This is a genomic window from Terribacillus saccharophilus, from assembly GCF_002272745.1.
In the GTDB taxonomy this organism is placed as follows: domain Bacteria; phylum Bacillota; class Bacilli; order Bacillales; family Amphibacillaceae; genus Terribacillus; species Terribacillus saccharophilus_B.
The window spans coordinates 1-57,671 of the sequence record NZ_NPBD01000001.1; the positions used below are offsets into that span (position 1 = coordinate 1).

Sequence of the window (57,671 nt, forward strand, 5' to 3'; positions counted from 1 at the left end):
AAATATTTTATAACATGCCGGTGTGGCGGAATTGGCAGACGCGCACGACTCAAAATCGTGTTCCGTAAGGAGTGCCGGTTCGACCCCGGCCACCGGTATCACTAGACAGCATGCCAAAGCTGTCAAAAAAGACTCTAACGTAAAGTTAGAGTCTTTTTTTGTATTTACTTTGGACTTACATAATAGCGAAGATATCTTTGTATCTGTGTAAACCAGAAACAATAGTTGTGGCTCGTTTAAGAAGATAAGTGGATTTTTAGTATAAGGTCAATTAATGGGTTGGAAGTTGTCTTAAAATATAGCGTTAGCTTAAGAACCTAAATCACTAGAGAATTGTCCCTCTATGTTGTAATTTTATAAATAGCATCTATAAGCAGTTTAGTTTGATTCAAAGTTATTAGAGGTTAAAATAAGTCTTGTATTAAATAAATACATGGCACTGACAAGAAGGAATAACTTCTTAAGGCAGAACGAAGACTAGCTAGAGCTTACAAATATATTTCGTGAAAAAGGGAGTGCTATTCATGCGTGCAGTTATTATTAATGAATATGGCGATAAAAATGTATTAGTAGAGCAAGAATTGCCGAAACCTGAAATAAAACCAAACCAAGTGATTGTTGAGGTGTATGCCACTTCTGTTAATCCGATTGATTGGAAGCTACGTGCGGGTTACTTAAAGCAGATGCTCGATTGGTCATTTCCAATTATCCTTGGCTGGGATGTTGCAGGTAAGATAGTGGAAATTGGAAACGAAGTGACGAATTATCAAGTTGGGGATGAAGTTTTCGCACGACCGGATACTACCGCTGCAGGTACTTATGCGGAATTCACGGCTGTGGATGAAGAATTACTTGCGAAAAAGCCTAGCAATCTTACATTTGAAGAAGCTGCCTCTATTCCATTAGCAGGGTTAACCGCTTGGCAGTGTCTAGTGGACAATACAAAGGTCAAAAAAGGTGATAAAGTACTGATCCAAGCTGGAGCTGGTGGTGTAGGAAGTATGGCTATTCAAATGGCAAAACATTTGGGTGCCTATGTTGCTACAACTGCGAGTGAAAAAAATGAAGCATATGTAAAAGAGTTAGGTGCTGATGAATTCATTAATTACCGCACACAGCAATTTGAAGACGAATTAAGTGATTATGATGCAGTCATAGATACAATGGGCGGCGATATCTTAAATAAAAGCTTCCAAGTTTTAAAGCCTGGTGGCAGACTAGTAACGATTGCGGGACAACCTGATGAGTCATTAGCAGATAAACATCAAGTAACGGCAAGCTCCTATTGGTTAACGCCAAATGGTAAGCAATTAGGTGAATTAGGAGAATTACTTGAGAAAGGAATTATTAAGCCTCAAGTGGGTCATGTATTCGACTTCTCAGCAGAAGCTTTACAAGAAGCACATGAATTAAGTGAAACGCATCATGCCAAAGGTAAAATTGTGATAAAAGTAAAATGAGGAAGACCCTGTGTACCCAATAATGATTGACTGTCATTATTGGGTGTGTTCATTATGACCTAACATTTGGGTCCGTCTTTCCTTCAGATCGTTCAAGAATTAAAGAAAGGCATACCAGAGGTTTTAAAAAAACTTCGAAGTAACTAAATCAAGCTAAATGTAATTAACTTCTTTAAAAAACATACCGAAAACAGAACTAAAGGTCTGCTTTCGGTATGTTTTAAGTTCCATCTTTATTCATCTAACCCCATCGATTGCTTATACCTCTGCAAATAAGTCATCTCTGCAGGGCTTCCCTTTTCAAAACTGCTCATAGCACGATGCCAGAGCGGATATATTGGCGCTGGGCGAGCAGCAGATTCGATAAGGTCATGCTCTTCTTGTGTTAGCTTAATATCGAATGAAGCAATGTTTTCCTTCAACTGTTCCTCATTGCGTGCTGCAATAACAATTGGCCCAACGTTTGGACGGTCTCTGACCCATGCATAGGTGATTTGCGGCACAGATGCATTATGGTTTGATGCAACTTCTTCAAGTGCATCAATCACCTTATAGAGTCGTTCCTGATCCTGAACCCAAGGCTCTGACCAGCCGCCGCCTTGACGGGTGTTTTCAGGTGCTGTTTTATTCCTTCCGATTTTTCCGTTTAGTAAACCTTCACCTAGTGGGCTCCAGATCATGTTCCCAATGCCGAGCTCCGTTCCTGCCGGCAACAGTTCATATTCTGCTTCACGAGCTTCTGGTGTGTAATATATTTGCTGCGTGATTGGCGGAATATATCCAGTCTGCTGTGCGACAGTGAAAGTTCTCGCAAGTGCCCAGCCGCTATAGTTAGAAACACCCCAATATCGAATCTTCCCTTTTTTGATAAGGTTGGTCATCGTTTCTATTTTTTCCTCGACTGGTGTGCGTCCGTCCCAAAGATGGACAAAATACAAATCAAGATAATCTGTACCAAGACGCTGCAGTGTTTGGTCGATGGATGCTTCAATATTAATCCGGGAAGCTCCTCCGGCGTTTGGTCCATCTCCGAGTGGAAAGCCAGTTTTTGAATTGATTAGCACTTCATCCCGGCGTCCCTTGATAGCAGCACCTAATACACGTTCTGAATCTCCTTCGGAATAAAGGTTAGCCGTATCAAACATATTGATACCAGCTTCTAGTGACATATCCAGCATTCTCCGTGCTTCGTCTTCTTTTACATTACCAGCAGCTTCAAAGCCATTCGTACCGCTGAATGGAATTGTACCGAGGATATACTTCGGTACGCGGAGACTGAAGTTTCCTAGATTAATGTATTCCATGATAGCCTCCTAATTAAAAGTTGTTTAATATCATGCATCTTAAGTACAATACCCGACCTTAAAAATCCAAGAAATAGTATGGGGAACTCTTCATTACGCCGATGCCGAGATTTTGTGCAAGCTGTCCTTTATTAACAGAAAAAAATTATAAAAAGTTTATAACAGAAATAGAGAAAGTCAGAATAAAGTGGTTGTAGGAACAATAAAGCTAAAAGCCTCAAATTGTAAAAGGGTTTCCAAAAAAAATGAAAAGAAAAAATTAAATTGACTGAAAACTTAAAATATATTATTATTCATACATGTCTTTATTTGAATATTAACTATTCAATTGTTTTAAAAATACATCAAGAAGTTAGGAGTCCCTCATGTCACAATTGCTAGCATTAGTTATACTTACCCTTATTTTATTTATCGGTGATTTAGTCGCGGTTCGTACAAAGGCTTGGGTGCCGTCCGTATTCATTTGTGCGATTTTATTTCTTGTAGGATATTGGACTTTCTTCCCTGCAGACATCGTATCGGTGGCTGGTGTTCCGCCAGTTGTAGCTACTATGATGATGTACCTCCTGATTACCAATATGGGGACATTGCTATCGCTTAAAGAATTGAAAGCGCAGTGGAAAACGATTGTGATTGCTTTATCCGGTATTCTAGGAATCGTGATTTTGTTAATGACGGTTGGAACGTTGATATATGGCTTCCAAACAATGGTCGTTGCGATTCCTCCTTTGGTCGGCGGAGTAGTTTCTGCGCTGATCATGTCTGATGCAGCTAGTGCGGCAGGTCTTTCATCTTTGGCGGTGTTTGCTATCGTCATTTACGTGATGCAAGGTTTTGCGGGCTATCCGATTACAGCTTTTGTATTGAAAAAAGAAGGGAAGCGACTGCTGAAGCTTTATCGGAATGGAGAGCTTCAAGTGGACGCGACTGATAAAGCGAATGAAGAAATAGCTGCTACGGTGGAAGCAGCACCATCCAGATGGAGATTGCCTGAAAAATATAACACTGATTTCCTCAAGTTTTTCAAGCTGGCGCTAGTATCTTATGCAGCGTATCTTGTATCTACTCTGGTGGCACCATTATTTTCAATCAGTCCATTCGTTCTTTGCTTATTATTCGGGGTTATTGCCTCTAGTGTCGGTTTCCTTGAAAAGCAAGCCTTGCAAAAGGCAAATGGATTTGGAATTGCGATCTTAGTGCTAATGCTGTTCATCTTTGACGGATTGAATCAGGCTACACCAAGCATGATGCTTCAAATTTTGTATCCGCTGGTAGGAACTATCATCATCGGTATTGTAGGGATGTATATCTTCTCCTTCATTGCAGGTAAGATCTTAGGAGTAAGCAAGAATATGGCGTTTGCGGTTTCCTTGACAGCTCTGTACGGTTTCCCAGCTGATTACATTATCACAAACGAAGTAATCAAGTCCTTGAGCGAAGATGAAAAGGAAAGAGAAGTATTAACAAGCCGGATGCTGCCGCCAATGCTTGTAGGGGGCTTTATCACAGTAACCATCGTGTCAGTCATACTAGCAGGAATCTTTGTTGGTTTCTTGTAATAGGGAGAGAATAACTTGAGTAAAACAAAAGAACGGATTGAACAGCATATAGAGGCTTTAGCACAATTTACTGCCACTCCTGGTTCTGGTACCACGCGTCTCACATACAGCCAGGAGGACCTCCATGCCCGTAACTATATTAAAGAACAAATGAAAGCATCAGGATTGCACGTAAGTGAAGATGGATTCGGTAATATTTTTGGGAAGCTGGAAGGCAGTATACCGGACGCGCCAAGTGTGATGATCGGTTCTCATTTCGATTCCGTGCCAAACGGAGGAGCGTATGATGGACCAGCTGGAGTAGTAGCAGCGCTCGAGGTAGCGAAACTTTTTCAAAAAAATGATCTAAAACCGAAGTATCCACTTGAAATTATAGCCTTGGTGGAAGAAGAGGGCTCTCGTTTTGGCGGAGGGCTGATGGGTTCACGAGGAATTACTGGCGTGCTTAGTGAAGCCGATTTTAACAGCCTGAAAGATAGGGATGGAGTTTCTACAGTAGAAGCGATGCAAAAAATAGGGTTGGACCCATCGCTTCCAAAAGGAAGAGACCCTAAAACGATGAAGGCTTTTCTTGAGTTGCATATTGAGCAAGGACCGATCTTAGAAGAAAAAAATATTCCTATCGGTGTTGTTGATGCAATCGTTGGGTTGACTCAATATGAAGTGACAGTCAAAGGGCAGGCAGGACATGCAGGGACTACTCCAATGGACCGTCGCGCAGATGCTTTGATAGCTGCATCCAAAATCATCAGTCAGTTGCCTGAACTTGCTGTGGAAGAAGGGAACGGCACAGTTCTTACTGTAGGACGGCTAAATGTTTTTCCTAATGGAGCAAATGTCATTCCTGACAAAGTTGTATTTACGATCGACTTACGGTCTGGGAAAGAAGAACATGTACTGAATGTGATTGAGAAGATGAAGGAATGCATAAACACACATCAAGGAAGTGGAATTGAGATAATGGCTGAGGAGCAGTTATATATCCAGCCTAAAGCATTGAATGAAAACATCCGCGCACTTCTTGAAGACAAGAGCAAGGAAAGTAATGTATCGTATTGCTCTATCAATAGCGGAGCAGGACATGATGCGATGATCTTTTCCGACTTTACAGACGTTGGCATGCTATTCATACCAAGTAAGGCAGGGTTAAGTCACTGTCCCGAAGAATGGTCAGACTCAAATCACATAGCAAAAGCTGCAGAAATTTTTTATGAAGCTGCGAAGGATTTAACCGAGGTAGAGGAAGAGTAAATAGCGATACTAAGTTAGCAAACTATTAAGAGCTAGGCGCATCCAGATATGGAAAGTGCCCAGCTCTCTTTTTACGTTGATATCATGGAATCGTAAGCGGTCTTATCTAGAATTGAGTGTCTCATAAAGAGGTTATAATTTCCCGTCCCATAAAAAAGAAAACAATAATTTATGAAAATATATAATTATTCACAATATTTTAATGATAAATTAATAGTATGCTTCTACAATTATGTAGAAGAGTCGACAGGGTTGGCATAGTGGACTAGTGCGGACATTGTCGGAAATTCACTATTAATTTGGGGGTATCGATCTTATGAAGGGTAAGAAGCGTTTCAATTTTTCACTAAGCAGTGTTGCAATTATAGCTATTCTATCCTCAATTGTTTTACCAACCAGTACATATGCAGCTGATGAAAATGGGGAAGATTTTTCTTTGACGATCATGCACATGAACGATACGCACGCGCGTGTGGAGCCGCTGGCAAATATGGTAACAGCGGTTAAAGAAGTTCGCGCTCAAAAGCCAGATGCATTATTATTTAATGCAGGAGATGTTTTTTCCGGGACGCTCTATTTCAATCAATTTCAAGGACAAGCGGATTTAGCACTTTTAAACATGATGGATATCGATGCAATGACGTTCGGGAATCATGAATTCGATCTTGGTTCCAGTGAGAATGGTCATGCATCTCTTTCAGAATTTATCACAGGGGCGAACTTCCCATTTGTTTCTGCAAACGTAGACTTGTCTGCTGATCCTTTTACAGGCAGTCGAGTGAGCAATACGTTTACAGAAGATGCACAGGATAGCACGGTATATGATGGAATGGTTAAAGAAGTAAACGGGGAGAAGATTGGTATCTTCGGGCTTACAACAGAGGAGACGTTGATGACTTCCAGCCCAGTTGCTGCAAAGATTACAAATTATAAAGCAGAAGCAGAACGGGCAGTTGCAGCGTTTGAGGATATGGGAATTGATAAAATCGTTGCTATCTCTCATCTTGGTTATGACAGCAATCCTGCAGTCGGTAATGATTTGATGCTGGCAGAACAAGTTGACGGGATTGATGTCATTGTTGGCGGTCATTCTCATACACAGTTAAATGATCCGACAGTTGTTACCACGGATGAAAATGGTGCTTCAAAAGATCCGACAGTTATTGTTCAGGCATATCAGTATGCTCAATATCTAGGGGAGCTCGATGTAAACTTTAATGAGCAAGGCGTTGTAACCGGCTCTTCTGGCCATTTAATCGATGCAACGCAAAAGCAAGCTGATCCAGAAGCAGTTAATATACTGAATACTTATAAATCAGAAGTTGATCAGGTATCCAATCAAGAGACAGGTGCGGTAGCGCAAAAACCGCTTACTAACCCAAGACTTACGGACAGTGACGTTAGTGTGCGAGCAAACGAAACGGAATTAGGTAATCTAATTACAGATGCGATGCTTGTTAAAGCCCAGGAAAAAATGCCGGAAGTGTCGATTGCTATGCAGAATGGCGGCGGAATCCGTGCGGCAATTGATCAAGGGCCGATTACAGTCGGTGAAGTGATTACTGTACTGCCATTTGGAAATGACCCGGCAGTTGTGCAGTTGACAGGAGAAGAAATCAAGCAGATTCTTGAGTACAGTGTTCGCTTGGCTCCAGAAGAAAGTGGCGGCTTCCTGCAGGTTTCCGGCATGAAATTTGCTTATGACAGCACAAAGGAAGCAGGTTCCCGTGTTGTTTCCATGCAAGTGAAGAATGGCGAAGAGTACGTGGATATTAACTCTAATCAGACTTACCTTGTAACGACAAATAACTTTACTGCAAAAGGCGGGGACGGTTTTGAAGTATTCGCCCAAGCATATGCAGAAGGACGTGTACAGGATCTAGGCGAAATCGATTGGGAACAATTCCGTAATTATATGGTCGAAGATTTGAATGGTGTTGTTGATCCTGTTATCGAAGGCCGTATTACTGATTTATTAGGCAAAGACCTCGAGCCAACAGAACCACCTGTAGAGGAAGATCCAGAAGCTCCAGTAAAACCAGATCCGAATGAAGAAACTCCAGATCCAAATGGTGATGGTAACGATCAAGGAGAGCATCCAGGGGATAAACCACAGGAAGATCCGAAAGATGACAATAAACCAGTAGACGAAGATAAAAATAATCAGGACGATAAAGACAGCACACCGCCGCCAAGCAGCCAAAATAACGGTGGCAACGGCAGCAACTCAGGTGGCAGTATTCTAAAAGTCTCTGATGACAAGACGAGTCCAGCCAACAGTGGAAGTAAACTGCCAAACACGGCAACGAATATGTATACGTACATGCTGGCAGGAGTAGTATTGCTTGCAGCAGGTGTTGCTACCTTTATCTTTAAAAGAAAGAAAGCTAAAGCTTAACTAATACAAATAAGGATGCTGCATGATGCAGCATCCTTATTTCCTTTATAACTGTTCAGCTTCTTCTTCTCTATTAACCTTATTAACCAAAGCCTCTTCAGCCATCTTGAATCCTTCAATAACGGTATCTTCCTCAACTTCGATCATGATACAGCGTTTATTGTTGAAGACAACTTGTCGAACATAGCGTAAATCTTCAGGGCTGATTGCGATATTGGCAACCTTTGTTTTGATTTTAATAGATTTGGAATTGTACTTCGGCAATATACTGGTTGCCTTCATTTCATATTTCTCATCATCGATGACCTTTTGATAAGCAGTTTCCACTTTTTCAGGGGTCACATCTTCTACGCCGCTCATTGTCAAGACGCGTTGGATATCCTGTCGATCAAGCTTTGGTGCTTCGTCTTCTTCATTCTCTTCTACTACGCGATTGATTTCCTCATACACACTGGCAAGAGCAGAGGTATTAAGCTGATCTCCAGTGATATCTTTGACTATCTCTTCAAAGACACTTTTATCATCTCTTGCTGTCATGATTTCTTCGGCATTTAATACGTCTTCGATAAATGCTGTGTCTGGCTCGAATGCTTTTGCTGTAGAGTACAGCAAATGGTTTACATCAGCGGCGCTATCGTTGAAGCATGGGAATAAAAATCCTGATAGCGGTGCTTGCAGGTTGATAACAGGGTTTACTGTGACATTGTATTTGAATTCTCTTTCCACATAGTCAAATTCCAATTCTTTTTTCGGTTCCTGTGTCTTATTGATGCTGCACAGCAGGAAGGAGTGAGAGTACATCGTATCATTGGCGCTTTCCTCTGAATCATCACCCTGGCGTTTCTGGGCTTTCAGGTATTCTGCCTTAATGAACGAGATGACCACATCGTGCTCATACTGTCTGTCCTCTAGCATCTTTGCAACAAGCTTAAGCATGTCATTTGTCCATTCTTCAACATCATTTGTGAGTAAGCCGCGGTGCAGGATGAATTGGCTGCTGTCTTCTACGTCAAGTTTGAATTTCAGCTCGAATAATTTTTCATCCGGCTGGCCAGCCAGTACTTTTTTAAAGTTACCTAGGAATAGCTCTTGCTGATCCTCATCGAGCATACCGAATGGCATACTTTCATGATGATAAATGTCACTTGATTCTTTCATGATATATACGTTAAAAATATCAGAGATTTTAAGTTTATCGTTGCCTTTTTTAAATTGCCTGCGAATAGTTGCGATGTCTTTTTTATTCATATCGATTCCCGTTCCTTATAGATAGAGTGAAATGCATGTTCACTTATTTTAACATAGAGATAGATTGCGAAACGGCACTTTTAATGTAGGTTTTTGAAATATCTAAATTAGGGTCATGAATAAAATGTGGTAAAGATTAGAAGATAAGCTAAATAGCTGAAGGAATTTAAATGATGGGTTTTGATCAAGTTAAAGAGATAGAGAGCTAAAATCATCTAGTAATGATTTCTCATGTCAAAGTTCACTATGAAGCAAAAAGCCCATATCAAATGGGCTGTTTTACATCTTCTAGTGCCGCTTCCTTTTCCCGTACGAGCGGAATAACCTCAAGGCCAAAGCGCTCTAAATCTTCTTCGTAATGGAAGTGGCCAGTTAAAATAAGGTCAACACCAATTTGTTTCAGGCGAATGATCTGCTCGGCAACTTGTTCTGCAGTACCGATTAGACCTGTCTTGAATCCGTCATTATATTGGACAAGGTCCTTATAGGAGGAGTCTGCCCACATGCCTTGCTTACTGTGCGTGGCTTGGCCAGCATCCTTGACAGATTCCCGGAAGCCTTCGACAGCTTCAGTGTCGGCATGGCTGACGATATCACGCAGAAGGGATACGGCTTCTTCCTCTGTATCGCGGACGATGGCGAAGCCATTTACGGCGAATTTTACATCGCGTCCTTGTTTGGCTGCCCGGGCTTTTACATCTTGAATTTGCTGCTCGAAGCCCTCAAGTGTATTGCCGTTCATGAAATAATAATCGGACACGCGAGCAGCCATGTCCCTGGCCACCTCAGAGTTACCGCCCTGGAATATCGGAATTTGTTTCTCTGGCTTTGGCTTCAACGGGGCATCAGTCAAACGATAAAAGTCTCCACGATACGTAGCTTGTTCTTCTTCCCACAAAGCCCGAAGCACGCGGATAAATTCTTCGGAACGACGGTAGCGCTCATCATGATCCAGCCAATGCTCGCCGTAGCTGATGAATTCCTGCTTAAACCAGCCGCTTACAACATTAACAGCGGCACGTCCTCCGCTAATATGGTCCAGTGTAGCGAGCATTTTGGCGTAAACAGCTGGATGCCAAAGTCCTGGGTGAACAGCCGAGATAAGATTTAATTTTTCAGTGACACTTGCGAGGGCGGAAGCGAGGGTTATCGCTTCAAGCTGTTTATCAGCACCGTAGCTTGCGATGAACCGTGTTTGCAGCAGGGCATATTCAAAGCCATTCTGCTCAGCGATTTGTGCGTAGCGTTTGTTCGCTGCGAAACTCCAATCAGTTTTCTGCGGTAGCTTTGAGATGACCAGACCGCCACTCACATTCGGTACCCAATAAGCAAATTTTACATTCGTCATGTTTTACCCTCCACCAGCTCGCTTATCAAGACGTGTACGAAAACAGCCCTTCTCCATATAAGAGAAGGGCTGCGGATATGTAACTACCATCCGTTCACGCTTCTCATCTTCAGGATTTAAATCCTTCTGAAATTGGCACCGTGCTGTAACAGTCGGTTGCCGAGGCTTCACTGGGTCAGTCCCTCCGCCTCTCTTGATAAGAAAACTATATTTTTAGTGATTGTAAACAAAGTATTCAGACTTGTCAACCTAGTTTGTGCAATTCGTTGATGGTTCTGTTAAGCTGAAGGGAGAAAGACACTTTTGCTTGTACAAGAGGAGGATAACCGATGAAAAAGATCATTAATCGACCAGAGGATGTTGTCCTGGAGATGTGTCACGGATTGGTATTGGCACACCCGGAGCTCGAACTATTGAAGAAGTATAAAGTGATCAAACGAAAACAGCCTCAGACAGATAAGGTTACCTTAATCAGTGGAGGTGGCAGCGGTCATGAGCCTTCCCATGCAGGCTTTGTTGGGAAAGGTATGTTGGATGCAGCAGTATGTGGCGATATGTTTGCTTCACCATCTCAAATCCAAGTATATCAAGCTATCAAGGAGACGGCAGGAGCGAAAGGAACACTGCTTATTATCAAGAATTATAGCGGAGATATTATGAACTTCAAGAACGCAGCCCACCTGGCTAAAGAAGATGGGTTGGAAGTGGATTATGTAAAAGTTGATGATGATATCGCTGTGGAAGATAGTCTGTATACAGTCGGAAGACGCGGTGTTGCTGGAGTCGTGCTTGTACATAAGGTTGCTGGAGCAGCTGCGGCTGAAGGCCGTGACTTACAGCAGGTGAAGGCAGTAGCGGAAAAAGCTGCCTCCCGGACGCGCAGCATTGGTGTTGCCTTGACATCCTGTACTTTGCCAGGAGGCGAACCGACCTTTAAGCTTGCTGAGGATGAGATGGAGTATGGAGTCGGGATTCATGGTGAACCTGGTATACGACGGGAAAAAGTTCTTTCAGCTGACGAACTAGCCAAACGGATGGTCGAGGATCTGCTGAAGGAAGGCGAGCCAGAGGAAGATGCGGCTTTGCTGATCAATGGCTTCGGCGGAACACCATTACAGGAACTATACTTATTCAATCAGTCTATCAATCGTGAATTGACCGAGCGGAATATTAAAATCAACCGGATATTCGTTGGCAACTATATGACTAGTATTGATATGGCAGGTGTGTCGGTAACGATTACGTCACTTGATGATGAGCTGCGTACTTTGCTTTCCAGCCAATCCAATACACCTGCTTTCAAGATTGACGGACCTATAGAGCAGCCTGCATTTACCGATTTTAAAGAAACAGCAGACAATGCGGATGTTTCCTACCAGGTAGAAACGGATAGCTTGTATGCACAAGTAAAAGAGGACTCTATCTCACTGGAAAACATAATCTACTTAGTGGATAAAATGAGCGAGATTATCATTGAAAATGAATCTGCCTTCAACAAGCTGGATACACACGCAGGAGATGGTGATTTCGGTAATAGTGTAGCGAAAGGTTTCCGTCAATTGAAACGAGAATGGAAACAGATACTCGGTCAAGAAGACTTGACCATAGCTAGTTTCTTTGATGCTTCTTCCATGGTGATCATGGAGCACTGCGGCGGTGCATCAGGTCCGATCTGGGGCGGTGCATTCCGAGCTGCTGGAAAAGCAGCTGGAGAGAAGAAGGAACTGTCTGTATCAGAATTCGCAGATGTTCTGCAGCGTGTCGTCTCGGCCATTCAAGATATTGGGGAACGTTCCTTCGGCCGCGGAGCAGAAGTTGGGGATAAAACATTGATCGATGCGCTTGCCCCTTGTGCGGACAGCTGGAAGCAGAGTGCTGCAGCTAGTGAAAGCGTTCAGACAGCCTTCAAAAAAGGCGCTGATGCTGCAGTGGTGGGTGCGGAGAAGACAAAGGAAATCGTTGCACGGATGGGACGAGCAGGTACGGTAGGAGAGCGCAGTCTTGGGTATCCAGATGCTGGGGCGCATGCATTAGGAGTCATCTTTACGAAGTTGGCAGTTAGTCTGAAATGATGGATAAACTGCCAACTTAGAAGAACGGATATTAATGGATGCTGAAAAAGGCTGTGGAGAAAGCCCCACAGCCTTTTTCATACGTCAGCACCAGGCTACAAGGTACCTTATAGATAGAAACTATATGCTATATTCGCGATCCTATTTCTTATAAAGTGATTTATTGTTATATATTGGTAGTGAGTCAAGAAAGGAGCGGAACAATTGATAGAAGGTTTATATGAAGCTCATCTTCCAGTAAGTAGTCTGAAAGAATCTATCAAATTTTATGAAGGGCTAGGTTTGGAACTTTCCCATATCCATGAAGATAGGTTAGCTTTCTTTTGATTAAAAAAGATCACAGCTGGCTGGGTCTCTGGGAATCGAATAGATCGGAGCTTGTATATCATCCGTCAATCAGACATGTTGCATTTCAAGTGAGCTTGGAAAATTTAAAAGGTGCAGCCGGATGGTTAAAAGATAAAGGCTACAATCCGAGAGAGGCTTTCGGTTTTGGTCCTCATGAACCTTTTGTGATGGCACATGATGGAATGGCACATGCAAAGATTCATTTCAATGATCCGGATGGAAACAGTCTGGAGCTGATTACGAAGATAGATAACCCAAACAATGTCACTTCAAGGATGTATTTGAGTGAATGGGAGAAGGAAAATTCTATTAGATAAAGCGCATTGATAAAAATGTGTTTTGAAGAGAGGAGTCAGAGAAATGCCAAATCGTTTGATTGACGCCTTGTCTATTTCTCATCCGATTATCCAAGCGCCTATGGCGGGAGGAATAACAACAGCAGAATTAGTAACAGCTGTATCTGAAGCGGGAGCATTAGGGATGATTGGTGCTGGTTATCTGGACGCTGAGAGTACCCGCCATCAAATACATGAAGTAAAAGCGGAAACAGATAAACCCTTCGGTATTAATTTGTTTGTACCAAGTCCTTACAAAGAAGAGAAAGATGTAATCCAAAAGGCGCAACTATCACTCCAGCCGTATCTGGAAAAACTGGGCTCTTTAGGTGTAGAAAGTGCATTCACATCTTATGAACAGACCTTAGAGATATTCTATAGACAGGTGAATGTCGTAATAGAAGAACAGGTACCAGTCTGTTCTTTCACTTTTGGGATGCCTTCTTCTGATGTTATCCACTCTTTAAAGCAAGCAGGCATATACACCATTGGCACAGCAACTACTCTGTCAGAGGCGCTGGCAATTGAGGCGGCTGGAATGGATGCAGTTGTCCTGCAGGGCAGTGAGGCGGGCGGCCATCGCGGTAATTTTTTGGCGGGAGTGGAACAAAGTATGATTGGATTGATGGCACTCATACCCCAAACTGTCGATCAGGTGAATATTCCAGTCATTGCTGCAGGAGGTATAATGGACAGACGCGGCGTCCAGGCGGCTCAATGTTTAGGTGCTGAAGGTGCACAACTAGGAACCGCATTTTTAACTTGTAAAGAAAGCGGTGCAAACCCATTATATAAGCAAGCAATTCTGGAGGGGCAGCAAGAGGACAAGACAACATTAACGAAAGCTTTCTCAGGCAAGGCGGCCAGAGGAATCGAGAATGACTTTATCCGTGAAATGCGAAAGTTTGAGCAGGAACTGCCAGACTTTCCTATCCAGAATACATTGACAAAGTCTATCCGGTCCGCTGCAGCACAACACAATGATCGAAATATGATGTCCTTATGGTGTGGGCAAAACCCAAATTTAGCAGAGCCTATCACTGCACAGCAATTGATGCATAAACTAGTAGACGAAGCATAAAACGATTACGGGATAATAGGTGATAGTCTTGGAAAAATGGTTGGAATGGGCAAGAAGAATACAAGCAATCTCCCAGGCTGGGCTGCATTTCACTAAAGATGTATTTGATCGGGAGAGATATACAGAATTACAGCAGCTCAGCGCAGAGATTATTGCAAACTACACAGGTCAGTCAGCTGAGGAAGTCGTGGAAGTTCTTGCTGCTGAAAAAGGTTATCCGACACCAAAGCTGGATATACGAGGAGTGGTTTTTCAGGAGGGAAAGTTGCTCTTAGTGAAGGAGAAGATGGATAATCGCTGGTCGCTGCCGGGCGGATTTTGTGAGGTAGGGCTGTCAGCAAGTGAAAATGCAGTCAAGGAAATCAAAGAAGAGTCGGGGTTTGATGTGCAGCCGATAAAGCTTTTAGCGGTGCTGGATTCGGATAAGCATACCGACAAGCCGCAAATGTTCCACTATTACAAAATCTTTCTGCAATGCGATATTGTCGGCGGAGGAGCGCAGGAAAGTGTGGAGACGAGTGAAATCGGCTTCTTTACAGAAACGGAGCTACCGCCATTGTCGTTGAAAAGAAATACAGAAGCGCAGATTAATATGCTGTTCGAATCTCAGCGTAAACCTGACAAACAGAGCGTGTTTGATTAGTCTGGATTTCCTTCCTGTGAAATAACGTAACTAAGGATTGGAGGTGTAAGTATAACAACTAGTATTTATATGGTTAGACATGGCGAATCGCCTAAGGAAGGTAATGAGAGAACGAGAGGTTTGACCGACAAAGGAAAACAGGATGCTATAAAGATTGCCGGGTCCTTAAAGGTAGAAATGATAGAGGTTTTTGTTTCAAGTCCTTACACACGTCCAGTTGAAACAATCCGCGGCTTGTCAGAACATGCGGGAAAAGAATTAGAAAAAATCGAGGATCTTCGGGAACGCGTCTTTGCTTCGGGTGATACGCGGATCTCTGATAAGGAACTATTACCTTTGTTGAAGAAATCTTTTGCTGATCCAAACTTCTCCTTTACCGGAGGCGAGTCAAATGTGGCTTGTCAAAAGAGGGCTATAGCAGTTTTGGAGGGTTTATTGAAAATCTATCAGGGATCCAAAATAGCGATAGGTACACATGGTGCTGTCATGACCTTGATGATGGGGTATTATGACAGTCAGTATGGTTTGGATTTCTTATTACAATCGTCTAAACCGGATATATATAGGATGGAGTTCAATGGTTATAAACTGATAGGGGTAGAAAGATTATGGATGAATCCCCGGAAGGATGGTTATAGTACATAAAAAGCAACCTGCTCCCGCAGGTTGCTTTTCTTATAATGTAATTCTTGCTTTTTCCTCCGTCCCAACAGGATAGAAGCAAGCCACTTCCTGTCCTGGAACACCGCGTTCTTCCGGAACAGGAATGTTAGTTTTACAGAATTCAGTCGCTTTCGGACATCGGGTGTGAAACACGCAGCCTGATGGCGGGTTAGCAGGGGAGGGCAGTTCACCTTTCAAAACGATGCGTTCCCGTGCGCGTTCCTTGTCTGGATCCGGCAGCGGCACAGCGGAAAGCAGTGCATTTGTATATGGATGCTGTGCATGTGTCTGGAATGAATCACGATTGGATCTTTCCATTACTTTGCCGAGATACATGACGGCGACGCGGTCAGCAATGTGGTTGATGACAGAAAGGTCGTGTGCGATGAATACATACGTCAAATCCAATTTCTTCTGAAGATCTTGGAATAAGTTGATCACTTGGGCTTGGACGGATACATCAAGCGCACTGACTGGTTCGTCACAAACAATCAGCTGCGGCTCCAGAGCAATAGCACGAGCAATACCAATCCGCTGACGCTGACCACCAGAGAATTCATGGGGCAGCCGGTTATAATGGTCATCTGGATTCAAACCGACTAGCTCCATTAGCTCCTTCACTCGCGACTCCAGGTTCTTGGTCTTTTTGTACGCTTTAAGCGGAGCAGCGATGCTCTCGCTCACTTTCATGCGCGGATTCAAACTTGTATACGGATCCTGGAACACCATTTGCATATTGCGCCGCAGCTCGTAAAGCTCTTTAGCAGATGCGTCTGTATACGTGTTTCCCTCAAATAGGATGTCACCAGAAGTAGGTTTTTGCAGTCCGACGATGCTCCGGGCTAACGTACTTTTCCCACAGCCAGATTCTCCGACAATGCCTAGTATCTCGCCTTTTTTCACATTCAAATCTATACCATTCAAGGCTTTTACTTGGCCTGTTGTCTTTTGTAAGACGCCGCTTTTAATTGGAAAATGGACGTGCAGATCTTTTATTTCCAGCAATGTATTCATGACAGCAGCACTCCTTTCCGTTCGGCTACAGCTTGTTTTTCTTTATCGAATTCAGGCTTGCTGAGTATACATGCAGCCGAGTGGTTTGTTCCGTGTTCCGAGAGCGGCGGGTCAGTCTGAAGGCAAGCGTCTCTCGCAAATGGACAACGAGGATGGAAGTTGCAGCCTTTTGGCGGGTGAATCAGATTCGGCGGATGCCCCTCGATATGGAGCAGCCTCTCGGTACCACCTGCATCAAGTCTTGGAATCGAGCGTAGCAGCGACCACGTATACGGCATTGCAGTTTTATAGAAGATATCAGCCGTACTGCCAGATTCGACAATTTTACCTGCATACATGACAAGGATCCTGTCTGCCAGGTTTGCCACGACGCCTAGATCATGAGTGATCATAATAATGCTGGTACCATACTTCTTCTGGATACTTTTCAATAACTCAATGATTTGAGCTTGAATTGTTACATCTAATGCTGTTGTGGGCTCATCGGCGATAAGCAGCTTCGGTCTGGCTGCAAGTGCAATGGCGATCAGAACGCGCTGGCGCATCCCGCCGGAAAATTGATGCGGATAATCCTGCATCCTTCGTTCTGGATCTGAGATGCCGACATCTATCAGCAGCTCGATTGCTTTTTGGTGAGCTTCTTTTTTCGAAAACTTCTGATGTGTCTGAATGGCTTCCATCAGCTGTCTGCCAATCTTGAAAACAGGATTAAGGCTCGACATTGGATCTTGAAAGATCATGGCGATTTCTTTTCCCCGCAAATTACGCAGACGCTTTTTATCCATTGTCAGGATGTTCTCGCCTTCGAACAAAATTTCACCCTTTGGATACGTTGCAGGCGGTTCCGGATTAAGCTTAGTCAGCGAGTGGGCGAGTACACTTTTTCCACTGCCCGATTCCCCGACAATGCCGATTGTCTGCCCGGCTTCCAGCCGGAAGGATACACCATCAACTGCTTTGACGAGGCCAGCTGGTGTATCCAGGTGTACATGCAGATTGTTAACTTCTAGCATAATGAATCCTCCTCTAGGCAGCTGGTGCTGTTTGCTTTGGTTTGCGTTTCCGTTTTTTCTTGACACTATGCGGATCGAATGCGTCCCTGAGACCGTCACCGAGTATATTCAACGACAAAACTGTAATGACGATTGCGATACCAGGGAAAATCGAGAACCATGGGGCTATTGTGATATAAATTTGAGATTCCTGCAGCATATTTCCCCAGGTCGGTGTAGATGGATTAACTCCGACACCGAGGAAGCTTAGTGCTGCTTCTGCCAGTATTGCTTTGGCAAAGATGAACGTACTTTGTACAATAATTGGCGATAGTACATTCGGCAGGATATAACGGAAGATGATCACCACATTATTTGTTCCCGTCGTTCTTGCTGCTTCAATGTATTGTGCGTTTTTGATTTGCAGCACGGCAGAGCGTACCACTCGAGCCATGACTGGGAAGAAGGCAATTGTCAGGGCGATGACAATATTCGTAATGCTTCCGCCTAAAGCCGCAACGAGTGCTAATGCAAGCAGAAGGGCAGGGAAGGCAAGGAAGCCATCCACAATTCGCATCAAGATAAAATCAGTTTTCCGAAAATAGCCGGACACTAGACCAAGCAGTGTACCAATTACAGTTGCCACGACAGCAACAATGACGCCGACAGCCAGTGACACGCGAGCAGCTACAATAACACGAGCAAAGATGTCTCGACCAAAATCATCTGTACCAAACCAATGGGTGCCAGATGGTGCAAGGAGGCGCTGGTTGGCGTCTATCGCTGCAGGGGATACCGGCAGCCACAAATTTGCAGTTATAGTTGCTAATGCAACGAGTAAGAAAATAGTAAGTGCAATTACATTCCTCTTCTTGGACATCATCGTTTATGTACCTCCTTCGGCTCAGTCATAGCGAATCCTCGGATCAAGGAATGCATACAAAAGATCGACGATTAAGTTGACTAGAACGTAAATCGCAGCGATGAATAGCACGACGCCTTGAATCACCGGGTAATCCCGTCTGTGAATCGAGTCGATTAAAAGCTGCCCGATACCTGGGATGGTGAAAAGTGTTTCGATGATAACCGTTCCGCCAAGCAAACCTGCCACTGTAGCACCGAGAACAGTTGTTGTTGGGATGAGTGCATTGGAGAAAACGTGCTTCATCAATACATCACGTTCACGAACGCCTTTCGCTCGTGCTGTTTTTGTATAATCCTGATTCACGGAATCAAGCATGCTGTCCCGCAGCATTCGGGCAATGATACCGATTTCTACTAATGCCAGCACGAAAGCAGGCAGCAGCAAATGGTAAATCCATGGCCCGAAGCCTTCCGCAAGCGGCATATAGCCGGCGACCGGGAAAATCGGGAATGTTACACCAAACACGAGCACAAGTAAAATCGCAAGCCAGAATTCTGGTATGGATACACCGAGAAGAGAGGCGTTAGTAAATATTGGATCCAGAATTGTTTTACGCAAGGACACAATCAGGATTGCTAGCGGAATGGAGATGATCAAAATAAAGAGCAGGGACAATACCATCAAACTAATAGTTGGTCCAAAGTTACCAAAGATGAGTTCCGTAACTGGCTGGGCAGAGTAGACACTCGTTCCTAGATCACCGGTGATGACTTGTTTGATCCAGTCGAAGAATTGGATATACAAAGGCTCATTCAAACCAAGCTGCTCTTCCAGCTGTGCAATGGCTTCCGGTGAAGCGTCTTCTCCAAGGATGATGAAGGCTGGATTTCCAGGTGTCAGGTGGACGAGCAGGAATACAATGATGCTGACGACAAGCATAACCGGTATGACAGATAGTAGCCTGCGGATCGTGTAATTAAGCACGTAAGTCACTCCTTTATTTAGAAATGGAAGAAAATCGCCAGCGGTAACGCAGGCGATTTTCTCGGGGCATTACTGTGATTTCCATGTATTCCAAAAGCGAGGACCATACCAATCATCATAATCCTGCAACTTGGAAGTGCGTGCATCCAGAGTGGAAAGGTTGCTTACTTTCTCAAATGGAAGCTCGTCATAGATCGTCTTGTTCAGCTCAGCGAGAATCTCTTGCTGGGCTGCTTCATCTTCTGCTTCACCCCACTGTGCGATAAGCTCCTGCCAGCGTTCGCTGTTGTACCAGCCGCTACTGTTGGAATCCTGGCTTACTACACCAGCTTGGTTAGGCGAGAAGAATGGAGACCAGCCGACTACGACCATATCCCAGTTAGCGCCATCGCTCCATTTTTCCAGGTAAGTTGCCCATTCATAGGACTCCAGCTCAACGTTGAAACCGACTGCTTCAAGCTGCTGTTCTGCGATTTCGGCAATTTTCTTATACTCTGCGTGGTCATTAGAGAAGATGATTTTAACTGGCTGCCCATTATAGGAGCTCTCCTCAAGCAGTCTTTTAGCTTCATCCTGATCAAATGCCTCGAAGTTATCGATGTTTTCATCTGAGTAAAGAGCTGTCTGATCTGGTGTAAACAAGGCACCATCTAAATTATAAAACTCGCTGTTGCCGTAAGTTGCTTTGGCGATGGCTTCTTTATCAAGTGCAGCATGCAGTGCTTCTCTGACCTTGATATCATCGAAAGGTGCTTCTGATTTATCCGGTGTAATGACAGAATAGCCATTGCTAGAAATTGCTGGTTCGACATTTGGTGTCGTATCAACTACATCGTACAAGTCAAGCGGAATGGACTGTACGTAATCATATAGATCTGTCTTCAAACCGTTAAGCATAACTTGCGGGTCTTTTACGATTTTAAAGTGAATCGTATCGAGGTATGCAGTTTTCTTACCTGTCAAACCGCCCCAGTCTTCTTCTTCACGGGATTGATAGTCTTCGAATTTGGATAGGACAATCTCATTTCCGCGCTTCCAAGAATCAAATTGGAATGGACCTGTACCGATCAGCTGCTCGTTTGTAAGCGGCTGTTCACCTGCAGATTCAGCAATATCAGCTGGAATGATGACAGCTGATGCTTTTGGTGCAGACATATCAGTAAGCAAAGCGGTATAAGGATCATTTAGCGTAATAACCAATGTCAGGTTGTCTGTTGCTTCGACTGAATCAACATGCGTTGCAGTGATCTTACCGACAGAGGAGACCTTGAGCCAGCGATCGATTGAAGCCTTCGCGTCTTGAGCAGTTACGTCTTGCCCGTTGTGGAATTTCAGTCCATCACGAAGCGTTATCGTGTAGGTCTTTTTATCATCACTAACAGTGTAATCGTCAGCAAGCAAAGGGCGTACTTGATAATCATGATCTAATGCAAACAAACCCTCATAAATATGCCAGCCGATTTTTCTAGTAGCACTTTCTCCGGAATACATCCAGTCAAGCGTATCAGGATCAGCACTCATCGCAACGTTCAAGTCTCCGCCTTCCACGGGCTCTCCGCCGCTTGCGCTTGAACTGCTGCTGGAATTGCTGGAGCACCCGAAAAGGGCTACCGAGGCCATTAAGCCAAATAATATAAGTGCAAATTTCTTATTCAATATACTTCCTCCTTAGCTTCCCAATAACGAGAATACAATTTTCGTAAATGCTTTTTCTGTGATAAGCAAAGCTTGCTCATCGATGTCAAACTTAGGATGATGATGGGGATAATGTGTGGCAGTATCCTCATTGCGGGAGCCAACTTTAAAGAAGCTTCCTGGTTTCTCTTGTAAGTAATAAGCAAAATCTTCTGCTCCCATCCCAGTTTCAAGTGGGATTACTTGTTCTTCACCGAATTCTTCGGCAAAAAGACGCTGCAAAAGTGCAGTTTCTTCCGGATGGTTGTAAAGAGCGGGATAGCCATGCAGATAGTCGATCGAATAAGTCGCGCCGAACCCAGTTGCGATACCGGCTACAATGGACTCGATTTGCTTTCTCACCTGCTGACGGATGTCGGCGTTGAATGTCCGTACTGTTCCTTCTAATCTAGCGGTGTCCGGAATAACATTGAATGCTTGGCCAGACTGGAACACACCAAGTGTCACGACTGCTGATTCCAGCGGGTTGACTCTGCGGCTGACAATCTTCTGTAGGGCGCTAACAATATCACTTCCGATTACAATTGGATCGACAGCCTCATGAGGAGCTGCGCCATGACCGCCTTTTCCTTGGATGGTAATCGCAAATTTATCGACTGCAGCCATTTTGAAGCCTTTGCCAACACCGATCTTTCCGAGAGGGGCAGCCGAATTAAGGTGGGCACCGTAAACATAGTCCACACCATCAAGTGCACCATCTTCTATCATCGCTTTCGCACCGCCTGGCGGAACTTCCTCGGCTGGCTGGAACAGTAAAACCACTTTGCCATTAAGGCTGTCCTTGTGCTTAATCAATGCTTTGGCAGTTCCGAGCAATGCAGCAGTATGGCCGTCATGACCGCAAGCATGCATCACGCCGGCTGTCTTGGATCGATACGCTGTTTCTTTTTCATCTTCTATCGGCAGGGCATCGAAATCAGCACGAAGAGCAATCGTAGGTCCTGCTGCTTTTCCTGCAAGTGTAGCTACGATGCCATAGCCACCGATGTTTGTCTGGATATTTTCATAGCCAAAGCTACGCAGTTTTTCAGCGATGAAACGGGCTGTCTCCGTTTCCTGAAAACTCAATTCTGGATGCTGATGCAAATAACGTCTCCACTCAACTACTTCTGCGAAATTGTCTTCTAATTCCGTATGTACTTCCGCAAGCGTCTGCTTAATCTGTTCCATTTTCTAACCCCCTGTAATAATCTTGATATTTCCTATATAAATAATCGGAATTAATGCTAAAAAAAGACCCTCTTCCAGACAGAAGAGGGTCTTTTAAAGATTTTCCGCTCTTCTTATCTTCAGTGTTAAACACCTGGAATTAGCACAGTGCTGCGTTTGGCAGCCTGTTGCTTTGGTTTCGTTGGGCCATTCCCTCCACCAATCTCGATAAGAAATATTAGTTGTAAGGAAAAGGATAGACCGAAAAGTTCTAGGTGTCAATCCTATTTTTTGTCACTGTTTCTCCTGGTTGGCATAACTATGCTAAAAATTCCATTAGAGAAAGATTTATTTGGCAGAAAATTTAAATAATGCTTGACTGTATATTTTTCTGTGATAACATAGCTTTAACATTAAAAATTATATAGAACTTTCTTATCAAGAGAGACGGAGGGAATTGGCCCAGTGATGTCTCAGCAACCAGTCTGAGAAGACACGGTGCTAAATCCAAAAGGTATCCGCCTTAAAGATAAGAAGCTGATTCGGTCATGACTGAACCTTCTTCCTTTTTGGGGAGAAGGTTCTTTTTTTGTTGAATAGAAGGGTGAGAAGCGGTATGGGAAATAGCTTAGAAACAACATTCGTGCAGCTTGGGAATCGCAGTGATAGAGCGACAGGGGCAGTCAATCCGCCAGTTTATCTGTCTACTGCATATGCACACAGTGGAATCGGCGAATCAACCGGCTATGATTATTCTCGGACGAAGAATCCCACTCGTTCTGTCCTGGAAGAAGGATTTGCAAAGCTCGAAAAAGGTGACCGGGCATTTGCTTGCAGCTCAGGCATGGCAGCAATCCAGCTCGTATTGTCCCTTTTTCGTTCAGGCGATTCATTGCTTGTACCAGCGGATATTTATGGAGGGACCTATCGACTGTTTGATTTCTATTCAGATGCATATGACGTATCACCGGTGTATGCGTCTTTTCATTCCGTCGAAGAGACTGCGGAATTGATAACGGATGATACAAAAGCAATTTTCCTTGAAACACCGACAAACCCGCTTATGCAGGAAATTGATATTGCTGCTTATGCGCAGCTGGCAAAAGCACATAACCTGCTGTTAATTGTTGATAACACGTTTCTGACACCATATTACCAGCAGCCACTTACAGAAGGCGCAGATATCGTCATCCATAGTGCGACGAAATATATCGGCGGTCACAACGACGTTTTAGCTGGTCTTGTTGTGAGTAAAGGCAGCGATCTATCAGATAGGTTAGCTGTATTGCATAACGGTACGGGAGCTGTCTTGTCTCCACTCGATTCCTGGCTCCTCATCCGCGGCTTGAAGACGCTGCCGCTTCGAATGCGGCAGCACCAAGCAAATGCACAGCGTATCGCAGATTACCTGGCAGAGGAGCCAAAGGTGAAAGATGTCCTGTATACAGGCAAAGGTGGAATGCTCTCGTTTCGCATGCAAGACAGCAGCTGGATCGATACATTCCTTCGAAGCCTGAACATCATTACATTTGCCGAAAGCCTTGGCGGAGTGGAAAGCTTCATCACGTATCCTACAACACAGACACATGCGGATATTCCTATTGAGGAGAGAGAAGCCAGAGGAATTTGCGATTGTCTGCTTCGTTTCTCGGTTGGAATTGAAGAAGCGGAGGATTTGATTGGTGATTTACAGCAAGCATTCGCCAAACTGGATTAGGAGGTCATCTAATGGAAGAACAACATGCAGAAACGACGTGTATACGGGGATCATACAAAGAGCAGCGGACTGGCGCGGTGAATGTGCCGATTTATCTATCATCAACCTTTCATCAGGAAAGCTTCGATGATTTCGGGCCATTTGATTACAGTCGTTCCGGCAATCCGACACGTGAGGCTCTTGAGAAGAAAGCGGCAGAATTGGAAGGAGGGACAGATGCTTTCGCATGTTCATCTGGCATGGCGGCAATTTCGTCAGCATTCATGCTGCTTTCGGCAGGTGATCATGTAATTGTAACCGAGGATGTATACGGTGGAACGTATCGTTTTGTGACAGAGATCCTTCCGAAATTCCAGATTAGTCATTCCTTCGTAGATTTATCCGATTTGGGTGCTGTTGAAGCAGCTGTACGGCCTAATACGAAAGTCATTTATCTGGAAACACCGTCAAATCCCTGTTTAAAGGTGACAGACATCCGGGCAGTTGTACGGATAGCGAAGCAAAGCAATTGTTTGACTTTCTTAGACAATACATTTTTGACTCCGCTGTATCAGCAGCCATTAGCACTCGGTGTGGATGTGGTCATCCACAGTGCAACCAAGTTTCTGTCGGGGCACAGTGATATTATCGCCGGACTGCTGATTACAAAGGATGCAGCACTGGGAGAGCGACTGGCCTTCATTCAGAACACATTCGGTGCCATTCTTGGTGCTCAGGATAGCTATTTGCTGCTCCAAGGAATAAAGACGTTAGGTACAAGATTGCGACAGTCGACTGGAACAGCCGAGAGGATAGCTTTGTTCCTGCAGGAGCATCCGCTTGTAAAAGATGTTTTCTATCCTGGCTTGCCTACCCATAACGGACATGACATACATACCGGGCAGGCCAGTGGAAATGGAGCAGTACTATCGTTTGCACTGTCGAGTAGGGAGCATGCCAAGATTTTTGTGGAACAGCTTCGCATTCCGATCTTCGCCGTTAGCCTCGGTGCAGTAGAATCCATTCTTTCGTATCCGACTGCGATGTCACATGCTGCCATGCCGGAAGCTGAGCGAAAGAAACGAGGTATAACAGATGGGCTCTTACGTTTATCTGTCGGCCTGGAGCATGTGGAGGATCTCATAGGAGATCTGCAGCATGCCTTGAAGGCTGCTGAACGATTAACAGAAAAAGTAGAAAACTAAAATGGGAGAGATGAACATGACAACGAAAACAAAAACGGCACCATTCAGAGCAGATCACGTAGGGAGCTTACTTCGTCCAGATGTGCTGCACAAAGCAAGACAGCAATTCAAAGAAGGACAAATCAGCAAACAAGATCTTCGCGAAATAGAAACGTCAGAAATTAAAAGAATTGTCGACAAACAGATTGAAGTCGGATTGGAGCTTGTGACAGACGGAGAATTCCGGAGAAGATTCTGGCACACAGATTTCCTTGAGCACTTGAATGGTATCACGGGTTATGTTCCGGATACCGGCTATTTGTTTAAAGGTGAGGAGACAGAGCGGTATAATATAAAAAATACTGGCAAAGTTTCGTTTAATCCGGATCACCCATTCATCGAGGATTATAAGGAATTCCAAGACATCGTCGCTGGCAGGGCAGTAGCTAAACAGACTATTCCTAGTCCGAATCAGCTCTTCCATACGGACATTCGTGATCATTCAATTTATCCGGATATCGAAGATTTTGCAGCAGATGTAATCCAGGCTTACAAAGATGCCATCCAAGCCTTTTATGATGCGGGGGTACGCTATTTGCAGTTGGATGATGTTTACATTGCTACACTATCGTCTCCTGATGCGAAATTCGATGGAGAGCATTCCCGAGAATTCCTGATCGATTTGGCTCGCCGCGTAATTAATGATGTATTAGAAGGAAAGCCTGAGGATCTTACTGTGACAACGCATCTTTGTCGAGGAAACTACCGCTCCACTTATATGTTCGGAGGCAGCTATGACCTCATTGCTCAGGACCTATTAGCGAAGGAAAAAGTGGATGGATTCTTCCTCGAGTATGATGATGAGCGTTCAGGAACATTCGAACCTCTTAAATATATTCCGAGTGAAGGTCCAAGAGTAGTATTGGGCGTAGTAACTTCCAAGTTTGGAGAATTGGAAGATAAGAATGCCGTGATAAGCCGTATAGAAGAAGCGTCAAAATATATTCCTCTTGATCAGATCTGCTTAAGCCCGCAATGCGGATTTGCCTCCACTCATCATGGCAATAAACTGACAGAGGAAGAACAATGGGAGAAACTGCGCTTTATCGTTGATGTTGCGAATACAGTTTGGCCAAAAGATTAAATGAGGAAAGCCGTCAATTTTGACGGCTTTTTTCATTTACTCAATATCTTTAATGCGCTTCGCTGGGTTACCAGCGACAATCGTATTTGGTGGTACATCTTTCGTTACGACAGAACCTGCTGCCACAATGGAATTATCTCCGATGGTGACGCCGGCTAGTATAGTACAGCTTCCGCCGATCCAAACATCATTTCCAATTGTAATTGGAATGGCATAACCGTCTTTTGTCCTGTCAACTGGCTGTATAGAGTGACCTGCTGTATAAATTCCGACATTAGGTCCGATCATGCAATTATCTCCAATAATGACTTTTGCCATATCAAGAACGGTGAAATTGAATCCAGCATAGAAATTTTCTCCTACTTCAATGTTATATCCCAAATCACAGTGAAAGTTATGCTCGATGGAAATCTGCTGACCACATTTTCCGAGCAGTTCCTTTAACAATTCTTCTCTCTTCGTTTCTTCATCTGGAGAGCAGGAATTGAATGCATATGTTAGTTTAGCCGCACGTTTTGATTTTTGTTTCAGGTCGGGAGTTCCTCTTAAATATGTTATCTTTTCTTCGTTTCCCACACTAATTCACCTAGCTTTTTTGAATTTTTATCTATCTTAACATACTACCCTTAGGACATAAGGAAAATGGAAAGTAATTGGGAGTATTTAATCCTAGTAGGAAAGTAGGCTTTTGAGAAAGCGGTTGCTTCATCGTCTCGCTGTTCGTTAGAATTGAATTGTTAATATTATTTGAACTTTGTAAATAAGAAGGTGACAGCGTGCGGAAATGGGTTTTCTGGGACGACGGTGATCATTCGCCTGCCTTTAATATGGCAGCGGATGAAATGCTAATGCAATGGCACCGTGAAGGACGGATCGCCCCTGTGTTGCGTTTTTACGGCTGGAATCCTGGCGGGTTTTCTGTTGGGTATTTCCAGAAGTCAAAAAAATTCAACTTAGAAGAAATCGAGAAGCGAGGATTCGAACTGGTCCGAAGACCTACTGGCGGTCAAGCAGTACTGCATCATCAGGAACTGACGTATAGCATTATCGTATCGGAGGATTATCCAGGCGTACCATCCACAATCAAAGACGCTTACAAGGTGTTATCAAAAGGGCTACTGCTCGGTTTTGAAAATCTGGGTATTCAAGCGGAATTCGCCGTACCTGCTGACTCGAAACCGAAGGGCACAGCCAATTGCTTTGAGGAAGCTTCTTGGTATGAGATCAATGTGGACGGAAAGAAAGCAGCCGGAAGTGCTCAGACTAGACAGAAAGGTGTCATACTCCAGCACGGGTCGATTCCAATCTGGCTGAAACAAGAGGATCTGCTGGAATTGTTCCTCTACCCAAGTGAACGTGTCAAAGAGCGTGCTTATAAGAGCTTTAAGAACAAAGCTGCCAGTCTTCAGGAATTTATCTCTGTGCAGACTACTCTGGAAGAAATAAGAGATAGCTTCTATGATGGTTTTCAAAATGGACTAGGTGTAACATTCGAAAGACTTGAACTGAATGAGGAACAACTAAAAACAATCGAAGAACTTGCCAAAGAGAAATACCAAAATCACGAATTCTTATATGCACGTTAAGGAGGAACGAAAATGGTAAAGAAAACGATGGCGCAACGTCGGGAAGGTATGCTCCGCAAGCCGGAGTGGCTGAAGATTGATTTCAACACAAATGAAGACTATATGGATTTGAAGAAAATGATGCGGGAAATGAATTTACATACTGTATGTGAAGAGGCGAAATGCCCGAATATCTATGAGTGCTGGTCGGTCCGGAAAACGGCAACATTCATGATTCTCGGTTCTATTTGTACAAGAGGCTGCCGCTTTTGTGCGGTTACTTCTGGTAAACCGACAGAATTAGACTGGGCAGAACCAGAGCGTGTCGCTGATTCTGTTGCTAAAATGGGACTGCGCCATGCGGTTGTTACAGCAGTTGCCAGAGATGATTTGGAAGACGGAGGTTCAGCTGTGTTCGCGGAAACAGTTCGTGCCATTCATCAGAGAATGCCGAATACAACGGTAGAGGTACTGCCGTCCGATATGAAAGGAACGTATGAGAGCATCAAGATGTTAATGGATGCCAAGCCGGATATTTTCAACCATAATATCGAGACAGTACGGCGATTGACACCTTCTGTCCGTCATCGTGCAACGTACGACCGCTCACTTGAGCTACTTGACCGTGTCAAAACGATCTCTCCGGATACACCAACTAAATCCAGCATCATGCTAGGTTTGGGAGAGACGAAGGAAGAGATTGTGCAGGCTATGGACGATTTGCTAGAGCATCGTGTTGATATCATGACAATCGGCCAATACTTGCAGCCGTCATTTAAGCATCTGAAAGTACAGAAGTATTACCATCCAGATGAATTTGCTGAACTGAAAGAAATTGCCTTGCAGAAGGGATTCCGCCACTGCGAATCAGGCCCAATGGTCCGCTCCTCCTATCATGCAGACGAACAAGTAAATCCAGAAGCGAGACAGCGCCAGTTTGGCGGATGCTCGTAATAATAATTAAAGGAATATGCCAATCGGTATGTTCCTTTTTTATTTTTGGGTGAACATGCACATATGTGCGTGGGAGATGTAAGTTGTGTCATATGAGCAGTTTTTTGTTGATTCTACTTTGAAAGCGTTTTATATTAAGTGCATAAGGCACCCGAAATTCATATGAATTCACAATGCGCATAAAGGAGCTTACCTATGGATTGGCAAGAAGAGAGACGTCTCGTGAAAGTAGCCAGAATGTATTACGAAGAGAATATGACCCAAAATGAAATTGCCAAAGAACTTGGTGTATACAGAACAACTGTTACACGCTTACTGCAAAAGGCAAAAGATCAAAAGATAGTCACGATTCATATTGAGAGCACTCTTTTAGAATATGTATCTATCGAAAAAGAGCTGTGTCAGCTTTTTGGATTGAAGGACGTCGTAATCGTGCCTTCTTCGGCAGATAGTTTGAAAGAGATAGGAAAGGCCGCGCTTCGCTATCTGGATGGAATCATAACGAAGGATGATGTAGTCGGCTGTGCATGGGGCAGGACACTTGGGATGATGGCGCAGCAAGCACAATTCCAATATAAGCGGGGAGGAAGATTTGTTCCACTCGTAGGTGGTCCAGGTCAGATGCCTGTTGAAGAGCATGTGAATGCTATTGTCTATTCGATGGCAAGAGCTTTTGGAGGAGAAACAAACTTCATCGATGCTGCTGCAATAGTAAAATCAGTTGAAACACAAAGTGAGATATTGAAGTCAGGCTATATGACACATATCAGAGAGCTTTGGGGAAGCTTGTCGATAGCGCTAATAGGTATTGGTTCTCCAATGAAATCTTCCAATCTAGTATGGAGTGGTTTTCTTGGAGAAGAAGAAGTGGAGAAGCTGGAGAATCAAGAGGTTGTTGGGGATGTATGCTCACGATTCTATGATATCAAGGGTCAGGAACTGGCCACGGATCTAAAGGAAAGAGCAATTGCCATTCCTTTCTCTAAACTGAAAGAAGTAAAGCATTCCATAGCACTGGTAGAGTCGGTATCCAAAACTGATTCCATTATAGGAGCTCTCAACGGCCGAATAGCCAATGTGTTGATAACAGATGAGATAACTGCAAAATCGATCATTAAGAAAAAGAAGGAGGAGATAATTTGATCTTATTATTCATTATTTTATTGGCAGTAGGATTCCTTTTACAGAGTATTTTAGGAGTATTCCAAATTAAGAATTTTAATAAGCACTACGCTGAGCTAAGGAAAGTCGGCAGAGTAGCTATCGGCCGTTCAAAGGGAATCTTCCGTTCGGGGGCGGTGCTTATGCTGGCCCTGGATGCGAAGGCAAACATCATTCAGGCAGAAAAGATGCAGGGTCTTACTATTTTAGCTAGATGTAAGCGCGTTCAATATTTAGAAGGACAGCCATTATTATATATTGATGACGATGTGATAAAGAGTGTGGATCCATTTTTAAGAAAAGCATTAAAAGATGCACAGAAAACGTATGAAATTATCATGTCTGGCGGAACAGTTGAGAAACCGAAGTCACCTATACAATCAATATTTGGATTATTCAAAATAAAACGAGAGGTGAAGTGAGATGGATTTTATCGTAAAAGCTGCAGAAGGATTTATAGGATTATTTGAACGTGGAGGGGAGACATTCCTGGGATTAGTAGGTGACATTGTTCCGTTGCTGATCATGTTGCTTGTGGCGATGAACGCTTTGATCCAATTTGTAGGTCCTGACAAAATCGAAAAACTAGCTACAAAATCTTCAAAGAACATCTTTACACGTTATATGGTACTGCCTTTCCTAGGAACTTTCTTCCTGCTTAATCCGATGACGCTTTCTCTAGGGAGATTTCTTCCGGAACGTTATAAACCAGGATACTATGCTGCAGCAAGCTATTCTTGTCACAGCATGAATGGATTCTTCCCGCATGTTAATCCAGCGGAGCTCTTCGTTTTCCTCGGTATCGCATCAGGAATTACACAGCTCGGTCATTCCACGACTGATTTGGCATTGCGTTATCTATTAGTGGGACTCGTTATGAATATGATTCGCGGTTGGGTTACAGATTTAATGGTCAGCTATGTCGAGAAGCAGCAAAATGTAAAACTGAGCGCGACGGTCAACAACGTCGGAAAAGGGGTGTAGGGCAATGGGGGAACAATATAACGCTGTGAAAATCACAAAAGGAAATGGCGGATTTGGCGGACCGTTAGTCATCCAGCCTACGCCTGAAAAAAATAAGATTGTAAATATAACAGGTGGACCTATTAGTGATGTGGCAAATACAATAGCTGAACTCACTGGGGCGGAAGTAGTGAACGGATTTAAAACTTCCGTACCTGAAGAGGAAATAGCATGTGTCATCATCGATTGCGGCGGAACTTTGCGAGCAGGACTTTATCCGAAGAAACGAATCCCGACAATCAATATTATGCCAACTGGGCAAAGCGGGCCGATGGCGAAATTCATTACGGAAGATATATATGTATCGGGAGTGAAGCCGGCTCAAATAGAAAAACAAGGTGCCCACGATGCAAGTGTAACTGAGGCAAGTGCAGCAACAGAGATAGAAGAGCAAACTGCGAAACCAAAATATGATTCGAGTAAGAAAATCAGTGATCAGTCTGGCGGACTGATGACCAATATTGGAAAATTAATGGGTGGATTTGTAAACGTCTTTTATCAAGCAGGGCGTGATGCAATCGATACTGTTCTTAAAACGATTCTACCTTTTATGGCGTTTGTTTCGTTGTTGATTGGTTTAATTCTTGGCTCTGGTATCGGTGATGTGTTTGCGAATATCTTATCACCGCTTGCTGGGAGTATTTGGGGGCTGCTTGCTTTATCTGCAATTGTCTCGTTTCCGCTGCTTTCACCATTCCTTGGACCAGGAGCTGTTATTGCTCAAGTAATCGGAACATTGATTGGTGTAGAAATTGGCAGAGGTAATATCCCGCCAAACTTTGCTTTACCGGCAGTATTTGCAATTAATTCCCAAGCAGCTGCTGATTTCGTTCCAGTAGGATTGGGACTAGCAGAAGCAGAAACGGAAACAGTCGAGGTAGGAGTACCAGCTGTGCTTTACGGCAGATTTCTAACTGGGGCTCCAACAGTATTCGTTGCTTGGCTGGCTAGTTTCGGAATGTACGATTCATAAGGAGGAACACACAATGTTAATTTATCAAACAGAAATCACTAAAATTGGACCTTTAGCATCTGAATTCATAGAAGCAGATATGCTTATTCTCTTTAAAACAGACGCTCCAGCAGAATTGGCGGATTATTGCTTGCTGCATGAACAGAATGAACTGAGCGAGGATATATCTGCCGGTGATACACTTTATATTGGCGATCAGCCTTTTCGAATTTTGGAAGTAGGAGAAGCAGTTAACAAAAACCTAGCTGCACTAGGCCACATTACAATTCGACCGGAAGCTGGAGAGGAAGAAAACCTTCCAGGGACACTAGTTATTGAACAAGGGGATATTCCAGATTTAACAGAGGGAGCAACACTGACTATTAAAAGATAAATGAGGGAGATGTACAAAAATGGCACAAGAATTAAATAAAACTGCAATCATAGCTGGAGGAGCACAGAACTTAGGCGCCCACTTGGCGAAGCGATTAGGAGAAGAAGGATATAATGTCGTCGTTTTTGATAAGCAAGGAGATCAAGCGGAAGCTGTAGCTGCAGAGATAGCGGTAGACTGTTCCATTCAGACTGCCGGCTATGCAGTGGATGTAACTGATGAAGAAGCTATCGAGAACGCGATGGAAGATGTAAACCAGCGTTTTGGTTCCATCGACTTGCTTGTATACAATGCGGGTGTAGCTAGAAGTACGAAAATCACCGATTTTACTCTCTCTGATTGGGCTTTGTCCTTAGATGTCAATTTAACAGGATACTTCTTATGTGCAAAACATGCAAGTATATATATGATTAAGCAGCAGTCAGGAAGCATCATTCAAATCAATTCTAAATCCGGCAAAGTCGGCAGCAAACACAATTCAGGTTATTCTGCATCCAAATTTGGCGGTGTTGGCCTGACGCAGAGTTTAGCACTTGATCTTGCGGAGCATAATGTTCGTGTCAATAGCATCATGCCGGGGAATCTGTTGCACTCCCCAATGTTCCAGAGCCTGATTCCATCATATGCCAAGAAACTAGGTGTGGAAGATAGTGAAGTAGAACAGATTTACATTGATAAGGTTCCTTTGAAAAGAGGCTGCTCTTATGATGATGTAGCGAATGCTGTTATCTTCTATGCTTCCGATGCTGCTTCCTATATGACAGGGCAGTCCATCAATGTTACCGGCGGCCAAGTCATGCACTAAGCAGAAGGAGGGAAAATGCTTGAGAATCTTAATGGATGGATCAGATGCAGATGTATTCCGGAATTTGAACGATTATTTACCATTGGATGGCGTTACTACCAACCCTTCCATCCTTGCAAAAGGAAAGGGAACGGCAGAAGAACAAGTTCTTCAAATAGCAAATCTGCTAGATAAGCAGCAGACACTGCATGTCCAGGTGGTATCCACTAAATACGAACAGATGGTAGAAGAAGCAAAACGGATAATTGAAGCTGTATCTCGAAATGTTTTTATAAAAATTCCTGTATCTCCAGACGGATTGAAGGCAGTTAGAAGTCTAAAGGGGGAAAGCATCAATACGACGGTCACGGGAGTCTACACAACGATGCAGGCCGTGATGGCAGCAAAAGCTGGAGCAGCCTATGTAGCACCGTATATCAATCGTATTGATCTTACTCATAGTGACAGTGAAATCGTCATTAATCAAATTGTCCAGGCATATCAAACGTATGGCTTCTCTACTAAGGTGTTAGCAGCCAGTTTTAAAAATACGCGCCAAGTGATTGGCGTGATGGAAGCTGGAGTGGAAGAAGTAACACTTTCAACAGATATACTAAAGAATCTTATCCATCATAAAGAAACAGAAATGAGCATTGAGGCATTCACGGAAGATTTCACTAGTAGATTTGAAAATAGAAATGAAATGTTTTTAAAATAGTTGCAAGTTATTGAATCCGCTAAGGTTGTTGAACAATCTTAGTGGTATTTTTTTGTTGAAAAAAGAATTGCGCTACAATCTAGCATAGATATTAATTAATTTATAAGAATTTTAAAATAGAACGAGACAATAAAACAATCAAGCTCTAAAATATAAGACAATATACATAATTATGATTGAAGAAGGGGGCTGCATATTGAAACAAAACCAAACTGCTATTTTATTAGTTATATCTATCATTGCAATATCTTTCGCAGCCATCTTCGTGAAATGGTCTGATGCACCAGCAACGATTCTAAGTATGAACCGGATGTATCTGGCATGTCTTTTGCTGGTACCGATTGTGTGGATCAAACGAAAGGAATTTAAAAAGATTGGGCGGAGGGAAGCGATAGCTTTCATATTGTCAGGAGCCTGCCTAGCCGCGCATTTTGCGCTCTGGTTCAGTTCTTTGAAACTGACGACTGTCGCAAGTTCTACCATCATTCTTTCGCTCCAGCCTATTGTCGCGATGATAGGAGGATTTTTGATTTATAGAGAGCGGGCATCCAAAGCCGTGATTATAACTATCGGTATCTCCATTATTGGAGTTGTCATGGTAGGGTGGGGAGATTTCGGATTGCAGACGCCATCCGTTTTAATCGGAGATCTTTTATCCTTCCTATGTGTAATTGCTGTTGTCGGTTATTTGTTAATCGGACAGAACAATGTAAAGAAAGTATCACATTGGATATACAGTTTCTGTGTCTTCCTTTCAGCAGCTGTTTGGCTCAATATTTATAATCTAGTAACTGGGGTTCCAGTACGAGGCTATGACTTTGATGAGTGGAAGATATTCTTACTGCTAGCCATTTTCCCGACAGTAGCGCATGTCATATTCAATATGCTCTTGAACTATGTGAATTCGACTACGATTTCAATGAGTGTTCTGGGAGAGCCAGTAGGTGCAACTCTCTTGGCTGTCTGGTTATTAGGAGAGAAACTAAGCCCGCTGCAAATTGTTGGAGGAGCCGTTGCATTGATTGGGGTTCTTATGTTTTTGGTTCGACAGAATAGTGAGTATCGCGTGGTGGAAGAAAGTAAACAGGAAGTACGTTAACATACAACAGCAAAAAAGAATAAGCAGTCCTTTAAATAAAAAGGACTGTTTTCTCTTTGTATGTCTTGATAAATAGGTAAACAGTTTAATGGAACCCGAATAAAATACCTTCGGGATATAGTCATTGTTAAGATGATTATTTGTTAATAAGCAGATAGTAGAACGTTAAGAGTCTGAAACAATTAAGATAAATCGTCATGCTTATATTTTTCCGCTAACATGCTCTCTATAATTCTTTTTTGTTCCAGAAATTCCATTTTACTCGTCCTGCTCAGAAATTGCGTGTGTATTTGTTGTTCTAAAAAAAGAACGGCATCTCTTAATTCTTGTTCATCAATATTCATTATGTCACACCTACCTAAACTTATAGTTGAACAGTAGTCTTTCCATTCTCATAAAGCAAATTCATTATAAGTCCAAAACTCGTTAAATATGAGTAAGTGATGGAGCAGACAGTGCAAATTATTATTGTGGCCTTACCGATAAAAGAAGCACAATACATTTTGTATTGCGCTTCAGTGATTTGGAATGCTGTTTTATATGGTGATTGAATTGTTATACTCCAACCTTGCGTGTTATACCCTAATGATATGTACAATACTCCTATCAAACTTTTCCGACAATGGGAAAGAGGAGCAGGAGGAGTCAACATGGCGAAAACAGGAACAGATTTAGTAAAACGGGGTATGGCGGAAATGCAAAAGGGCGGCGTCATCATGGATGTGGTGAATGCGGAGCAGGCAAAGATTGCTGAAGAGGCCGGTGCAGTAGCAGTTATGGCGCTTGAGCGTGTGCCTTCTGATATTCGGGCTGCTGGCGGCGTTGCGCGAATGGCGGATCCGACAATTACAGAAGAGGTATTGAATGCTGTTTCTATCCCAGTCATGGCTAAGGCTCGAATCGGTCATATTGTGGAAGCGCGTGTGCTGGAAGCGATGGGTGTCGATTACATAGACGAAAGTGAAGTCCTCACACCGGCAGATGAAGAGTATCATTTGAACAAAAGTGAATTCACGGTACCATTCGTGTGCGGAAGCCGCGATCTTGGCGAAGCTGCCCGCCGTATCGGGGAAGGTGCTTCTATGCTCCGGACGAAAGGAGAACCAGGAACAGGTAATATCGTTGAAGCTGTACGTCATATGCGTAAGGTCCAGTCCCAAGTACGCAAACTAATCTCCATGGATCTGGATGAAGTGATGACATTTGCCAAAGATCTTGGTGCACCATATGATGTATTGCTTCAGATTCGTGAAGCAGGCAAGCTTCCAGTTGTAAACTTTGCTGCCGGTGGTGTGGCTACACCAGCAGATGCGGCACTAATGATGCAGCTTGGAGCGGATGGAGTCTTCGTTGGTTCTGGTATCTTTAAATCTGATAACCCAGCGAAATTTGCAAAAGCTATCGTTGAAGCAACAACACATTATCAGGATTACAAGCTTATTGCGGAGCTCTCCAAAGGACTTGGCGCGCCTATGAAAGGAATCGACATCGCAAGCCTTTCTCCAGAAAACAGAATGCAAGAACGCGGCTGGTAAGAGAAGGGAGATGTGCTCGATGAAAATTGGTGTATTGGCACTTCAAGGTGCTGTGCAGGAGCATGCAAGGATAGTAGAAGCGGTCGGAGCAGAAGCTATCCTCGTCAAGCGCGTGGAGCAGCTGGCTGAATTGGATGGCCTGATTTTGCCAGGTGGAGAAAGTACAGCAATGCGCAGGCTTATCGATCGCTATGATTTCCTGGAGCCGTTAAAAGCTTTTGGTGAAGCTGGAAAGCCAATCTTTGGTACTTGTGCAGGGATGATTCTGCTGGCAAAACGGATTAACAATCAGGAGACGAGCCATCTTGGTTTGATGGATGTGACAGTGGAACGAAATGCTTTTGGGCGTCAGGTGGACAGCTTTGAAACAGAGCTTGAAATCAAAGGTGTAGCAGAGGATTTCCCTGCTGTATTCATCCGCGCACCGTATATTATCGAGGCGGGATCAGGTGTTGAAGTGCTTAGTGAAGATACGGGCCGGATTGTCGCAGCAAGAGATGGACACTATTTGGCAACTGCTTTTCATCCGGAGCTCACCGCAGATACTAGGTTGATGGGATATTTCGTTGAGATGGTTAAAGATGCTGCTGTAAAAACTTAAATATTATTCTCAATAAAAGAAGATCATTTTGTGATCTTCTTTTTATTGCGTGGTTATGTGGATTATTTTCCCTTTTTATCTCCGATTCGTATCCCTTGCAATCTATTCTGCTGTGTATTATATTTTTCCTCGTTGAATATTTGATACGTCAACTAATTGTGTGCAATTAGATGAATCAGCTCTAAATTGCAAAGGAGATTTTAAAATGGAGAACTATCAAGGTCTTTTAATGAAACAGCGTACTTTCTTCAGAAGCGGACAGACGAAGGATGTACAATTTCGTATAGATACACTTAATAGATTGAAAGATTTAATTCAGACGCATGAACAGAGCATACTGGACGCAGTGAAGCAGGATTTGAATAAATCTGAAATGGAAGCTAAACGAGCAGAGGTAGGTCTTGTTTTAGCCGAAATCAACTTCACTTTAGAGAATTTGGTGTCTTGGGCCGAAACGAAGGAGGTTCCTACAGCAGCTTCGCATGAAGGGGCAAAAAGCTTCATCAAGCCAGAACCTTATGGATCGGCACTCGTAATTGCACCATGGAACTATCCATTCCAGCTGGCGGTATCTCCGTTGGTAGGAGCGATTGCAGGAGGTAATACCGCTGTATTGAAACCATCTGAATTGACGCCGAAAACGTCAGCGATACTCTCAACAATTATCAATGATAACTTCCCGGAAGAATATCTGAGTGTTGTTGAAGGGGAAGTAGAAACAAGTACTGCACTGCTCAAGGAAGACTTTGACTACATCTTCTTCACAGGCAGCACCGGTGTTGGTAAAATCGTGGCAGAAGCTGCAGCTAAGCATTTGACGCCTATGACCCTGGAGCTTGGTGGTAAAAGCCCAACAATTGTTCATGCAGATGCGAATCTGGATGAAGCTGCTCAGCGAATCGCACGCGGGAAATTCGCCAATGCTGGACAGACATGTGTTGCGCCGGATTATCTTCTTGTTCATAGCAGTGTGAAAGAAACACTGTTGGAAAAACTGAAAGATGTCATTACTGCAACATACGGTGACAACGTCGTCCAAAATCCAAACTTCGGACATGTGGTTAGTGAAAGACATTTTGACCGTCTTGCAGGCTTCCTGAACAACGGAACAATTGCAGCAGGCGGACAATTCGACCGTTCCCAGCTTATTATTGAGCCGACAATTCTTGATTCTATTTCATGGGATGATCCGATTATGCAGGATGAAATCTTTGGACCGATTTTACCGGTTATCACATATGATGATTCAGCTGACATCATCGATCGTATTGTGAAACGACCAAAACCACTTGCACTTTACCTGTTCTCTGAAGATGAAAACTTCCAGGATGAAATCTTAAACAGTATTTCATTCGGCGGTGGCGCAATCAACGATACGATTAGCCACATGACTTCCCACTACCTTCCATTCGGAGGAGTTGGTGCAAGCGGTATGGGAGCATATCACGGTAAAGCAAGCTTTGATACTTTTTCTCATTACAAGAGTATCTTGAAGCGTTGAAGTAAATAATCAAGAAAAGAGGAGTCAGTCTGATAAGACTGACTCCTCTTTTCTTGATTAATATGAAGTGTGGCGGAACAGAGGTTGATCAAAAGGAGGTTGCTATGACAGGAACTGGTCTATCGAAATTATTTGATGTACAGCACAATCAATTTCTAGTGATTTCGTGTACACAATGCGGTTATTCGGAATTTTATAATAAGCAATCTTCAGAAGCTAGTAATATTTTGGATCTATTTCTTGGTTAAAAGCTATCCGAATAGGATAGCTTTTTTTAGAACCAAAAAAGTGTACAAGGAGTTAAGCTGCTTCCTTTGCTTTCAAAAGGTAGGCGAAGAGGAGCTTGCTGGCTGCATTGCCTGCATAATTTCGCATAAAATCGTGACGCCTTCCCGTAATAGCTTTTCATTTGCATAGGAGTAGCTGAGCCGGAATGTACTATGCTCATTCTCAATGGCAAAACAAGCTGAGCCTGTCAGGAAGGAGACGTGGCGCTTGTTCGCTTCATATAAAAGGACATTACTGTCCAGCCAAGCGGGCAGCTGAATCCAGACATTCAAGCCACCCTTTGGAATATGCCAAGTAACGCCTGAGGGTGCCTGCTCTGACAGTACTGCCAGCACGGTATCCCGGCGACTCTTCAGTGCAGCCCGCAGTCGTTTTAAATGCTGCTCCATCTTGGTAGAATCTACTAACGGAAGAATTACCTTCTGCGGCAGGAGCGGGCTGCCCAAGTCCATGTTCGCTTTTGCTGCATACAGCCGTTTAAAGATAGAACCTGAAGCAGCAATTAGCCCAATTCGGCATCCTGGTGCAATTGTTTTGCTTAAGCCTTTTAGATAAATTACATGTCCTGTTTTATCCATACTTTTGATCGGAAGCGGGGGCTTGCGGTCAAAATAGATATCGCTGAATGGATCATCCTCCATAACAAGGCAATGGTGGCTTTCAGCGATATCGAGCAGCACTTTACGACGCTGCAGCGGCATGATAGTTCCGGTCGGATTATGGAATGTTGGCGTTGTATAAATCAGTTTTGGTTTATGTTTCTCACATAAGCTATGCAGCATATCCACTCGCATGCCATCCTCATCAACCGGAACTGTAAGGATTGTTGCGCCACGGCTGCGGAAGACATCAATGGCACCTGGATAAGTTGGTGCCTCCATGATAACAACATCACCAGGACCGATAAACGTACGAGCGACAAGGTCGATACCTTGTTGTGATCCGCTTGTAATAAGCAAATTTTCTGGTGTGGTAATAATTTTGGATTTCTTCATGTTTTGGACCATTTTCTCCCGTAATGCCAAATCTCCTTGAATGCCGCCGTACTGCGAAAGAATACGAGGATTTTGCATGAATACTTGTGCAATCAATTGATCCATATATTGATTCGGGAATAATGCCGGATCTATCATAGAGGAGGAGAAATGGTAACTCGCATCCGAATCCTGAAAACGAGCATATTGGGAACGATGCAAATAATCGGGAATGCTCAGCTGCCAATCAAAATCCTGCCCTGATTTACTTGGTTCTGATTGCTGATGCGTTTTCACATACGTACCTTTACCCTTGCTCAATTCCAGAAATCCATCTTCTTCGAGCTGTTTGTACGCTTTCATCACAGTGACGAGACTAACCTCGATATCCTTTGCAAGCTGTCTGACTGTCGGCAGCTTCGTACCGCCTGTTAGTAAGCCAGAGCGAATTTTATCGACGAAAGAAACATAGATTTGCTTGGAAAGCGGAATAGCTTCATTTTTATTGATTGTAATCATCTAAACTGCTCCTATGTGTTATAGCTTGTTATAGTGTGCTGTTAGTATAGCATGTTTCCAGTATACTAGGTGATAGATGAAATAGGGGGAAGGAAAATGACATGACGGTAAAACACTATCTTGTTGCTAATAAAAGACTCAAGCAAGGTAAATATGGAAGCAAGCCATTGTGGATTCGGTTTCCTGCTGAAGAAATAGATGATAATGAGTTGAGAAAAGTCTATTTTAGACAGATGCATGAGTGGAAGGGACAGAAATACTGGCTAATATACAAGACGAAAGATGATTATCTCGGTATTGCGATAGAGCGCCGAAAGGATCTTATCTTATCGCATGTTACTAATAAGTTTGTGTATGAATTGGACTGTCCAGATGAAAGGCTTGCTTATGAAGCTCTTTTTCGATTTGCAGAAGAGCAGCTATGGTTTGGGGAGAAGATAGAGTTGTACACTTGCTATGATGGTGAAGAAGATGCTGCCCGACTTACATCGTGTGATACTGTTATTCATTTGGATGCTGGTCTGTACATATCTGGAGGAGCGTCTTTTCCGATCAGCAAGGAAGATCAGATAGCGGATCTGGCTCGGAAATTTAGATGGTGTGATCGTCAGTATGTTGAGATACAGCGTTGATAAAGAATCACTTTTCATTTAGAATTGCATGCACTGTACTCAGACTCATTAAATGTTCGGCTATTGCTGTTATAGCCTGAGCTTCATCTGTCCCGTCTGCTTTCACTATAAAGGAACTGTGTGTACAAATGCCAAGGTTCATAACCTGCATGATGCATTCAGGAGCGTTCTTCAGATCAACGGATTTTCCTCTATACAAGATATTTATATTGGATGAGAAACTTCCGGCAATGCTAACCAATCCGGCTGCATACCGCGCAAATCCTGTTTCGATTGTGACATAAAAGGTTTTTTCAATCATCTTCAATGACTCCTATAGATATAAAATGGTAATCTTATCTGTTTTATTATGCAGTGAATTGGCATAGGAGCGTTATCCCTTTCGTATCATATACTTGCCTAATCATGTCACTAGTCCCATGAAGGAAAAGAATTGATTTATACTATTGCTAAGATGAAGTGGGGAAGGAGGAGGTTTGATGACGGATGCTACGTCAGAAAAGAAATCAACACTCGCTGAATTGATCAATAAATTTGCCCTAAGAGAGGGAATTGGCGAAACTAATATCCCATCGTTATTTTTCATCCACCATACGAGTACCTACGGACCGGTACACAGAGTCTATAAACCTTCTGTCTGCATTATCGTACAAGGTGAGAAGGAGATTCTTTTAGGTCAGGAGCGCTTTCTTTATGGTCCGAATCATTATCTGGTGGCATCAGTAGATCTGCCTGTATCTGGACAAATTCTTGAAGCCTCTGGTTCTGCTCCTTATTTGGCTATGAAACTGGAATTTACTCCAGCTGAAATAATGGAGGTAATAGAGGAGGCTGCTATACAGTTCGTTTCTGGAGATGATTCAAAACGAGGTATGTATGTGAATGAAATTGAAGCGCCAATATTGGATGTGGCTGTCCGATTAACTAGTTTGCTGGAGAAGCCAGAGGATATCTCTGTGCTTGCTCCGTTAATTAAGAAAGAGATACTTTATCGTGTACTGCAAGGAAAACACGGTAGTGCTTTGGCGCAAATGGCTGTACAAGGCAGTTACACTCAGCGCATCCGTTATGTGATCGACCATATAAAAAATCACTATGATCACTCCTTCCGAATAGAGGAGCTTGCTGAAATAGCAGGAATGAGTGTTTCATCACTTCACCGGCATTTCAAGGAAGTTACCGCTATGAGCCCGATCCAGTTCCAGAAGCAAATAAGGCTTCAGGAAGCGCGACAGCTTTTGTTATATGAAGATGCAGATACTACAGATGCGGCATTGCAGGTAGGATATGAAAGTGTCTCGCAATTCAGCAGGGAGTATGCAAGGATGTATGGTTTCCCTCCGCGCACGGATGTCAATCGCCTAAAAGAGGATTGGATGGAATCAGTCGAAGAGTAAGATTGTTGATATAATTTATATATTAAAAAAGAGAAAGGCTGCTGCCCTTCTCTTTTTTTCATTGCTTAAGTGCTGAACTTGGGAGCACCTCTGTTATCATTGCCGCAACGGACTGAGGGGACTCTTGCAAGTCATTCTTGAACCAATGGGTGATGATGCTGAACATGCCGCCTGCTATAAATAACACCTCTGCTTGGTTTAGCTTTTTGCTGAAGACTGTATCTGCTTGCGAAAGGCGACTAATTGCGTGAACAAAATAATCAAGCACCACACCGTGTGTATTAGCGTTAATCTGGCGTTGCAACGATGTAGGGCTGGCAGCTATCCCTGCTATTATGTCTGCAAGTACATCTTGTATATTGTCTTGAGGGTTTATGTTAGAAAGCTGCTCGATAGCGCTTTTTATGCCTACTTCTACAGATGCATTCAACACATCATAAATTGTGTGATAGTACTTGTAAAAAGTAACTCTTGCTACTCCTGCTTTCTTACAAATCTCCGTTATCGTGATATCTTCCAGATGGTTTTCTTCCAGTAATTGATCTAAAGCTTCCATTATATATTGCTGGGAATACAAACTATCCTGTCTCGATTTCCTCAAAAGCTAACACTTCCCCTCGTTCTGTTCGTTTTATGCTCAAAATATCACATTATTATTGAAAGATATTGATACGTTAGTATACTTACAAATGTAAGTACAAACGTTAGCTTTAATGGTGATGCAAGTTTATCCGAATGTGAAAACAGAGTCAATATGCACTGTGATTTCAGCATCCTTACTACTAAACACGATTGTGCGCAATTCATTAAATTGGGGGAGATTAAAATCGCGAAACTTTTATATAGGTTAGGAAAATGGGCAGTAAATTATAAGAAGAGCGTGGTCTTTGGAGCGTTGGCTCTTCTTGTCTCCTTAGCTATCGTAACTGTTAGTTTAGGAACAGCATTCAATGAAGACTTGAGTATTCCGAATACACCTGCTGAAGAAGCCAATGATTTGCTGAGGGATGCATTCCCTGATTCGGAATCAGGAGCGCAAGTACAGGTTGTGTTCAAAGCATCGGATGGTGAGACACTCGATTCTGAAGCATCTAATAAAGTTATTACAGATACGCTAAATAGTATTCAAGAAGATGATTCGGACGTTGTTTCTGTCGCAACACCAGTTCAGCTTCAGAATCTAAATGAAGATAAAACGGTCGGTTACGGTACTGTTACTTTTAAAGATGAAGCGGCAGAAGTAACACAAGAGTCAATTGATAATGTGACGGAGAAAGTCGAAAAGACTCGCGATGCGGGAATTCAGACTGAATTAACTGGTGACGTTGAATTCTCTGGTATGCATTTGGGTGCAGGCGAGATAGTCGGGATCATAGTTGCCTTCCTCGTGCTGGCAGTGACGTTCACTAGCTTCCTGGCAGCAGGTATGCCAATTCTATCTGCGTTAATTGGACTTGGAATAAGCTTGCTGACAATCGTGATCGGTTCTAACTTCTTCGAGATGCAGAACATATCGTTGACTTTGGCAGCGATGCTCGGGATTGCAGTAGGAATAGATTACGCTTTGTTCATCATGACACGATTCAGACAGCAGCTGGCTGAGGGCCATTCCGTTAAAGAATCGGTGGCAATTGCAACTGGTACTTCCGGGAGCGCAGTTGTATTTGCAGGATTGACAGTTATTATCGGTCTGTTGGGTCTTGCTGTAACAGGAATTCCGTTCTTGACAGTAATGGGTGTAGCGGCTTCTATCAGTATCCTATTGTCTGTAATAGTATCAATTACGGTACTTCCGGCAATTCTGGGTATGCTTGGGCACCGAATTTCTCCTTCTAAAGGAAATCGATTCCTGAAGAAAATTACGCGAACTACGGAAGAAAATCCTAGCAAAAATAGGTGGGGTAAATTTGTTACGAGACGTCCCTTGCTTGTTACGTTCCTTTCTGTAGCAATACTTTTAGTTATTGCTATTCCATTCACTCATATGAGTTTAGGTCTGCCGGATGATGGAACAGCGAAACAAGAGGACACAACAGAACGGAAAGCATACGATATACTGGCGGATGCTTATGGCGAAGGCTTCCATTCTACTTTAGTTGTAGCAGCTAAAATCGATGCGGATGAAAATGCCGAAGAAGTCCAGCAGGATTTACAAGCTGTCAGCCAGGATATCAGTGAACTGGATGATGTAAAAACTGTTACTCCAGCAATGCCGAATGAAGCTGGGGATGTATTTATCATCAGTGTGACACCGGAAACTGGACCAAATGATCAGGAAACAAAAGATATCGTAAATGAAATCAGAGATTTGTCCAATGAAGACATGGAATTGCTTGTTACAGGTACTGCGGCAGTTAATATTGATATTGCACAGAAACTGAATGATGCACTGCCAATCTTCGCATTACTAATCGTTGGGCTTGCATATGTCCTTCTTGTATTAGTATTCAGATCTATCCTTCTGCCGCTTAAGGCAGTTTTAGGATTCCTGCTTTCCATCGGCGCAACATTAGGGTTTGTTACGTTTGTTGTCCAAGATGGGAATATGATCAACCTGTTCGGGTTCCCAGGAGAAAGTCCGATACTGGCCTTCCTGCCAATCATTGCGATTGGTATCCTATTCGGTTTGGCGATGGACTATGAAGTATTCCTCGTAAGCCGTATGCGGGAAATATATTCTCAAACTCGCGATCCGAAAGAAGCGATACTCGCAGGTATGCGGGATAGTGGTAAGGTCGTCGTTGCAGCTGGATTGATCATGATGTCGGTATTCGTCGGCTTTATGGTAACGCCTGATGCGATGATTAAATCAATCGGAATGGCGCTGACATTTGGGGTCTTATTCGATGCCTTCGTTGTTCGTATGACAATCGTTCCAGCTGTTATGTCCTTAATGGGCAATGCAGCGTGGTATATGCCGAAATGGCTCGATAAGATTTTGCCGAACATTGACATAGAAGGGGAAGCACTCCTTCATGAGAAAGAAAAAGAAAGAAAAACAAGCTGAGTGTAAAGAAAGAGACGTTCTCACGGGAGAGCGTCTCTTTTCTTATAGAAGCCAAGCTCTAAATTACTGAGGGAAAATGGGATTCCTGATAAGATGGGAGTAGGGCAGTGAATAATTCGCCTTTCGCTGCCCACTTTAATGATAGAAAATATTCCGTGCAGCAAGTAGAAAGGAACGTTAATATGCAGTAACTGACACATGAGAATTTAACGCAGCTTAAAGAACTGAAGACAGAACTTACGAGATTCACCGCCGTATACAAATTCGCTCTGGATGAAGTGAATACGAAAATCAATATCTTAAATGAAGAATTTTCTTATATTCATGATTATAATCCAATTGAACACTGCAGTTCCCGATTGAAATCACCAGAAAGCATTCTAAAGAAAATCTTTAAAAAGAATATTGATTTTTCATTGGATGCTATTAAGGAAAATATCAAAGATATCGCTGGTATAAGAATTACCTGCTCGTTTAAGTCGGATATCTACGCAATAAGCGATATGATCGAGAAGCAAAAAGATATCGAACTTATTGATCGGAAAGATTATATAAAGAACCCGAAACCGAATGGCTATCAGAGTCTGCATTTAATCGTGAAAGTACCCGTATTTTTGTCTGACAGGGAAGAAAGCGTGTGTGTGGAGATTCAAATCAGGACGATAGCAATGGATTTTTGGGCCAGTCTGGAACATAAAATCTATTATAAATATGATAAAGCAATACCGAATCGGCTGGCGAATGAATTAAAAGAAGCTGCAGATTCAGCATCCGCGCTTGATGATAAGATGGAAAAAATCCACAATGAAGTAAAAGAGTTAAAGAATGAAAGTTTAAATGAACAACTCGATAAAGTTCTCGACGTGAGCAGCATGACTGCTACCCGGGACAAGATTATGCAGGGTATACTTCAGCAGCTAATAGACAAGCCGAAAAGACTGGAATAAGATTTGAAATTAAGAACCGTTCATGCTATTTGATGAACGGTTCTAACTAATTCACTAACTGTTTCCGAGAGGTCTTCTGCATTTACCTAAGTCAACGCCTTCATGACTCAATTCTCTTTTTAGATTAACAATAGGTGACCCGTTATAAATTATTTCCAGGACGTCATGAATACTATCGAGTTTTTCTTGTTCTATTATGTTTCCTGATAACAGGTCTTCAAACCATGATTGTATTTTGATAGGTGCTAAATTGCCAGCAATAGAGGATAAACGCGAGAAGCCGTATTGAATCTTCTGACTGAGGTCCCGCTCCCCTCCAGCATAAAGATAAAATGCACCATCTGATAGATTCCTCAATATATTGGAAGCCTTGCTTGGATTTCCTGCTTCTTTTAAGCCAATAACCGAATCTGATTTTGCAAGTTCAAGTATGCTTTCAACAGATAAGTCAAAGCCTGTACGAGCTGGGTTATTGTATAAGATTACTGGTTTTTTAGCCAAAGAAATAATACTTTTGGAATACACTAGCGCCTCGCTTTGAGTAGGTAGGAGGTAGGGAGGATAACCTAAAAGGATAGCAGCAATACTGGTCTTACTGATTTCTTTAGCAAGTACTTCAGCTTCAGATTGTCTGATAGCTGAAACACCGAAGATGATTTCCATATCGCTAACGAGCAATTCTTCCTCTTCTAAAGCTGTTAACAGCTCCACTTTTTCCTTTAGACTAAGGCTATGCTGCTCCCCAGTTGAACCACAAACTAGTACAGATCGAATACCTTTGTTATATAGTTTTCTTATGTGATCTAGAGTACGCTTTGTATCGAGCGTTTCGTCGTTTTGAAAAGCAGTAGGTACAGCGACATGATAAATTTCTTTCAACATGAGCTTAACTCCTTCGTGTAAATTTGTTTGCCGACCGCTTAAGGATCTATTGCTCTAAATCCGTGTGTATGTAGTATTCACCATAACCTAGTTTAACAAGAATTGTATAGAAAATATTTGGGCAGGAAAAACTTCATCGAAATGAAAGCGTTTACATAAACTGCTGTAAATCCGCTGAGGAGGTACAGTTATGAGTAAAGTGAATCAGTTCCTGGAGGAGAAAGTAATGCCTGTCGCTGCGAAGGTAGCGCAGCAGCGACACTTAAACGCACTACGTGATGGACTAATTTTATCAATGCCGCTTATCATCATCGGTTCTTTCTTTTTAATTCTTGCCAATTTCCCGATCCAGTCGTATATGGATTTCCTTGCTGAACGGCCGCAGCTCAAGGAGAGTTTACTATATCCATATCGCGGCACGTTTGAATTGATGACCTTGATTGCCGTCTTTGGAATCGGTTACCGTTTGGCTGAGTCATATAAGGTTGATCCACTTGCGGCTGGTGCTGTATCTTTATCGGCTTATTTCGTCGGCACACCATATGTAACGTATATCATCGGCAAGACACCAGAAGGCGTGGATATAACCGAGACAGCTTATCAGACAGCTATGTTCACAAGCAAAGGACTTTTTGTTGGGATGCTGATTGCTCTTCTGTGTACTGAAATATATCGGATGATTGTACAGCGTAATTTAGTCATCAAACTGCCTGACGGTGTACCGCCAGCTGTTGCTCGCTCTTTTACCGCCTTGATACCGGGATTTTTTGCAATCATTGCAATCTGGGTTATTCGTCTGCTAGTGGAGAACGTCGGTTCTTTCGGCAGTATCCATAATGTCATCACAGTGCTGCTGCAAAAGCCGCTAACATCTATCGGAACGAGTCTTGCTGGTACAATGATCATTTTCCTGTTGATCACATTGCTTTGGAGTACTGGTTTGCACGGAGCGACAATTGTTGGAGCGGTAACAGGACCGATTTGGCTGACGTTGACAGCGGAGAATGCTAAATCCTTTGAGCTTGGCGAGCCCGTGCAGCATATCGTTACAAATGAAATCAATGATATCGTCTTTATAGGAGGCTCTGGAACAACACTGGGCCTTGTGCTGGCAATGTTATTATTTGCGAAAAGTCAGCAGATGAAGCAGCTTGGGAGACTAAGTATCGGGCCAGGTATATTCAATATCAATGAACCGGTACTATTCGGGATGCCTATTGTCATGAACCCGCTCCTGATTGTGCCCTTCATTTTCACACCGCTTATCTCGGTACTGATTACGTATCTGGCTATGAACTGGGGAATCGTTGCAAAGCCTATAGGAATAGTGCCACCTTGGACAATGCCGCCTATATTACAAGGCTATCTGATTACAGGCAGCATATCAGGGGCAATTCTGCAGATTGTCATTCTTGTCCTATCGTTCCTTATCTATTACCCATTTTTCCGGCTATGGGATAAACAAAAAGTAAAGGAAGAAGCTTCAGGAGGAGAAGAGCAGTAATCTGCTCTTCTTTCTACATAGAAAATCATAAAGCCGAAGAAGGTGTGAAAAGATAAGGAAAGTGGAATGGTAACATAGTGAATCTTTCAATATAGAAAAATTGAAATCTTTGCAGGAAATAGTACAAGCAATCGAGAAAGAATAGAAAAAGGCTATAGGAGGGGAATTATGACGACGTCGTACGAGGAATTAGTAGCAGAAATGGAACGTATTTCGACCGTGATACAGAAGTTTCCGGAAAATCTGCAAGGCAAGGTTTTCGACATTATGATGAAGAGCTATCTTGGTGAACGTGGCTATGGCTACGAGGCTGCAGCTGCCGTAGAGGAACCAGAGGTGGAAAATGTACAGCATATTTCGGTCGTCGACTCCAATCGAGTCCAATCAATCAAGAAGCGTCCGATTCGCCGTAATAAGGACTCCTATAGCATGGTGAAAGATCTTGACCTACTAGGTAAAAGCGGTGTGGACCCATTCCGTGAATTCCTGGAGCGATATGAAGTGAATTCCAATATCAAGTTCAATACAGTGGCAGTCTACTATTTGAAGAATGTCCTGCATATACCGGATGTGACAATTGATCATATCTATACATGCTATAAAAATGGCGAGCGGAAGGTGCCAGGCAATCTCAGACAAAGTATTACAGATACCTCAAGCTCCAAATATGGCTATATCAACATGAGTGATAACCATATTACACTTAGTGTCCTCGGAGAAAATCTTGTGGAGTTCGAACTGAAGCAAGAAGCTTAATACTAGTTTAGAGAAAGCGCAAACAAGGAATATATAATCAGAGCGTTACTGAATCATCACAAATGAGTGGAGGGAAGTAACAAGATGAAGAAAACGAATATTGGATTGATCGCCGGAGGAACAGTCGCATTAGCCGCAGCAGCAGGTACCTTTTCTTATTTGAAAAGCAAGAAGGAAGATCCGAATGTGACGGGATCGAATTTGCAGGATAAAGAGCGGGAGGACAAGCTTCCAAGTCCGGATGCAAAAACAGATGATGCAGAGAAAGGCTTGACTGCCTTAGACCATGCTTATCGAGAAGAATGGGTGGCAAATACAATTACACCGACTGAAGAAGAGATTAAAGCAGCGGAAGGAAAAGTGAATAAATGATAAAACCGGCTATGAATTTTACCTCATAGCCGGTTTTTTATGTACATTTTTCAGGTTAGTTAGACTTTAATCAAGGTATTGTAATCGGTGTACAATCTTTTCAAATTATATCCCACAGCTAGTCTCTTTAAATTTGCTGCATTTGTATAAGGATGTTCTTTGTTTTCCATTTGTTTTCTATCTATAATGGAGTTAATAAAAAACAGAGGGAGTAACAATCTCATGACAGCATTATCCTTTTACACCGTTGCTATCATTGCTCTTATTCTGCTGGCTGTAATAGGTGTTTTCGTCGGAATCTATCTAGTATTTAAAACGTACAACCGAAGACGTCAGCAGACTTATATGGCTGAATGGCAAGCAGATCGGAGGCAACGAGAATGACAATGTACCAGATTGTACCTATGGAGCAGTCACAGGCTGAACTTATTGCGAACACATGGAGATATGAAGGTATCTATGCTTTCTATGATATGGATCAAGATGAAGAAGACTTGGCTGAATTCCTTGATCCGGAAGCAAGAAAAGGAAACGTTTATGCGGTGACTCAGATGGAGGAGGTCTTTGGCTTTTGCAGTATCCAATCAGAAAATGATGAAGTCGAAATAGGATTTGGTATGCGTCCAGATTTGACGGGGAAAGGCTTTGGACAGGAATTTGTGTCCTTTCTGGTTGAATACATTATAAAAGCATATCACCCAGAAAAAATTTCCCTTGCTGTAGCTTCATTCAATAAGCGGGCTATTACGTTGTACGAACGTATTGGTTTCCGTCTTACTGAATGTTTCGATCAGCAAACAAACGGTTCGGTGTATCCTTTTATTCGCATGGTTCTAGATGTAAAAAAACTCTCCAGCTAGATAGATGGAGAGTTTCGTTATTTTCAGATGATTTGTTTACCCATTTGCCCAAGCGCATAATAGATTCCGTGCTGTAGTGTTTGGAAACAATCGAATGTGGCAAGCGAGATGCCTGAATTGGAGATCTGCAAGCCAAGCTCCGGTGAGATTCCGACTAGTAATGTCTGCGTACCGATTAAGGATGAAGCTGATCCAACTTTGCTAATAAGGTTCGCCGTATATTGGCTAACGTCCTTATCCAATCCTGTCAGATCGAGCAGCAAGTATCTTGCTTTATGTGCCGGCAAATTCTCAAGCGTTTTGAATAACAGTTCCTCGGATCGTTCTTCATCATATTTACCGATCAAAGGTACAACAACGACATGATCAAGTACAGGAATAATTGGAGAAGATAAATCGCGCACCAGGTTTTTCAATTCCCTGGTCTTATCCTCGACTGTCGCTTCCAGTTCCATAATTTGCTGAGATTCCTTTTTCCGTGCTAATTGATGGATATTCTCAGAAACCGTAACCTCGGAAGGGAAGTAATGGATGATAGTACTTTCGTAGCCTTCCAATTGATAATGTTCTACCTTGTACCATATATTTCTTCCAAACATGCCGCTGAAAATGCCCGCATAATGGGCTGGCAAGAAACGGCCTCCTTCAGTTTTACCTTGGGAAATATTTATCTTATGTTCCCAGCTGTCAACCAATTCTGCTGTCAACGTATGTTTTTCGGGATCAAGATTCTTAATTGTAGTTCTTCCCCAGCCTGCAGAAGCATATGTATTCGTAATCAGTTCCGCAGCTTTATGGATGCCAACATCAGGTTTGTTTTGGAAATACTCTCCGACAACAATGCCTTGCCGATATCCTGTTGTTTCAAAAACAAGATTGGAAACCTCTTCTCCAGAAATCTCCTCTATCGTGTCAAAAAATTCACGCATAGCACTGGAAATCCAAAAAAGAACTGAATCCTGCTCTTCATATATGAATCTGCCTTTATCCAGTTCCCAAGCAAACTGGAGGCCCCCAATTTCTATCTTATCCAATGGTTCCGTACCCCTTTTTCGTGCGTTTTATAGTCCAAGTATCATTATAAATATTATACAGATACAATGCCAGTTCTTTACGGTCCGCAGTAAGTCTTATCTATCATTTCTCTAAATTGTTCCTTTATACCAACCATAGCACATAATACTGTTAGATGCTGGAATGCTATCTAAAAATATCGATATGTTCTTAACTTGTTAATGTGCATAATACAGCTGGAGAGAGGTAATAAATAAGACAGAAGCGTACCATACGGGTACGCTTCTGTCTTATTTTGTAATATCCATAAATCCTTCACCAAATACATCACGCACGTCGTATAGCGTGATGAATGCTTTTGTATCGATAGAACGGACTATTTTTTTTAATGGAAGCAGTTCTTGCTTATTGATGACTACATACAGAATTTCCTTCTGGTTCTGTGTATAATATCCGCGTCCTTCCAGCAGCGTAACACCTCTGTCGAGCTGCGTGGAGATTGTCTTGGCAATTGTATCTTTTTGGTTGGAAATGATGAAGACCGCTTTCTTCGGATTCAATCCTTCAATGACAAATTCCATTACCTTCGTTGCGATGTATAGCATAATCACAGTAATTAGAAGCTTTTCTGTGCCGATGATGAACCATGAAGCTGCTACAACAATCAAATCAAAGAACAATAAGGCAAAGCTTGTATTCCAATCGAGATACTTATTCGCAAGTCGGGCAAGAATTGCAGTACCAGCTGTCGTACCGCCTACTTTAAGTACAAGTCCGATGCCGACACCAGCAAATAAACCGCCAAAGACTGCGTTTACTAGTACTTGATCCGAAGCTATTTCCCAGCTTTCCGTTAAATGAAGGAAGAAAGAATTAAGAATGACGACAATGATTGTATAAAAAACGGTCTGCTTGTCTAGGAATCGGTATCCTATGATAATTAAAAGACCATTCAAAATAAGGTTCATAATACTCGGAGCCCAGCCAAGAGCATAAAATAAAATAATAGTAACACCTGTTACGCCGCCTTCGCCGAGTTCACTTGGAATAGCGAAAATATTCACTGCCAGGGCGAATAGAAAGGATCCAGCCATGAGGAATACCAGGTCTCTGAGGAAGTTCTTCTTTATCTGTTTCATCTGATAACCCCCTTTTAATATGTTGTTTTTTCTCTGATAGACCACGAGATTATATCACACTGCATTATAGCTTGCCATATTACTTGACAAGATTTTGAAAGAATATCTTCCTGTTTTGCAGAAGAGACAGAAAGGGTATTAGCATACGGAGAATGATTTTTTAGCAAAATGCGCATAAATTGTGTCTGATTATAAAAAAGATTAGTATGTAGATAGTAGGAGGGTATGCAGATGAATGAGACATTTAAAGCATTAATTGCAGATAAACAAGGAGAAGATTTCTCCGTTCAAGTGAAAGAATTGGCCGTTGACCAGTTGCCGGAAGGAGGAGTATTGATCAAGGTTCACTACTCCGGTGTCAACTATAAAGATAGCCTAGCGACGATACCAAATGGAAATGTAGTGAAGTCTTACCCTATCGTTCCAGGAATAGATTTGGCGGGTGAAGTGGTATCTTCTGAGGATGAACGATTCCAGCCGGGCGATCAAGTGATCGCGACAAGTTATGAAATCGGAGTTTCTCGTCATGGTGGATACAGCGAGTATGCAAGAGTGCCAGCTGATTATATCGTACCAGTACCGGAAGGAATGACGACAAGAGAAGCAATGATTATCGGTACTGCAGGATTTACAGCTGCGCTCTCCGTTCAGCGTCTATTGGAGAACGGACTGGACAAAGAGAATGGTCCAGTACTTGTTACTGGAGCAACCGGAGGAGTCGGAAGTTTTGCAGTAGCTATTTTGTACAAGCTTGGCTTCGAAGTAGAAGCAAGTACAGGCAAACAAGAGGAGCAGGAATACCTTAAGGAGCTCGGAGCTACTCGTATCATTTCACGTGACGAGGTGTATGACGGAAATCTAAAGCAGATTGCAAGCCAGAGATGGGCAGCAGCAGTCGATCCGGTCGGCGGGGAACCACTCGCATCAGTTCTCAGCCAGCTCAAGTATAACGGATCCGCAGCAGTAAGCGGATTAACTGCCGGAGGCAAAGTCCCGACTAGTGTCTTCCCATTCATTCTTCGCGGAATCAACTTACTTGGAATAGATTCCGTTTATTGCCCGAAACCGACTCGGGAAAAAGTATGGCTGCAACTAGCAACTGCTTTCAATCCAGGAGATTTGGAACGATTCGTTATCGAAGAATTGACGCTGGAACAATTGCCGGATGCATTACCAAAGTTATTACAAGGTCATGCCCGCGGCAGATATCTTGTCCGTATCGGTGAATGAGTGTGACATTTGTGTGTCTATGGAATTTGAACTGTTTGTGAACATCGTCACAAATTGTTTCCCTTTGCGTTCAACCATGGCATAATCATAATCAAATGACTATGTGAGGTGCACAAAATGATTTATCTTTTAATTGTGTTCGCAGTAGCTTGTGTTGTTGGCTGTTTTGCAGCTTGGTTGAAAATGGTCAAGCAAGACGGAGAGCAATTTGCAAGTGTGACGGAAACTCAGACAGAAACATATAAAAAAGCTAACTAAATGATATTAGCGTGCTGCCCTGGCAGCACGCTTTTTTTATATGTCAATTTAACTAAGTTTTCTTCGAAAAACGTGTTATAACCTTATTAAATTAGGGTAAAGGTATGGTATTCGAATTATGAGTAAGGAGAAAGGTACTTGGAAATGAAAACATTTGCAGAAATGACCAAAAGTGTAAGTGCTTTTGATAATTTCGATGAAGCAGCCCAGGGCGTGCTGAATATTATCAGTGAATTCGTGAAGATTAATACACTCTTTATCGCAAAAAATGACAACATTCATAATCAAATCATCAAAGTCGTTAACCAAAAGGATAAGCTCCTCCAGGAAGGAGAAAAGCTTCCCTTTAATGAGACATTGTGCAAGCTCAGTGTCGATCATGGGAGAGAAATACTGATTATCCCAGACTTGACGAAGAGTGAACTATCTCAATCACTAGAAGTAGCAAAGAACCTCGGTGGCGGTAGCTTTATCGGGATTCCAATCTACTTTGAGAACGGAGAAAATTACGGTACTATTTGCGGTCTTGATTCGAAATCATTTCCGTTTACGGAAGAGCATATCCGTTTATTCGAAACAATGGCATCACTTTTGACTTTTGTGCTAGAGCTTGAAAATGCCAATAAGCAGATACAAAATTTGTCGGCACCATTCGTTCCGATTACTTCTGGGGTAGCAGTGCTTCCGATCATTGGATTCATAAATGAGGATAGAGCTGAAAAAATCATCCAGTTATCTTTGCAGAAGAGCCAGGAGCTGAATTTGGATTACCTTGTCATCGACTTATCAGGTATTTCTCAGATTGATCATGTGGTAAGCAATTCTTTATTAAAGATAGCTACTTTACTGAAGCTTATCGGTGTGAAACCAATTTTGACTGGATTCCATCCGGATTTAGCATTAAAAGCTTTATCTCTGCAGATGGAATTAAAAGACATAATAATAGAAGCTAATTTGGAGCGTGCATTGAATAAGATCGGACTAAAATTGGAGAAGCGTGATAGATTGTAAACCAGACAGTGATAATTGTCTGGTTTTTTTGTTTATTTGAGTTCGGAATGATAACGGTTTTCTGGTAGATAGGATTGCATGAATCATGATTGGAATTGATGCACCGGCGCACACAAGGAAGGAAAACCCTCATCTGTATGTGCGTATACTGCTTTCTAGTGTGTTTTGGTACTCTATACAACCATTTAGATAATGGTAAAATAAGGAGGGGAAAAGAATGGAGAAAATGCTTGTGCATAAACATAAGGATACTCTGGCACATGGCATTGCCAAGCCTTGAAGATTGAGTTATCTTTTATTTGACTAAGCCTAGCATTTCTTTCTGGGAGGCGGAAGCGAAAATGAGGATTGTACAAGAGAATAATGAAGAAGCAAGTGAATATATCCGGGAAAGACTCATTGCATACAATGCAGAACAGCTGCCAGAAGAAGCGAAGTCAAACAAGGAAACAGCTGCATTTACGGTTCGAGATGAAGCGGGCGGCATTGTAGGTGGTGTTACTTGTACACTTTACTGGAAACATATGCATATTGATTTTCTTTGGGTGGAAGAAACAAAGCGAAAGGAAGGTCTAGGTGCGAAGCTATTAGCCGAAGCTGAGAATTTTGCCAAACAAAAAGGTGCAAGACTTATCAAACTGGATAGCTTCAGTTTTCAGGCTCCTGCTTTCTACGAAAAACATGGCTATACAGTGTTTGGAAAAGTGGAGGATCATCCAGTAGGACATACCCAATATTATTTGGTTAAGTGGTTATAGGAAACTTCGAAGCTTACATCCGTATGAAATGTGAGGGGCAATAAAGTTGATGACATACGCATTTGAAACAATTGAGATGAAGGCTTTTTCGGGCAAGATGAAAACTGATTATCGGGAAGTTGTGCAAGAATTCTCAAAAAGACTGGCGTTTACATAGTGTGAACCCGATTCCAGGGCATGACGGAATGGCTCTTAGTATCGAGCTGATTTTCAAAAGGGAAGCATAAGAGGTGGAAGTATGCGAATTAGGGAAATAGAAGAAAAAGACAATCAACCAGTCGAACAGCTGATTCGGACATGCTTGAAGGAATTTGGTGCTGATAAGCCTGGAACAGCTTGGAGTGATCCAGATCTTGGTCGTTTCTTTTTCTTGTATCAGCAGCCTGGTTCGAAATATTGGGTTGTAGAAGAAGAAGGAACGATTGCGGCAGGGTGTGGAATTGGCCCTGTAGAGGGACATCCAGAAGTGTGTGAACTCCAGAAAATGTATGCAGCCAAAAATACACGCGGAACAGGTGTTGCACGTGATTTACTGCAGGTAGCTCTTACTTTTGCCGGGCGGCATTATAGTCGCTGTTACTTGGAGACGCTGAGCAATATGACTGCTGCAAATCGTTTTTATCTAAAGCAAGGCTTTCAACGTTTGGAAAAACCATTAAGTGAAACGGAGCATTACGCTTGTGATGCATGGTATATCAAAGATTTATAATTTAATGAAGGAACAACCACACAGCCCAGTGAATGTAGAAACAGTGCTTAATTTAATGTCAAAATAAATTCATATTAACTACCTGTAAATCCCTTTCCGAAGGGATTTTTTTGTTTGTTAACAAAGCTGTTAAGATTACGCCACAAATTGTTCAATATTTCACAATCTCAAATAGGAAAGCAGGAGTATACTAAATGTAACAGGACATTGTGACTAATTTCACAAAGTTTCCGGTAAAATTATGAAAAGAAAGAAGGCGGCAAAATGGATGTTGTAGAGCTTTCGCGTATCCAATTTGCATCAACGACATTGTTCCACTTCCTATTCGTTCCATTAAGTATAGGGTTGGCATTTATCATTGCAATCATGGAAACGATGTATGTGGTCAAAAAAGATGATAAATATAAAAAAATGGCGAAGTTCTGGGGTCATATATTTTTGATTAACTTCGCAGTCGGTGTTGTCACCGGTATATTACAGGAATTCCAATTCGGGATGAACTGGTCGGAATACTCCCGTTTTGTAGGGGACGTTTTCGGTGCACCGCTTGCTATTGAAGCGTTGCTGGCATTCTTTATGGAGTCTACTTTCCTTGGTTTGTGGATTTTCGGTTGGGATCGTTTGCCGAAATGGGTGCATGCATTATGTATTTGGCTTGTGTCTCTAGGTACGATTTTCTCCGCATTCTTCATTC

General features: G+C 42.8%; 57 protein-coding genes, 1 tRNA gene, 1 pseudogene and 3 riboswitches (1 of these 62 running past the window's edge). Of the genes and pseudogenes, 42 read left to right on the plus strand and 17 right to left on the minus strand.

Going from position 1 to position 57,671, the window contains the following annotated elements:
• Positions 1-16 precede the first annotated feature (16 nt).
• Together CHH58_RS00005 and CHH58_RS00010 are read left to right on the plus strand one after the other, a co-directional pair.
• Positions 17-98: transfer RNA gene (locus CHH58_RS00005), tRNA-Leu, on the plus strand.
• A gap of 426 nt (positions 99-524) precedes the next feature.
• Entirely contained in the window at positions 525-1,460 is a 936-nt protein-coding gene (locus tag CHH58_RS00010; protein ID WP_095229574.1) for an NADP-dependent oxidoreductase, read from the plus strand.
• Between the two features lie 233 nt (positions 1,461-1,693).
• Here CHH58_RS00010 and CHH58_RS00015 read toward each other — a convergent pair whose 3' ends face one another.
• The gene (locus CHH58_RS00015) at positions 1,694-2,764 is read right to left on the minus strand and encodes an aldo/keto reductase (RefSeq protein WP_095261794.1); all 1,071 of its coding nucleotides are present in this window, start codon (positions 2,762-2,764) and stop codon (positions 1,694-1,696) included.
• 365 nt (positions 2,765-3,129) lie between these two features.
• Between CHH58_RS00015 and CHH58_RS00020 the strand changes: the two genes are divergently transcribed.
• The 3 genes from CHH58_RS00020 to CHH58_RS00030 all read left to right on the plus strand — a co-directional run bounded on the left by CHH58_RS00020 (position 3,130) and on the right by CHH58_RS00030 (position 7,972).
• Positions 3,130-4,323, plus strand: a complete 1,194-nt coding sequence (locus tag CHH58_RS00020; RefSeq protein WP_095229578.1) for a hypothetical protein — start codon at positions 3,130-3,132, stop codon at positions 4,321-4,323.
• 15 nt (positions 4,324-4,338) lie between these two features.
• Positions 4,339-5,574 carry a Zn-dependent hydrolase gene (locus tag CHH58_RS00025; protein WP_095261795.1) on the plus strand — a complete coding sequence of 412 codons (1,236 nt, stop codon included), beginning with the start codon at positions 4,339-4,341 and terminating at the stop codon, positions 5,572-5,574.
• A gap of 316 nt (positions 5,575-5,890) precedes the next feature.
• Positions 5,891-7,972 carry a bifunctional metallophosphatase/5'-nucleotidase gene (locus tag CHH58_RS00030; protein WP_095261796.1) on the plus strand — a complete coding sequence of 694 codons (2,082 nt, stop codon included), beginning with the start codon at positions 5,891-5,893 and terminating at the stop codon, positions 7,970-7,972.
• A gap of 45 nt (positions 7,973-8,017) precedes the next feature.
• Here CHH58_RS00030 and CHH58_RS00035 read toward each other — a convergent pair whose 3' ends face one another.
• Together CHH58_RS00035 and sfnG are read right to left on the minus strand one after the other, a co-directional pair.
• Positions 8,018-9,220, minus strand: coding sequence for a DUF4317 domain-containing protein (locus CHH58_RS00035; protein WP_095261797.1), 1,203 nt, complete (start codon positions 9,218-9,220; stop codon positions 8,018-8,020).
• 265 nt (positions 9,221-9,485) lie between these two features.
• A complete protein-coding gene (gene sfnG, locus CHH58_RS00040) occupies positions 9,486-10,568 on the minus strand; it encodes a dimethylsulfone monooxygenase SfnG (RefSeq protein ID WP_095261798.1) in 1,083 nt (360 codons plus the stop codon).
• 100 nt (positions 10,569-10,668) lie between these two features.
• A riboswitch (SAM riboswitch) is annotated at positions 10,669-10,771 on the minus strand.
• A gap of 126 nt (positions 10,772-10,897) precedes the next feature.
• On the opposite strand from sfnG, the gene dhaK reads away from it, so the two are divergent.
• The 5 genes and pseudogenes from dhaK (at position 10,898) to CHH58_RS00065 (ending at position 15,692) form a co-directional block, all read left to right on the plus strand.
• The gene (dhaK, locus tag CHH58_RS00045) at positions 10,898-12,640 is read left to right on the plus strand and encodes a dihydroxyacetone kinase subunit DhaK (RefSeq protein ID WP_095261799.1); all 1,743 of its coding nucleotides are present in this window, start codon (positions 10,898-10,900) and stop codon (positions 12,638-12,640) included.
• A 204-nt stretch (positions 12,641-12,844) separates the two neighbouring features.
• A pseudogene (locus CHH58_RS00050) lies at positions 12,845-13,305 on the plus strand (VOC family protein).
• A 43-nt stretch (positions 13,306-13,348) separates the two neighbouring features.
• Positions 13,349-14,404, plus strand: coding sequence for an NAD(P)H-dependent flavin oxidoreductase (locus CHH58_RS00055; protein WP_095229591.1), 1,056 nt, complete (start codon positions 13,349-13,351; stop codon positions 14,402-14,404).
• Positions 14,405-14,432: 28 nt separating this feature from the next.
• The gene (locus CHH58_RS00060) at positions 14,433-15,047 is read left to right on the plus strand and encodes an NUDIX hydrolase (protein ID WP_373554124.1); all 615 of its coding nucleotides are present in this window, start codon (positions 14,433-14,435) and stop codon (positions 15,045-15,047) included.
• A 51-nt stretch (positions 15,048-15,098) separates the two neighbouring features.
• A complete protein-coding gene (locus CHH58_RS00065; protein WP_095261800.1) occupies positions 15,099-15,692 on the plus strand; it encodes a histidine phosphatase family protein in 594 nt (197 codons plus the stop codon).
• A 30-nt stretch (positions 15,693-15,722) separates the two neighbouring features.
• On the opposite strand, the gene CHH58_RS00070 is transcribed toward CHH58_RS00065, so the two are convergent.
• The 6 genes from CHH58_RS00070 to CHH58_RS00095 all read right to left on the minus strand — a co-directional run bounded on the left by CHH58_RS00070 (position 15,723) and on the right by CHH58_RS00095 (position 22,430).
• A complete protein-coding gene (locus tag CHH58_RS00070; protein ID WP_095261801.1) occupies positions 15,723-16,724 on the minus strand; it encodes an ABC transporter ATP-binding protein in 1,002 nt (333 codons plus the stop codon).
• Positions 16,721-17,737 carry an ABC transporter ATP-binding protein gene (locus CHH58_RS00075; RefSeq protein ID WP_095261802.1) on the minus strand — a complete coding sequence of 339 codons (1,017 nt, stop codon included), beginning with the start codon at positions 17,735-17,737 and terminating at the stop codon, positions 16,721-16,723. Before CHH58_RS00075 ends, CHH58_RS00070 begins: the two co-directional genes overlap by 4 nt.
• 13 nt (positions 17,738-17,750) lie before the next feature.
• On the minus strand, positions 17,751-18,599 hold the full coding sequence (locus CHH58_RS00080) for an ABC transporter permease (protein WP_095229597.1): 849 nt from the start codon (positions 18,597-18,599) through the stop codon (positions 17,751-17,753).
• 21 nt (positions 18,600-18,620) lie between these two features.
• Positions 18,621-19,565, minus strand: a complete 945-nt coding sequence (locus tag CHH58_RS00085) for an ABC transporter permease (protein WP_095261803.1) — start codon at positions 19,563-19,565, stop codon at positions 18,621-18,623.
• Positions 19,566-19,634: 69 nt separating this feature from the next.
• Complete coding sequence (locus CHH58_RS00090; RefSeq protein ID WP_095261804.1) at positions 19,635-21,221, minus strand: ABC transporter substrate-binding protein; 1,587 nt, start codon at positions 21,219-21,221, stop codon at positions 19,635-19,637.
• 12 nt (positions 21,222-21,233) lie between these two features.
• Positions 21,234-22,430: a M20 metallopeptidase family protein gene (locus tag CHH58_RS00095; protein ID WP_095261805.1), complete on the minus strand. Its 1,197-nt coding sequence runs from the start codon at positions 22,428-22,430 to the stop codon at positions 21,234-21,236.
• A 110-nt stretch (positions 22,431-22,540) separates the two neighbouring features.
• A riboswitch (SAM riboswitch) is annotated at positions 22,541-22,644 on the minus strand.
• Between the two features lie 197 nt (positions 22,645-22,841).
• A riboswitch (SAM riboswitch) is annotated at positions 22,842-22,945 on the plus strand.
• Between the two features lie 80 nt (positions 22,946-23,025).
• On the opposite strand from CHH58_RS00095, the gene CHH58_RS00100 reads away from it, so the two are divergent.
• The 3 genes from CHH58_RS00100 to CHH58_RS00110 are packed head-to-tail and all read left to right on the plus strand — an operon-like array spanning position 23,026 to position 26,433.
• On the plus strand, positions 23,026-24,126 hold the full coding sequence (locus tag CHH58_RS00100; protein WP_095261806.1) for a methionine biosynthesis PLP-dependent protein: 1,101 nt from the start codon (positions 23,026-23,028) through the stop codon (positions 24,124-24,126).
• 11 nt (positions 24,127-24,137) lie between these two features.
• Entirely contained in the window at positions 24,138-25,310 is a 1,173-nt protein-coding gene (locus tag CHH58_RS00105) for an aminotransferase class I/II-fold pyridoxal phosphate-dependent enzyme (RefSeq protein ID WP_095261807.1), read from the plus strand.
• 16 nt (positions 25,311-25,326) lie between these two features.
• A complete protein-coding gene (locus CHH58_RS00110) occupies positions 25,327-26,433 on the plus strand; it encodes a 5-methyltetrahydropteroyltriglutamate--homocysteine S-methyltransferase (RefSeq protein ID WP_095261343.1) in 1,107 nt (368 codons plus the stop codon).
• Between the two features lie 36 nt (positions 26,434-26,469).
• Here the strand turns inward: CHH58_RS00110 and CHH58_RS00115 are convergent, their stop codons facing one another.
• Positions 26,470-27,009, minus strand: coding sequence for a sugar O-acetyltransferase (locus CHH58_RS00115; protein WP_095261808.1), 540 nt, complete (start codon positions 27,007-27,009; stop codon positions 26,470-26,472).
• A gap of 251 nt (positions 27,010-27,260) precedes the next feature.
• On the opposite strand from CHH58_RS00115, the gene CHH58_RS00120 reads away from it, so the two are divergent.
• From CHH58_RS00120 to CHH58_RS00165, 10 genes are all read left to right on the plus strand, one after another.
• Positions 27,261-28,019, plus strand: a complete 759-nt coding sequence (locus CHH58_RS00120; RefSeq protein WP_095261933.1) for a lipoate--protein ligase family protein — start codon at positions 27,261-27,263, stop codon at positions 28,017-28,019.
• 12 nt (positions 28,020-28,031) lie between these two features.
• Positions 28,032-28,952, plus strand: a complete 921-nt coding sequence (lipA, locus tag CHH58_RS00125; RefSeq protein ID WP_095233174.1) for a lipoyl synthase — start codon at positions 28,032-28,034, stop codon at positions 28,950-28,952.
• Positions 28,953-29,147: 195 nt separating this feature from the next.
• Complete coding sequence (locus tag CHH58_RS00130) at positions 29,148-30,095, plus strand: sugar-binding transcriptional regulator (protein ID WP_095261809.1); 948 nt, start codon at positions 29,148-29,150, stop codon at positions 30,093-30,095.
• The gene (locus tag CHH58_RS00135; RefSeq protein ID WP_095261810.1) at positions 30,092-30,535 is read left to right on the plus strand and encodes a transcriptional regulator GutM; all 444 of its coding nucleotides are present in this window, start codon (positions 30,092-30,094) and stop codon (positions 30,533-30,535) included. Before CHH58_RS00130 ends, CHH58_RS00135 begins: the two co-directional genes overlap by 4 nt.
• 1 nt (position 30,536) lies before the next feature.
• Complete coding sequence (gene srlA, locus CHH58_RS00140; RefSeq protein ID WP_095229619.1) at positions 30,537-31,097, plus strand: PTS glucitol/sorbitol transporter subunit IIC; 561 nt, start codon at positions 30,537-30,539, stop codon at positions 31,095-31,097.
• Between the two features lie 4 nt (positions 31,098-31,101).
• Positions 31,102-32,109, plus strand: a complete 1,008-nt coding sequence (gene srlE, locus CHH58_RS00145; protein ID WP_095229621.1) for a PTS glucitol/sorbitol transporter subunit IIB — start codon at positions 31,102-31,104, stop codon at positions 32,107-32,109.
• Positions 32,110-32,122: 13 nt separating this feature from the next.
• Positions 32,123-32,482: a PTS glucitol/sorbitol transporter subunit IIA gene (locus CHH58_RS00150; protein ID WP_095233171.1), complete on the plus strand. Its 360-nt coding sequence runs from the start codon at positions 32,123-32,125 to the stop codon at positions 32,480-32,482.
• Positions 32,483-32,501: 19 nt separating this feature from the next.
• Positions 32,502-33,287: a sorbitol-6-phosphate dehydrogenase gene (gene srlD / locus CHH58_RS00155; protein WP_095229625.1), complete on the plus strand. Its 786-nt coding sequence runs from the start codon at positions 32,502-32,504 to the stop codon at positions 33,285-33,287.
• A 19-nt stretch (positions 33,288-33,306) separates the two neighbouring features.
• Positions 33,307-33,984 (plus strand): transaldolase family protein, encoded by a 678-nt coding sequence (locus CHH58_RS00160; protein ID WP_170937460.1) that lies wholly within the window; start codon positions 33,307-33,309, stop codon positions 33,982-33,984.
• 196 nt (positions 33,985-34,180) lie between these two features.
• Positions 34,181-35,083 (plus strand): DMT family transporter, encoded by a 903-nt coding sequence (locus CHH58_RS00165; protein WP_095261811.1) that lies wholly within the window; start codon positions 34,181-34,183, stop codon positions 35,081-35,083.
• Between the two features lie 182 nt (positions 35,084-35,265).
• On the opposite strand, the gene CHH58_RS18235 is transcribed toward CHH58_RS00165, so the two are convergent.
• Positions 35,266-35,427, minus strand: coding sequence for a hypothetical protein (locus CHH58_RS18235; protein ID WP_170937461.1), 162 nt, complete (start codon positions 35,425-35,427; stop codon positions 35,266-35,268).
• Positions 35,428-35,733: 306 nt separating this feature from the next.
• On the opposite strand from CHH58_RS18235, the gene pdxS reads away from it, so the two are divergent.
• The 4 genes from pdxS to CHH58_RS00185 all read left to right on the plus strand — a co-directional run bounded on the left by pdxS (position 35,734) and on the right by CHH58_RS00185 (position 38,968).
• The gene (gene pdxS / locus CHH58_RS00170; protein WP_095233169.1) at positions 35,734-36,618 is read left to right on the plus strand and encodes a pyridoxal 5'-phosphate synthase lyase subunit PdxS; all 885 of its coding nucleotides are present in this window, start codon (positions 35,734-35,736) and stop codon (positions 36,616-36,618) included.
• 19 nt (positions 36,619-36,637) lie between these two features.
• Entirely contained in the window at positions 36,638-37,219 is a 582-nt protein-coding gene (gene pdxT / locus CHH58_RS00175; protein ID WP_095229633.1) for a pyridoxal 5'-phosphate synthase glutaminase subunit PdxT, read from the plus strand.
• A gap of 205 nt (positions 37,220-37,424) precedes the next feature.
• Positions 37,425-38,720 (plus strand): aldehyde dehydrogenase, encoded by a 1,296-nt coding sequence (locus CHH58_RS00180; RefSeq protein WP_095229635.1) that lies wholly within the window; start codon positions 37,425-37,427, stop codon positions 38,718-38,720.
• A 62-nt stretch (positions 38,721-38,782) separates the two neighbouring features.
• Positions 38,783-38,968, plus strand: a complete 186-nt coding sequence (locus tag CHH58_RS00185) for a zinc ribbon domain-containing protein (protein ID WP_095261934.1) — start codon at positions 38,783-38,785, stop codon at positions 38,966-38,968.
• A gap of 72 nt (positions 38,969-39,040) precedes the next feature.
• On the opposite strand, the gene CHH58_RS00190 is transcribed toward CHH58_RS00185, so the two are convergent.
• On the minus strand, positions 39,041-40,501 hold the full coding sequence (locus CHH58_RS00190) for a PLP-dependent aminotransferase family protein (RefSeq protein ID WP_095229642.1): 1,461 nt from the start codon (positions 40,499-40,501) through the stop codon (positions 39,041-39,043).
• A 101-nt stretch (positions 40,502-40,602) separates the two neighbouring features.
• On the opposite strand from CHH58_RS00190, the gene CHH58_RS00195 reads away from it, so the two are divergent.
• On the plus strand, positions 40,603-41,133 hold the full coding sequence (locus tag CHH58_RS00195) for a hypothetical protein (RefSeq protein WP_095229644.1): 531 nt from the start codon (positions 40,603-40,605) through the stop codon (positions 41,131-41,133).
• A gap of 7 nt (positions 41,134-41,140) precedes the next feature.
• Here the strand turns inward: CHH58_RS00195 and CHH58_RS00200 are convergent, their stop codons facing one another.
• Entirely contained in the window at positions 41,141-41,434 is a 294-nt protein-coding gene (locus tag CHH58_RS00200; RefSeq protein ID WP_095261812.1) for an HPr family phosphocarrier protein, read from the minus strand.
• A 178-nt stretch (positions 41,435-41,612) separates the two neighbouring features.
• Between CHH58_RS00200 and CHH58_RS00205 the strand changes: the two genes are divergently transcribed.
• Positions 41,613-42,530 (plus strand): AraC family transcriptional regulator, encoded by a 918-nt coding sequence (locus CHH58_RS00205; protein WP_095261813.1) that lies wholly within the window; start codon positions 41,613-41,615, stop codon positions 42,528-42,530.
• Between the two features lie 58 nt (positions 42,531-42,588).
• Here CHH58_RS00205 and CHH58_RS00210 read toward each other — a convergent pair whose 3' ends face one another.
• On the minus strand, positions 42,589-43,131 hold the full coding sequence (locus CHH58_RS00210) for a TetR/AcrR family transcriptional regulator (protein WP_095233163.1): 543 nt from the start codon (positions 43,129-43,131) through the stop codon (positions 42,589-42,591).
• 225 nt (positions 43,132-43,356) lie between these two features.
• On the opposite strand from CHH58_RS00210, the gene CHH58_RS00215 reads away from it, so the two are divergent.
• Positions 43,357-45,537 (plus strand): MMPL family transporter, encoded by a 2,181-nt coding sequence (locus tag CHH58_RS00215; protein WP_170937488.1) that lies wholly within the window; start codon positions 43,357-43,359, stop codon positions 45,535-45,537.
• A gap of 191 nt (positions 45,538-45,728) precedes the next feature.
• Positions 45,729-46,484 carry a GTP pyrophosphokinase gene (locus CHH58_RS00220; RefSeq protein WP_095261815.1) on the plus strand — a complete coding sequence of 252 codons (756 nt, stop codon included), beginning with the start codon at positions 45,729-45,731 and terminating at the stop codon, positions 46,482-46,484.
• A 54-nt stretch (positions 46,485-46,538) separates the two neighbouring features.
• Here the strand turns inward: CHH58_RS00220 and CHH58_RS00225 are convergent, their stop codons facing one another.
• Complete coding sequence (locus CHH58_RS00225; RefSeq protein WP_095229656.1) at positions 46,539-47,366, minus strand: dihydrodipicolinate synthase family protein; 828 nt, start codon at positions 47,364-47,366, stop codon at positions 46,539-46,541.
• 190 nt (positions 47,367-47,556) lie between these two features.
• Between CHH58_RS00225 and celB the strand changes: the two genes are divergently transcribed.
• The 5 genes from celB to CHH58_RS00245 all read left to right on the plus strand — a co-directional run bounded on the left by celB (position 47,557) and on the right by CHH58_RS00245 (position 50,858).
• The gene (gene celB / locus CHH58_RS00230) at positions 47,557-48,870 is read left to right on the plus strand and encodes a PTS cellobiose transporter subunit IIC (protein WP_095229658.1); all 1,314 of its coding nucleotides are present in this window, start codon (positions 47,557-47,559) and stop codon (positions 48,868-48,870) included.
• Positions 48,871-49,038: 168 nt separating this feature from the next.
• On the plus strand, positions 49,039-49,626 hold the full coding sequence (locus tag CHH58_RS00235; protein ID WP_095229660.1) for a hypothetical protein: 588 nt from the start codon (positions 49,039-49,041) through the stop codon (positions 49,624-49,626).
• Between the two features lie 84 nt (positions 49,627-49,710).
• The gene (locus CHH58_RS00240; protein WP_095229662.1) at positions 49,711-49,998 is read left to right on the plus strand and encodes a hypothetical protein; all 288 of its coding nucleotides are present in this window, start codon (positions 49,711-49,713) and stop codon (positions 49,996-49,998) included.
• A gap of 222 nt (positions 49,999-50,220) precedes the next feature.
• Positions 50,221-50,382, plus strand: a complete 162-nt coding sequence (locus tag CHH58_RS18240) for a hypothetical protein (RefSeq protein WP_170937462.1) — start codon at positions 50,221-50,223, stop codon at positions 50,380-50,382.
• Positions 50,379-50,858, plus strand: a complete 480-nt coding sequence (locus CHH58_RS00245) for a GNAT family N-acetyltransferase (protein ID WP_095229664.1) — start codon at positions 50,379-50,381, stop codon at positions 50,856-50,858. Before CHH58_RS18240 ends, CHH58_RS00245 begins: the two co-directional genes overlap by 4 nt.
• Before the next feature lie 23 nt (positions 50,859-50,881).
• Here CHH58_RS00245 and CHH58_RS00250 read toward each other — a convergent pair whose 3' ends face one another.
• Together CHH58_RS00250 and CHH58_RS00255 are read right to left on the minus strand one after the other, a co-directional pair.
• A complete protein-coding gene (locus CHH58_RS00250) occupies positions 50,882-51,892 on the minus strand; it encodes an STAS domain-containing protein (RefSeq protein WP_095229666.1) in 1,011 nt (336 codons plus the stop codon).
• Positions 51,893-52,162: 270 nt separating this feature from the next.
• Complete coding sequence (locus CHH58_RS00255) at positions 52,163-53,011, minus strand: YitT family protein (protein WP_212551782.1); 849 nt, start codon at positions 53,009-53,011, stop codon at positions 52,163-52,165.
• 231 nt (positions 53,012-53,242) lie between these two features.
• Between CHH58_RS00255 and CHH58_RS00260 the strand changes: the two genes are divergently transcribed.
• The 6 genes from CHH58_RS00260 to CHH58_RS00280 all read left to right on the plus strand — a co-directional run.
• The gene (locus CHH58_RS00260; RefSeq protein WP_095229668.1) at positions 53,243-54,241 is read left to right on the plus strand and encodes an acryloyl-CoA reductase; all 999 of its coding nucleotides are present in this window, start codon (positions 53,243-53,245) and stop codon (positions 54,239-54,241) included.
• A 117-nt stretch (positions 54,242-54,358) separates the two neighbouring features.
• A complete protein-coding gene (locus tag CHH58_RS18245; RefSeq protein ID WP_170937463.1) occupies positions 54,359-54,499 on the plus strand; it encodes a hypothetical protein in 141 nt (46 codons plus the stop codon).
• 144 nt (positions 54,500-54,643) lie between these two features.
• Positions 54,644-55,510 carry a GAF domain-containing protein gene (locus CHH58_RS00265; RefSeq protein ID WP_095235078.1) on the plus strand — a complete coding sequence of 289 codons (867 nt, stop codon included), beginning with the start codon at positions 54,644-54,646 and terminating at the stop codon, positions 55,508-55,510.
• A gap of 341 nt (positions 55,511-55,851) precedes the next feature.
• On the plus strand, positions 55,852-56,268 hold the full coding sequence (locus CHH58_RS00270) for a GNAT family N-acetyltransferase (protein WP_095261332.1): 417 nt from the start codon (positions 55,852-55,854) through the stop codon (positions 56,266-56,268).
• Between the two features lie 238 nt (positions 56,269-56,506).
• A complete protein-coding gene (locus tag CHH58_RS00275; RefSeq protein ID WP_095261816.1) occupies positions 56,507-56,977 on the plus strand; it encodes a GNAT family N-acetyltransferase in 471 nt (156 codons plus the stop codon).
• Between the two features lie 264 nt (positions 56,978-57,241).
• On the plus strand, positions 57,242-57,671 hold the beginning of the coding sequence (locus tag CHH58_RS00280; RefSeq protein ID WP_095229674.1) for a cytochrome ubiquinol oxidase subunit I. It continues 971 nt past the right edge of the window; only the first 430 of its 1,401 coding nucleotides appear in the window; its start codon is at positions 57,242-57,244; its stop codon lies off the right edge, out of view.

Coding starts and splice junctions, on each gene's coding strand:
- srlE (WP_095229621.1), top strand. CDS start 31,102: ATGGGGGAACAATATAACGCTGTGAAAATCACAAAAGGAAATGGCGGA.
- CHH58_RS00255 (WP_212551782.1), bottom strand. CDS start 53,011: ATGAAACAGATAAAGAAGAACTTCCTCAGAGACCTGGTATTCCTCATG.
- pdxT (WP_095229633.1), top strand. CDS start 36,638: ATGAAAATTGGTGTATTGGCACTTCAAGGTGCTGTGCAGGAGCATGCA.
- CHH58_RS00080 (WP_095229597.1), bottom strand. CDS start 18,599: ATGATGTCCAAGAAGAGGAATGTAATTGCACTTACTATTTTCTTACTC.
- CHH58_RS18245 (WP_170937463.1), top strand. CDS start 54,359: ATGATTTATCTTTTAATTGTGTTCGCAGTAGCTTGTGTTGTTGGCTGT.
- srlA (WP_095229619.1), top strand. CDS start 30,537: ATGGATTTTATCGTAAAAGCTGCAGAAGGATTTATAGGATTATTTGAA.
- CHH58_RS00180 (WP_095229635.1), top strand. CDS start 37,425: ATGGAGAACTATCAAGGTCTTTTAATGAAACAGCGTACTTTCTTCAGA.
- CHH58_RS00150 (WP_095233171.1), top strand. CDS start 32,123: ATGTTAATTTATCAAACAGAAATCACTAAAATTGGACCTTTAGCATCT.
- CHH58_RS00195 (WP_095229644.1), top strand. CDS start 40,603: ATGACGGTAAAACACTATCTTGTTGCTAATAAAAGACTCAAGCAAGGT.
- CHH58_RS00270 (WP_095261332.1), top strand. CDS start 55,852: ATGAGGATTGTACAAGAGAATAATGAAGAAGCAAGTGAATATATCCGG.
- pdxS (WP_095233169.1), top strand. CDS start 35,734: ATGGCGAAAACAGGAACAGATTTAGTAAAACGGGGTATGGCGGAAATG.
- CHH58_RS00110 (WP_095261343.1), top strand. CDS start 25,327: ATGACAACGAAAACAAAAACGGCACCATTCAGAGCAGATCACGTAGGG.
- CHH58_RS00010 (WP_095229574.1), top strand. CDS start 525: ATGCGTGCAGTTATTATTAATGAATATGGCGATAAAAATGTATTAGTA.
- CHH58_RS00120 (WP_095261933.1), top strand. CDS start 27,261: ATGGCAGCGGATGAAATGCTAATGCAATGGCACCGTGAAGGACGGATC.
- CHH58_RS00020 (WP_095229578.1), top strand. CDS start 3,130: ATGTCACAATTGCTAGCATTAGTTATACTTACCCTTATTTTATTTATC.
- CHH58_RS00240 (WP_095229662.1), top strand. CDS start 49,711: ATGAAGAAAACGAATATTGGATTGATCGCCGGAGGAACAGTCGCATTA.
- CHH58_RS00235 (WP_095229660.1), top strand. CDS start 49,039: ATGACGACGTCGTACGAGGAATTAGTAGCAGAAATGGAACGTATTTCG.
- CHH58_RS00205 (WP_095261813.1), top strand. CDS start 41,613: ATGACGGATGCTACGTCAGAAAAGAAATCAACACTCGCTGAATTGATC.
- CHH58_RS00185 (WP_095261934.1), top strand. CDS start 38,783: ATGAAGTGTGGCGGAACAGAGGTTGATCAAAAGGAGGTTGCTATGACA.
- dhaK (WP_095261799.1), top strand. CDS start 10,898: ATGAAAAAGATCATTAATCGACCAGAGGATGTTGTCCTGGAGATGTGT.
- CHH58_RS00095 (WP_095261805.1), bottom strand. CDS start 22,430: ATGGAACAGATTAAGCAGACGCTTGCGGAAGTACATACGGAATTAGAA.
- CHH58_RS00260 (WP_095229668.1), top strand. CDS start 53,243: ATGAATGAGACATTTAAAGCATTAATTGCAGATAAACAAGGAGAAGAT.
- CHH58_RS00070 (WP_095261801.1), bottom strand. CDS start 16,724: ATGAATACATTGCTGGAAATAAAAGATCTGCACGTCCATTTTCCAATT.
- CHH58_RS00055 (WP_095229591.1), top strand. CDS start 13,349: ATGCCAAATCGTTTGATTGACGCCTTGTCTATTTCTCATCCGATTATC.
- CHH58_RS00030 (WP_095261796.1), top strand. CDS start 5,891: ATGAAGGGTAAGAAGCGTTTCAATTTTTCACTAAGCAGTGTTGCAATT.
- CHH58_RS00275 (WP_095261816.1), top strand. CDS start 56,507: ATGCGAATTAGGGAAATAGAAGAAAAAGACAATCAACCAGTCGAACAG.
- CHH58_RS00245 (WP_095229664.1), top strand. CDS start 50,379: ATGACAATGTACCAGATTGTACCTATGGAGCAGTCACAGGCTGAACTT.
- CHH58_RS00015 (WP_095261794.1), bottom strand. CDS start 2,764: ATGGAATACATTAATCTAGGAAACTTCAGTCTCCGCGTACCGAAGTAT.
- CHH58_RS00225 (WP_095229656.1), bottom strand. CDS start 47,366: ATGTTGAAAGAAATTTATCATGTCGCTGTACCTACTGCTTTTCAAAAC.
- CHH58_RS18235 (WP_170937461.1), bottom strand. CDS start 35,427: ATGAATATTGATGAACAAGAATTAAGAGATGCCGTTCTTTTTTTAGAA.
- CHH58_RS18240 (WP_170937462.1), top strand. CDS start 50,221: ATGACAGCATTATCCTTTTACACCGTTGCTATCATTGCTCTTATTCTG.
- CHH58_RS00130 (WP_095261809.1), top strand. CDS start 29,148: ATGGATTGGCAAGAAGAGAGACGTCTCGTGAAAGTAGCCAGAATGTAT.
- sfnG (WP_095261798.1), bottom strand. CDS start 10,568: ATGACGAATGTAAAATTTGCTTATTGGGTACCGAATGTGAGTGGCGGT.
- CHH58_RS00100 (WP_095261806.1), top strand. CDS start 23,026: ATGGGAAATAGCTTAGAAACAACATTCGTGCAGCTTGGGAATCGCAGT.
- CHH58_RS00190 (WP_095229642.1), bottom strand. CDS start 40,501: ATGATTACAATCAATAAAAATGAAGCTATTCCGCTTTCCAAGCAAATC.
- CHH58_RS00265 (WP_095235078.1), top strand. CDS start 54,644: ATGAAAACATTTGCAGAAATGACCAAAAGTGTAAGTGCTTTTGATAAT.
- CHH58_RS00075 (WP_095261802.1), bottom strand. CDS start 17,737: ATGCTAGAAGTTAACAATCTGCATGTACACCTGGATACACCAGCTGGC.
- CHH58_RS00035 (WP_095261797.1), bottom strand. CDS start 9,220: ATGAATAAAAAAGACATCGCAACTATTCGCAGGCAATTTAAAAAAGGC.
- CHH58_RS00200 (WP_095261812.1), bottom strand. CDS start 41,434: ATGATTGAAAAAACCTTTTATGTCACAATCGAAACAGGATTTGCGCGG.
- CHH58_RS00105 (WP_095261807.1), top strand. CDS start 24,138: ATGGAAGAACAACATGCAGAAACGACGTGTATACGGGGATCATACAAA.
- celB (WP_095229658.1), top strand. CDS start 47,557: ATGAGTAAAGTGAATCAGTTCCTGGAGGAGAAAGTAATGCCTGTCGCT.
- srlD (WP_095229625.1), top strand. CDS start 32,502: ATGGCACAAGAATTAAATAAAACTGCAATCATAGCTGGAGGAGCACAG.
- lipA (WP_095233174.1), top strand. CDS start 28,032: ATGGTAAAGAAAACGATGGCGCAACGTCGGGAAGGTATGCTCCGCAAG.